This is a genomic window from Pseudomonas sp. NFACC42-2 (genome assembly GCF_900116055.1).
Taxonomy (GTDB): domain Bacteria; phylum Pseudomonadota; class Gammaproteobacteria; order Pseudomonadales; family Pseudomonadaceae; genus Aquipseudomonas; species Aquipseudomonas marginalis.
Map to the genome: position 1 here is coordinate 1 of NZ_FOZO01000031.1, position 49,838 is coordinate 49,838.

At 61.6% G+C, this 49,838-nt stretch carries 45 protein-coding genes and 1 pseudogene; 13 read left to right on the top strand and 33 right to left on the bottom strand.

The window, feature by feature from the left end; genetic code table 11:
* The 6 genes from BM416_RS29220 to betI all read right to left on the bottom strand — a co-directional run.
* On the bottom strand, positions 1 to 239 hold a 239-nt coding region (locus tag BM416_RS29220; RefSeq protein ID WP_139237790.1), incomplete at its 3' end, for a helix-turn-helix domain-containing protein.
* Positions 240 to 353: 114 nt separating this feature from the next.
* Entirely contained in the window at positions 354 to 1,670 is a 1,317-nt protein-coding gene (locus BM416_RS29225; RefSeq protein WP_092490295.1) for a TldD/PmbA family protein, read from the bottom strand.
* Entirely contained in the window at positions 1,670 to 3,112 is a 1,443-nt protein-coding gene (locus BM416_RS29230; protein ID WP_092490296.1) for a TldD/PmbA family protein, read from the bottom strand. The genes BM416_RS29225 and BM416_RS29230 overlap by 1 nt, the downstream gene beginning before the upstream one ends.
* 203 nt (positions 3,113 to 3,315) lie before the next feature.
* On the bottom strand, positions 3,316 to 5,019 hold the full coding sequence (gene betA, locus BM416_RS29235; protein WP_092490297.1) for a choline dehydrogenase: 1,704 nt from the start codon (positions 5,017 to 5,019) through the stop codon (positions 3,316 to 3,318).
* Positions 5,020 to 5,164: 145 nt separating this feature from the next.
* Positions 5,165 to 6,637, bottom strand: coding sequence for a betaine-aldehyde dehydrogenase (gene betB, locus BM416_RS29240; RefSeq protein WP_092490298.1), 1,473 nt, complete (start codon positions 6,635 to 6,637; stop codon positions 5,165 to 5,167).
* A gap of 110 nt (positions 6,638 to 6,747) precedes the next feature.
* The gene (gene betI, locus BM416_RS29245) at positions 6,748 to 7,341 is read right to left on the bottom strand and encodes a transcriptional regulator BetI (protein WP_053128113.1); all 594 of its coding nucleotides are present in this window, start codon (positions 7,339 to 7,341) and stop codon (positions 6,748 to 6,750) included.
* Positions 7,342 to 7,731: 390 nt separating this feature from the next.
* Here betI and BM416_RS29250 point away from each other — a divergent pair, with 390 nt between their 5' ends.
* Positions 7,732 to 9,666, top strand: a complete 1,935-nt coding sequence (locus BM416_RS29250) for a BCCT family transporter (RefSeq protein ID WP_223841653.1) — start codon at positions 7,732 to 7,734, stop codon at positions 9,664 to 9,666.
* A 174-nt stretch (positions 9,667 to 9,840) separates the two neighbouring features.
* Here the strand turns inward: BM416_RS29250 and choV are convergent, their stop codons facing one another.
* The 3 genes from choV to BM416_RS29265 all read right to left on the bottom strand — a co-directional run bounded on the left by choV (position 9,841) and on the right by BM416_RS29265 (position 12,878).
* Positions 9,841 to 11,019: a choline ABC transporter ATP-binding protein gene (choV, locus tag BM416_RS29255; RefSeq protein WP_092490299.1), complete on the bottom strand. Its 1,179-nt coding sequence runs from the start codon at positions 11,017 to 11,019 to the stop codon at positions 9,841 to 9,843.
* Positions 11,016 to 11,861 (bottom strand): choline ABC transporter permease subunit, encoded by an 846-nt coding sequence (choW, locus tag BM416_RS29260; protein ID WP_065925470.1) that lies wholly within the window; start codon positions 11,859 to 11,861, stop codon positions 11,016 to 11,018. Before choW ends, choV begins: the two co-directional genes overlap by 4 nt.
* 69 nt (positions 11,862 to 11,930) lie before the next feature.
* Positions 11,931 to 12,878: a choline ABC transporter substrate-binding protein gene (locus BM416_RS29265; RefSeq protein WP_027606017.1), complete on the bottom strand. Its 948-nt coding sequence runs from the start codon at positions 12,876 to 12,878 to the stop codon at positions 11,931 to 11,933.
* A gap of 415 nt (positions 12,879 to 13,293) precedes the next feature.
* On the opposite strand from BM416_RS29265, the gene BM416_RS29270 reads away from it, so the two are divergent.
* Positions 13,294 to 14,670, top strand: coding sequence for an L-serine ammonia-lyase (locus tag BM416_RS29270; protein ID WP_065938175.1), 1,377 nt, complete (start codon positions 13,294 to 13,296; stop codon positions 14,668 to 14,670).
* A 553-nt stretch (positions 14,671 to 15,223) separates the two neighbouring features.
* Positions 15,224 to 16,327, top strand: coding sequence for a choline metabolism transcriptional regulator GbdR (locus BM416_RS29275; protein WP_065925468.1), 1,104 nt, complete (start codon positions 15,224 to 15,226; stop codon positions 16,325 to 16,327).
* 104 nt (positions 16,328 to 16,431) lie between these two features.
* On the opposite strand, the gene BM416_RS29280 is transcribed toward BM416_RS29275, so the two are convergent.
* The 6 genes from BM416_RS29280 to BM416_RS29305 form a co-directional block, all read right to left on the bottom strand.
* On the bottom strand, positions 16,432 to 16,695 hold the full coding sequence (locus BM416_RS29280; RefSeq protein WP_027606014.1) for a hypothetical protein: 264 nt from the start codon (positions 16,693 to 16,695) through the stop codon (positions 16,432 to 16,434).
* A gap of 246 nt (positions 16,696 to 16,941) precedes the next feature.
* Complete coding sequence (locus BM416_RS29285; RefSeq protein ID WP_092490300.1) at positions 16,942 to 18,102, bottom strand: gamma-butyrobetaine dioxygenase; 1,161 nt, start codon at positions 18,100 to 18,102, stop codon at positions 16,942 to 16,944.
* A 9-nt stretch (positions 18,103 to 18,111) separates the two neighbouring features.
* Positions 18,112 to 18,588 carry a thioesterase family protein gene (locus BM416_RS29290; protein WP_092490301.1) on the bottom strand — a complete coding sequence of 159 codons (477 nt, stop codon included), beginning with the start codon at positions 18,586 to 18,588 and terminating at the stop codon, positions 18,112 to 18,114.
* 13 nt (positions 18,589 to 18,601) lie between these two features.
* Positions 18,602 to 19,567 (bottom strand): L-carnitine dehydrogenase, encoded by a 966-nt coding sequence (locus tag BM416_RS29295; protein WP_092490302.1) that lies wholly within the window; start codon positions 19,565 to 19,567, stop codon positions 18,602 to 18,604.
* Between the two features lie 68 nt (positions 19,568 to 19,635).
* The gene (locus tag BM416_RS29300; protein WP_027606009.1) at positions 19,636 to 20,523 is read right to left on the bottom strand and encodes a 3-dehydrocarnitine:acetyl-CoA trimethylamine transferase CdhC; all 888 of its coding nucleotides are present in this window, start codon (positions 20,521 to 20,523) and stop codon (positions 19,636 to 19,638) included.
* A 74-nt stretch (positions 20,524 to 20,597) separates the two neighbouring features.
* Positions 20,598 to 21,542: a choline ABC transporter substrate-binding protein gene (locus BM416_RS29305; RefSeq protein ID WP_092490303.1), complete on the bottom strand. Its 945-nt coding sequence runs from the start codon at positions 21,540 to 21,542 to the stop codon at positions 20,598 to 20,600.
* 193 nt (positions 21,543 to 21,735) lie between these two features.
* On the opposite strand from BM416_RS29305, the gene BM416_RS29310 reads away from it, so the two are divergent.
* Both BM416_RS29310 and BM416_RS29315 read left to right on the top strand, forming a co-directional pair.
* Positions 21,736 to 22,680 carry a GlxA family transcriptional regulator gene (locus BM416_RS29310; RefSeq protein WP_027606007.1) on the top strand — a complete coding sequence of 315 codons (945 nt, stop codon included), beginning with the start codon at positions 21,736 to 21,738 and terminating at the stop codon, positions 22,678 to 22,680.
* A 68-nt stretch (positions 22,681 to 22,748) separates the two neighbouring features.
* Complete coding sequence (locus BM416_RS29315; RefSeq protein ID WP_092490304.1) at positions 22,749 to 23,927, top strand: AAA family ATPase; 1,179 nt, start codon at positions 22,749 to 22,751, stop codon at positions 23,925 to 23,927.
* Between the two features lie 29 nt (positions 23,928 to 23,956).
* Here BM416_RS29315 and BM416_RS29320 read toward each other — a convergent pair whose 3' ends face one another.
* Entirely contained in the window at positions 23,957 to 24,373 is a 417-nt protein-coding gene (locus BM416_RS29320) for a DUF3010 family protein (protein WP_092490305.1), read from the bottom strand.
* Between the two features lie 41 nt (positions 24,374 to 24,414).
* Positions 24,415 to 24,816 carry a lysozyme inhibitor LprI family protein gene (locus BM416_RS29325; protein ID WP_027606004.1) on the bottom strand — a complete coding sequence of 134 codons (402 nt, stop codon included), beginning with the start codon at positions 24,814 to 24,816 and terminating at the stop codon, positions 24,415 to 24,417.
* 221 nt (positions 24,817 to 25,037) lie between these two features.
* Here BM416_RS29325 and BM416_RS29330 point away from each other — a divergent pair, with 221 nt between their 5' ends.
* The 6 genes from BM416_RS29330 (at position 25,038) to BM416_RS29355 (ending at position 32,775) form a co-directional block, all read left to right on the top strand.
* Positions 25,038 to 26,015, top strand: coding sequence for a dipeptidase (locus BM416_RS29330; RefSeq protein WP_010207105.1), 978 nt, complete (start codon positions 25,038 to 25,040; stop codon positions 26,013 to 26,015).
* Positions 26,016 to 26,067: 52 nt separating this feature from the next.
* Positions 26,068 to 26,598, top strand: coding sequence for a DUF5943 domain-containing protein (locus BM416_RS29335; protein ID WP_027606002.1), 531 nt, complete (start codon positions 26,068 to 26,070; stop codon positions 26,596 to 26,598).
* Between the two features lie 15 nt (positions 26,599 to 26,613).
* The gene (gene dgcA / locus BM416_RS29340; RefSeq protein ID WP_065925458.1) at positions 26,614 to 28,674 is read left to right on the top strand and encodes a dimethylglycine demethylation protein DgcA; all 2,061 of its coding nucleotides are present in this window, start codon (positions 26,614 to 26,616) and stop codon (positions 28,672 to 28,674) included.
* A 156-nt stretch (positions 28,675 to 28,830) separates the two neighbouring features.
* Positions 28,831 to 30,774, top strand: coding sequence for a dimethylglycine demethylation protein DgcB (gene dgcB / locus BM416_RS29345; protein WP_092490306.1), 1,944 nt, complete (start codon positions 28,831 to 28,833; stop codon positions 30,772 to 30,774).
* The gene (locus BM416_RS29350) at positions 30,774 to 31,994 is read left to right on the top strand and encodes an electron transfer flavoprotein subunit alpha (RefSeq protein ID WP_092490307.1); all 1,221 of its coding nucleotides are present in this window, start codon (positions 30,774 to 30,776) and stop codon (positions 31,992 to 31,994) included. Before dgcB ends, BM416_RS29350 begins: the two co-directional genes overlap by 1 nt.
* A 10-nt stretch (positions 31,995 to 32,004) precedes the next feature.
* The gene (locus BM416_RS29355) at positions 32,005 to 32,775 is read left to right on the top strand and encodes an electron transfer flavoprotein subunit beta (RefSeq protein WP_092490308.1); all 771 of its coding nucleotides are present in this window, start codon (positions 32,005 to 32,007) and stop codon (positions 32,773 to 32,775) included.
* A 119-nt stretch (positions 32,776 to 32,894) separates the two neighbouring features.
* On the opposite strand, the gene BM416_RS29360 is transcribed toward BM416_RS29355, so the two are convergent.
* From BM416_RS29360 to gbcA, 14 genes are all read right to left on the bottom strand, one after another.
* Complete coding sequence (locus tag BM416_RS29360) at positions 32,895 to 34,820, bottom strand: secretin N-terminal domain-containing protein (RefSeq protein WP_092490309.1); 1,926 nt, start codon at positions 34,818 to 34,820, stop codon at positions 32,895 to 32,897.
* Between the two features lie 18 nt (positions 34,821 to 34,838).
* On the bottom strand, positions 34,839 to 35,330 hold the full coding sequence (locus tag BM416_RS29365; RefSeq protein ID WP_092490310.1) for a hypothetical protein: 492 nt from the start codon (positions 35,328 to 35,330) through the stop codon (positions 34,839 to 34,841).
* Positions 35,327 to 35,863, bottom strand: a complete 537-nt coding sequence (locus BM416_RS29370) for a hypothetical protein (RefSeq protein WP_092490311.1) — start codon at positions 35,861 to 35,863, stop codon at positions 35,327 to 35,329. Before BM416_RS29370 ends, BM416_RS29365 begins: the two co-directional genes overlap by 4 nt.
* Positions 35,864 to 35,869: 6 nt before the next feature.
* Positions 35,870 to 36,427, bottom strand: coding sequence for a hypothetical protein (locus tag BM416_RS29375; RefSeq protein ID WP_092490312.1), 558 nt, complete (start codon positions 36,425 to 36,427; stop codon positions 35,870 to 35,872).
* On the bottom strand, positions 36,424 to 37,149 hold the full coding sequence (locus BM416_RS29380) for a hypothetical protein (protein WP_092490313.1): 726 nt from the start codon (positions 37,147 to 37,149) through the stop codon (positions 36,424 to 36,426). Before BM416_RS29380 ends, BM416_RS29375 begins: the two co-directional genes overlap by 4 nt.
* A complete protein-coding gene (locus BM416_RS29385) occupies positions 37,130 to 38,767 on the bottom strand; it encodes a GspE/PulE family protein (RefSeq protein WP_092490314.1) in 1,638 nt (545 codons plus the stop codon). Before BM416_RS29385 ends, BM416_RS29380 begins: the two co-directional genes overlap by 20 nt.
* A 4-nt stretch (positions 38,768 to 38,771) precedes the next feature.
* Entirely contained in the window at positions 38,772 to 39,956 is a 1,185-nt protein-coding gene (locus BM416_RS29390) for a type II secretion system F family protein (RefSeq protein ID WP_092490315.1), read from the bottom strand.
* Positions 39,953 to 40,417, bottom strand: coding sequence for a transglycosylase SLT domain-containing protein (locus BM416_RS29395; RefSeq protein WP_092490316.1), 465 nt, complete (start codon positions 40,415 to 40,417; stop codon positions 39,953 to 39,955). Before BM416_RS29395 ends, BM416_RS29390 begins: the two co-directional genes overlap by 4 nt.
* A 1-nt stretch (position 40,418) precedes the next feature.
* Positions 40,419 to 40,850, bottom strand: a complete 432-nt coding sequence (gene gspG / locus BM416_RS29400; RefSeq protein WP_074847788.1) for a type II secretion system major pseudopilin GspG — start codon at positions 40,848 to 40,850, stop codon at positions 40,419 to 40,421.
* Between the two features lie 212 nt (positions 40,851 to 41,062).
* Positions 41,063 to 42,565: a lytic polysaccharide monooxygenase gene (locus BM416_RS29405; protein WP_092490317.1), complete on the bottom strand. Its 1,503-nt coding sequence runs from the start codon at positions 42,563 to 42,565 to the stop codon at positions 41,063 to 41,065.
* Between the two features lie 72 nt (positions 42,566 to 42,637).
* Positions 42,638 to 43,144 carry a type II secretion system protein gene (locus tag BM416_RS29410; protein WP_175539111.1) on the bottom strand — a complete coding sequence of 169 codons (507 nt, stop codon included), beginning with the start codon at positions 43,142 to 43,144 and terminating at the stop codon, positions 42,638 to 42,640.
* A complete protein-coding gene (locus BM416_RS29415; protein WP_092490318.1) occupies positions 43,131 to 43,511 on the bottom strand; it encodes a type II secretion system protein in 381 nt (126 codons plus the stop codon). The genes BM416_RS29410 and BM416_RS29415 overlap by 14 nt, the downstream gene beginning before the upstream one ends.
* Positions 43,486 to 43,980 (bottom strand): prepilin-type N-terminal cleavage/methylation domain-containing protein, encoded by a 495-nt coding sequence (locus tag BM416_RS29420; protein WP_027605985.1) that lies wholly within the window; start codon positions 43,978 to 43,980, stop codon positions 43,486 to 43,488. Before BM416_RS29420 ends, BM416_RS29415 begins: the two co-directional genes overlap by 26 nt.
* A gap of 885 nt (positions 43,981 to 44,865) precedes the next feature.
* Positions 44,866 to 46,161, bottom strand: coding sequence for a glycine-betaine demethylase subunit GbcA (gene gbcA, locus BM416_RS29425; RefSeq protein WP_092490319.1), 1,296 nt, complete (start codon positions 46,159 to 46,161; stop codon positions 44,866 to 44,868).
* Positions 46,162 to 46,442: 281 nt separating this feature from the next.
* Between gbcA and gbcB the strand changes: the two genes are divergently transcribed.
* Complete coding sequence (gene gbcB / locus BM416_RS29435; RefSeq protein ID WP_065925442.1) at positions 46,443 to 47,543, top strand: glycine-betaine demethylase subunit GbcB; 1,101 nt, start codon at positions 46,443 to 46,445, stop codon at positions 47,541 to 47,543.
* Between the two features lie 86 nt (positions 47,544 to 47,629).
* On the opposite strand, the gene BM416_RS29440 is transcribed toward gbcB, so the two are convergent.
* On the bottom strand, positions 47,630 to 48,670 hold the full coding sequence (locus tag BM416_RS29440) for a threonine aldolase family protein (protein ID WP_027605982.1): 1,041 nt from the start codon (positions 48,668 to 48,670) through the stop codon (positions 47,630 to 47,632).
* 90 nt (positions 48,671 to 48,760) lie between these two features.
* Here BM416_RS29440 and BM416_RS29445 point away from each other — a divergent pair, with 90 nt between their 5' ends.
* Positions 48,761 to 49,489: a TraX family protein gene (locus BM416_RS29445; RefSeq protein ID WP_092490320.1), complete on the top strand. Its 729-nt coding sequence runs from the start codon at positions 48,761 to 48,763 to the stop codon at positions 49,487 to 49,489.
* A gap of 61 nt (positions 49,490 to 49,550) precedes the next feature.
* On the opposite strand, the pseudogene BM416_RS29450 reads toward BM416_RS29445, so the two are convergent.
* A pseudogene (locus BM416_RS29450) lies at positions 49,551 to 49,838 on the bottom strand (IS481 family transposase); the annotation flags it as partial.

A 49,838-nucleotide genomic window follows, 5' to 3' on the forward strand; every position in this document is an offset into this window, starting at 1 on the left:
TTCATCGCTACTACACGGGCCAAAATCTCGTCGTCGGTTTTATTTGGGCTGTTGTGAGGTCGCCGGGACAGTTCGGATAAAGACCTCAAGTCGCCGTCGTGCCGGGCAATCCACTTATCGACGGTAGGTCGGCTAACGTCAAAGCGGCGTGCCAACTGGCTTTTGGTGAAGTTGCCAGAAAGCCAATCAGCTACCAGCTTGATTCTTTGATTCATGGGGGACTCTTGGTTCCAGGGCATGATCAGTTACCTCCTGATCATGCGTATTAGCCTGTAAACCATGTCCCCGGTTAGAAATGTAAACGATGTCCCCGGTTTGTACCGGGGCAAGCCCCCTCCCACAGGGGGGTGTATCTACAGGGTCAGGGTCAGGCGTTTAACCAGGGCACCTGGCAACAGGTTGGACGCAGTATTGCGCTGGCCGTAGGTGCTGGCCGACAGCAGCAGTTCCCGCTCGGCGGTCAGCGCTTCCAGTTGCGAACCGAGCAACTGGTAGACGCTGTCATCAAAACGCATGGTGCTGACCGGCGCCTTGATCTCGCCGTCTTCCACCCAGAACGTGGCAAAGCGCGTCATGCCGGTCAGGCGTGCGGCGGGCAGGTCGGAGTAGTTCAGGTACCACAGGTTGCTGATGTAGAGCCCGGTGCCCAGTTGCTTGAGGATCTCGGCCTGGGCCAGGTTGCCTGCCGCGATCTGCAAGGCGCTCGGTGACTCATCGCCGCTGGCGCCGTTGGCGCTGAGGCCATATTCGGCAGCGCTGCGCGAGTTCACCAGTTGGCCCTCGGCCTGGCCGGCATTGATCAGCGTGACGTCACTGCGCGGGTAGCCTTCGCTGGAGAACGCCTGGCTCAGGGAGTCGGTGATATGTTCTTTCACCGTCACCAGGGGGCTCAAGGACTGCTCGCCGGCATACAGCCGTTGCAACGAGCTGCCTTTGCTGGCGATGGCCTGGGCGGAAAAACCACCCCAGGTGATGATGCTGATGATTTCTTCCAGCGCCGCCGGGGCAAGGTAGGCGCGGTATTGTCCGGGCGCCAACGGGTGCAGCGGGCGGCCGAGGAATTCCAGCTGTTCACGCGCCAGCTGGAAGCGCCGGGCGAACTCGGCGCTGTCCCAGGCGTCGCCGGCGTAGCTGGCTTTTACCGCCTCGCCATTGGCGTGGAACAGGCTGAAATCGAAGTTGAAGCTATTGGCCTGATGCCAGCCAAACGCGCCGTCCGAACTGGCGAAGCCCCGGCTGATCGGGCCGGCGGCATAGAAGCCGACCAGGTCGACGCCATCGGCCGCCTGGCTGATTTCTTCCAGTACCTGGGCCAGGTCGGGCAGGGGGCGGGCTTGTTCGTGGTGGCTTTGCCAGGCGTTGTGGTTGAGCAACAGGTACGGGTCATGGGGCAGCAGCGGCAGGGTTTCGCGCAATTGCCGCAGGCCGTCGGCGAGGCGCTGGCGATCCAGCTCGGGTTCGCCGGCCAGGGTGATGCCGAGGTCGGCATGGCGGCCATCGTTGATCAGCTTGAGGTTGAGGCTGGCCTGCTGCACGTGCCCGGCCTGACGCACCTTGGCGTGGTTGAAGCGCACGAACTCGGACGATTCTGCCGCGTAGCCCAGGTGAAATTGTTCCTTGTCGGTGATGGCCTGCTTGAGCCACTGCACCAATGCCTTGAAGGTGTTCATCAGGCATCTCCTCCAAATACGTCAACGTTGCTGAACACACAGGCCGGCGACGCATGGCCGACGCGGATCACCTGGTTGGGCTCGCCCTTGCCGCAGTTCGGCGTGCCCAGCACCTTGAAGGTGCTGGCGTCGCCCACGGCGCTGAGGTTGCGCCAGAACTGCGCGGAAATCGCCCGGTAGTTGGGGTTCTTTACCACGCCCTTGAGCTCGCCGTTTTCAATCAACTGGCCCCACTCGCAGCCGAACTGGAACTTGTTGCGCGCATCGTCAATGGACCACGAACGGTTGGTCGACATCAGGATGCCGCTTTCGATGCCGCCAATCAGTTGCGCCAGGCTCTTATCGCCGGCTTCGATATTCAGGTTGGCCATGCGGTCGATCGGCGCGCGGTTCCAGCTGCTGGCGCGGCTGTTGGCCACGCCGCCCATGCCCGAGCGGAACTGCGACAACGCCCCACCCAGGGGCTTGAGCAGCAGCCCTTCGCGGATCAGGAATTGCTTGCTGGCGGCGGTGCCGTCGTCGTCATGGCCGTAGCTGGCCAGTTGCTCGGGAATGTTCGGGTCGAACGTCACGTTCAACAGCTTGGAACCGTATTGCAGCTGGCCGAAGTCGCTGGCCTTCACAAAACTGGTGCCGGCGTAATTGCGCTCGTCGCCGAGGATGCGGTCGAGTTCCAGGGGGTGGCCGATGGACTCGTGGATCTGCAGGATCATCTGGTCGGGCATCAGCAGCAGGTCGCGCGGGCCCTGGGGCGTGTTGGGCGCCAGCAGCAGTTGCAGGGCTTCGTCGGCAATGCGCGGCGCGGCGCCCACCAGGCCGAAGCGGCTGATCACGTCAAACCCGCCTTGCTGGCCGAAGTTGCTGCCGCCGAGGGTGCGCGACTGGCTGTCGTTGCCGTCGTAGGCGGTGACGTTGACGCCGGGGAACACAAACCGCTGGGCCTGGCGCAGTTCGGCGCCGGCACTGTTGAGGTAGATCTGCTCGACATGGGTCAGGCCGAGGCTGACTTCCCAGTTCACCAGGCGCTCGTCCTGGGGCACTGCAGAGGACTCATCGCCGAGCAGTTGGTAGCAGTCGCTCAAGGACGGGAAGGCGTGCTCCAGGTTTGGTGACAGGTAGTCGGCGACGTCGCTGGACACCGGTTGGTCGCGCAGGTCGAGCAGGGCGTGCGGTTTTATCAGGCGGGCTTGCTGTTCGGCGCGCTCGAGGGCGGCTTGCAGGCCGGCAAGGGAAATCTCGTGGGTGGCGGCGTAGGCTTCTGCACCGTTGACGCGCACGGTGAGCATGACGCCTTCGTCGTGGTTCAGGTGGGGCGGTTCGGCGACGTTCTTGCGCACCGACAGGTACTGGCCGGATTCGCGCACGTAGCGCAGGGAGAAGAACTCGGCGGTGGTGCGCAGGGCACTGAAATGCTTTTTGAGTGTGGCGTGGTGTTCGAACATGGGGCCTTCCTTGTGGGCGGCTCAGCGCGGGCAGGCACACAGAGTAGGCCTGGGCTGGGGGCTGATCAAGGAAAGTGTAGAGGCAAGGTTTGCAGTGCCTGATCGGGCCCTATCGGGGGCAAGCCCCCTCCCACACTTGATTTGTGAATACATTCAAATGTGGGAGGGGGCTTGCCCCCGATGAAGGCACCGCAGTGAATCAGTTACTGCGCAGTCGGCCCCACTTCACGCAACGGCTTGCCACGTACCGGCGCATCGCCCGCCACGTAGTAGTCGGCAGTGCTGCGCGGCAGCGGCTGGCGGCCACGGATCTTGTCGGCGATTTTCTCGGCGATCATGATCGTCGGCGCGTTCAGGTTGCCGGTGGTGATGATCGGCATGATCGACGCATCGACTACGCGCAGGCCCTGCATGCCATGCACGCGGCCTTCGCCATCGACCACGGCCATCTCGTCGTCGCCCATCTTGCATGAACAGGACGGGTGGAACGCGGTCTCGGCGTGCTCGCGGATGAACTTGTCCAACTGCTCATCGGTTTGCACCTCGATGCCCGGGCTGATTTCGCGGCCACGGTACGGGTCCAGTGCCGGCTGCTGCATGATTTCACGGGTCAGGCGGATGCCGTCGCGGAATTCCTGCCAGTCCTGCTCGGTGGCCATGTAGTTGAAGAGGATGCTCGGGTAGTCCCGTGGGTTCTTCGACTTCAGTTGCACGCGGCCACGGCTCGGCGAGCGCATGGAGCCCATGTGCGCCTGGAAACCGTGCTCTTTCACACCGTTGCTGCCGTTGTAGTTAATCGCGACCGGCAGGAAGTGGTACTGGATGTTCGGCCATTCGAATTCTTCACGGGTACGGATGAAACCGCCCGCTTCGAACTGGTTGCTGGCGCCGATGCCGGTGCCGTTGAACAGCCACTCGGCACCGATGGCTGGCTGGTTGTACCAGAGCAGCGACGGGTACAGCGACACCGGCTGGGTGCACGCATATTGCAGGTACAGCTCAAGGTGGTCCTGCAGGTTTTCGCCGACGCCGGGCAGGTCGTGGACCACCGGGATGTCGAGGCTTTCCAGCAGCTTGGCCGGGCCGACGCCGGAGCGTTGCAGCAGTTGCGGCGAAGCGATTGCGCCGCTGCACACCAGCACTTCTTTGCGCGCACGGGCTTCAACGCGTTCTTCGGCGGCACCGATCAGGTAACGCACGCCCACGGCACGCTTGCCTTCGAACAACACCTTGTCGGTGAGGGCGTGGGTGACGATGGTCAGTGTGGAGCGCTTCTTGGCTATGTCCAGGTAACCACGTGCGGTGCTGGCGCGACGACCGTTAGGCGTGACGGTGCGGTCCATCGGGCCGAAGCCTTCCTGCTGGTAGCCGTTCAAGTCTTCGGTGCGCGGGTAACCGGCCTGCACGCCCGCTTCAACCATGGCGTGGAACAGCGGGTTGTTGCCGGCTTTAGGCGTGGTCACGCTGACCGGGCCATCGCCGCCGTGGTAGTCGTTGGGGCCGATGTCGCGGGTTTCGGCCTTGCGGAAATACGGCAGGCAGTCGAGGTAGCTCCAGTCTTCCAGGCCTGGCAGCTTCGACCAGTTGTCGTAGTCCATGGCGTTGCCACGGATGTAGCACATGCCGTTGATCAGCGAAGAGCCACCCAGGCCCTTGCCGCGCCCGCACTCCATCCGGCGGCCGTCCATGTGTGGCTCCGGATCGGTTTCGTAGGCCCAGTTGTAGCGGCGGCCTTGCAGCGGGAAGGCCAGGGCGGCTGGCATTTGGGTACGGAAATCGAGGCGGTAGTCGGGGCCGCCGGCTTCCAGCAGCAGGACGGTGACGCCTTCGTCTTCGGTCAGACGGGTCGCCAGGGTGTTACCGGCGGAGCCGGCACCCACAATGATGTAGTCGTATTCTTGGGACATAAATGCACCCTCTTTGAAGTGTGGTCAGCAGGTCGGGCCTCATCGGGGGCAAGCCCCCTCCCACATTTGATCGGGTTTACACAGTCAAAGGTGGGAGGGGGCTCGCCCCCGATGACGGCCTCAAAGGCACGACAAAACCCGGGTCTTAGAACACCGAGGCGTAGTCGCCCAGCTCAACCTGTACCGATTTGATGCGGGTGAAGTTGTTCAGCGAGCTGATGCCGTTTTCACGGCCCACACCGGATTGCTTGTAGCCACCCACCGGCATCTTCGCGTCGGATTCGCCCCAGGCGTTGATCCAGCAGATACCCGCTTCCAGCTGGTGAATCACGCGGTGGGCGCGGTTCAGGTCCTTGGTCACAAGGCCCGCAGCCAAGCCGAAGTCGGTGTCGTTGGCGCGGCGGATCACTTCTTCTTCGGTTTCGTAGGTGAGGATGCTCATCACCGGGCCGAAGATTTCTTCACGGACGATGGTCATCTCGTCAGTGCAGTCGGTGAACACGGTCGGGGCCACAAAGGCGCCTTTGGCCAGGTCGCCGTCGGTCAGGCGGTCGCCGCCGCACAGCACGCGGGCGCCTTCTTCCTTGCCTTTGGCGATGTAGCCCAGCACGCTTTCCATGTGGGCGAAGCTGACCAGCGGACCGAAGTTGGTGTTGGCGTCCTGCGGGTCGCCAACGCGGATGCGCCCAACGCGCTCAACGATCTTGGCTTCGAATGCCGCTTGCAGGTGCTTGGGCACGAACACGCGGGTGCCGTTGGTGCAGACCTGGCCGGAGCTGTAGAAGTTGGCCATCATCGCGATGTCGGCCGCACGATCCAGGTCGGCGTCTTCGAACACGATCAGCGGCGACTTGCCGCCCAGTTCCATGGTCACTTCCTTGAGCGAAGAACTCGACGCGCTGGCCATGACTTTCTTGCCGGTGTCGGTGCCGCCGGTGAACGAGACTTTCTCGATGCGCGGGTGCTCGGTCAGCCAGGTGCCGACTTCACGGCCGCTGCCGGTCAAGACGTTGAACACCCCTGCTGGAACGCCGGCTTCGGTGTAGATCTCGGCCAGTTTCAGGGTGGTCAGCGAGGTGACTTCGCTTGGCTTGAAGATCATCGCGTTACCGGCGGCCAGGGCCGGTGCGGACTTCCACAGGGCGATCTGGATCGGGTAGTTCCACGCGCCGATACCGGCGACCACACCCAGGGGCTCGCGGCGGGTGTAGACGAACGAGGTGTCGCGCAGAGGGATCTGCTCGCCTTCGATGGCCGGTACCAGGCCGGCGTAGTATTCCAGCACGTCGGCGCCGGTGACGATGTCGACGTACTGGGTTTCGGAGAAGGCTTTACCGGTGTCCAGGGTTTCCAGGGCGGCCAGTTCGTCGTTGCGCTCGCGCAGGATGTCGACGGCACGACGCAGGATGCGCGAACGCTCCATGGCGGTCATGGCGGCCCAGATTTTCTGGCCTTTTTCAGCGCTGACCACGGCACGTTCAACGTCGTCGAACGTTGCGCGTTGCACTTGGGCGAGAACTTCACCGTTAGCCGGGTTGATGGCTTCGAAGGTGGCATCGCTGCCAGCGTCGCTGTAGCCGCCGTCAATGTAGAGTTTTTGCAGGTCGAAACGGGCCATAAAGTCCTCGCAAGTGCATAAGTGGTTGGCGTTACCCGCCGCACAGTGGGCCATGAGGGTGTGGCAACACTGGGCGGCGGACGTTCAGGGGTTGAGCGTTTATAAGGGCTCTAACTCACCTGCTTGGCCAATTGGAAATCCATGTATTCGTAAGCGATCCGTTGCGCCTGCGCCGTGTCGAAAGCGTCTCCCGACAGGGCACCGCGCAACCACAAACCGTCGATCAGGGCCGCCAGGCCTCTGGCTGCTTTGCGTGCGTGCGGCAGCGGCAGCACTCGGCGGAACTGGCAGCACAGGTTGGAATACAGACGTTGATCGTTGATCCGCTGCAACCTGTGCAATGACGGGTGATGCATGCTGGTGGCCCAGAAGGCCAGCCAGGTTTTCATTGCCGGGCCATTGACCTGGCTGGCGTCGAAGTTGCCCTCGATGATCACCCGAAGGTGCGCCCGTGGGCTGTCGTCCTTCAGCGCAAGCCTGCGTTCGTGGACGTTCTCGATCAGCACGTTCATCAGGTAGCGCATCGTCGCGGCGATCAGGCCGTTCTTGTCCTGAAAGTAGTGACTGATGATGCCGTTCGAGACCCCGGCCAAACGGGCGATCAGCGCAATGCTGGCATCTCCCATTCCGACCTGGTCGATGGCCGTCAACGTGGCTTCGATCAACTGTTGGCGGCGTATGGGTTGCATACCGACCTTGGGCATGTAGCACCTCTCCTTAGGCCTGCCGACGGGCGATGAACGTTCGTCGACTTGAAGGCCAGTCTATTTTGTTTTGATTGAACGTTCAATCAACAAAGAATAAGCTCTGCGACAAATGGTCGCTGCCTACAGGTATTTCCTACGTGAGGGCCGCGACATCCGGCACCTGCAAAAACCTTTGAAACAGGCGGTATCAAGGCCTGCCCACTGCCTGGTGGGGCTCAAGGATTTTCGGGGTGTCTTTATAACACCCGTCCGTCGACTGCCGAAAAATCGATAGGTCGGGATAACCGCTGCCTTGTGTTTCTCTCTCGCACTGCCCGGAGCATCTGCGCCATGAGTTCTGCCTCTCTTATAAAGACCCCGCCGGAAAAGGTGCGGGTCAACGGTTGGGTGTTCTACACCTCCACCGCACTGATTCTGTTGTTGACCGCCATTCTGATCATCGCCCCGCAGGAGGCCGGGCGCATGCTCGGCGTAGCTCAGGCCTGGCTTTCCAAAAGCTTCGGCTGGTACTACATGGTGGTCATCGCCGCTTACCTGGTGTTCGTGGTCGGCCTGGCGTTTTCGTCCTATGGCAAGTTGAAACTGGGCAGCAAGGACGACACCCCGGACTTCAGCTACGGCGCCTGGGCCGGCATGCTGTTCTCGTCGGGTATCGGCATCTCGCTGCTGTACTTCGGTGCCTCCGAGCCGCTGGATCACTACTTCAACCCGCCCGAAGGTGCCGCCGCCAGCAACGGCGCGGCACGCCAGGCGTTGCAGTTGACCTTTTTGCACTGGGGCCTGCATGGCTGGGCGATCTATGCGCTGGTCGGCCTGGCCGTGGCGTACTTCGCCTACCGGCATAACCAGCCGCTGGCCTTGCGTTCGGCGCTGTACCCGCTGGTGGGTGAGCGTTGGGTGAAGGGCGCGGCCGGTCACGCGGTGGACGGTTTCGGCATGTTCGTGACCCTGCTGGGCCTGGTGACGAACCTGGGCATCGGTTCGATGCAGGTGTCGTCCGGCCTGGAAAACCTGTTCGGCATGGCGCACAGCAACACCAACCTGCTGATCGTGATCATTGTGATGAGTACCGTGGCGACCATCGCCGCCGTGTCGGGCGTGGAGAACGGCATCCGCCGCCTGTCCAACCTCAACATCGTACTGTTCAGCGGTTTGCTGATTTTCGTGCTGCTGTTCGGCCCGACCCTGCACCTGCTCAATGGCCTGGTGCAGAACACCGGCGACTACCTCAACGGCATCGTGCTGAAAACCTTCGACCTCTATGTGTACGAAGGCGACGGTGACAAGACCGAACGCTGGATGGGCCTGTGGACCCTGTTCTACTGGGCCTGGTGGATTTCCTGGGCGCCATTCGTAGGTATGTTCATCGCGCGGATTTCCCGTGGCCGTACGGTGCGTGAACTGGTGGCCGGCGTGTTGCTGATTCCCCTGGGCTTTACCCTGGCGTGGCTGTCGATCTTCGGTAACTCGGCGCTGGACCTGGTGTTGAACCATGGTGCGGTGGAGTTGGGCAAGACGGCGCTGGAACAACCGTCCATGGCCATCTACCAGTTGCTGGAGCATTACCCGGCGTCGAAAATCGTCATCGGCGTGTCGATCTTCGTGGGCTTTGTGCTGTTCCTGACCCCGGCGGATTCCGGCGCGGTGATGATGGCCAATCTTTCGTGCAAGGGCGGCAATGTGGATGAAGACGCACCGCACTGGCTGCGCATCTTCTGGTCGGCGGTGATCACCCTGGTGACCATCGGCCTGCTGTTTGCCGGCAACTTCGAAGCTATGCAAACCATGGTGGTGCTGGCGGGGCTGCCGTTCTCGGTGGTGCTGATTTTCTTTATGTTCGGTTTGCACAAGGCGATGCGCCAGGACGTGGCGATCGAACAGGAGCAGGCGCAACTGGCTGAACGCGGGCGTCGTGGCTTCAGCGAGCGTTTGACGGCACTCGACCTGCAACCGAGCCAGGGCACTGTGCAACGCTTTATGGACAAGCACGTCACGCCGGCGCTGGAAGAAGCGGCGACTGCGTTGCGTGAACAAGGTTTGGAAGTGCAGACGCTGCTGGGTAAATCCAAGCGCTGCATCGGTGTGCGCATCGAGATGGAAGAGGGCAACCCCTTCGTTTATGAGGTGAGCCTGGATGCTTACTCGTCGGCACCGAGCGACCTGCCCGAAGAAGAACGCACCCGCTATTACCGGGCCGAGGTGTACCTGCACAACGGGCCTCAGGAATACGACCTGATGGGCTTCGCCCAGGAACAGATCACCCGGGACGTGCTCGATCAGTTTGAAAGCCATCGGCAGCTCCTTGGCCGTGTCTATAGCTGATGCGTTGAAAACCCGGTGGTGTCACTGACGCCACTGGGGCAAAAAATGTGGGAGGGGGCTTGCCCCCGATTGCAGTGTGTCAGTCAGTCCATCTGTTACTGATCCACCGCTATCGGGGGCAAGCCCCCTCCCACATGTTTGACCCAGTTTCTCCAATGGCGTTTGCGGTGTTTGCTAGCCCAGGTTTTTGCCCAGCAGGGCGTGGTAGAGCTCACTGTCGCCGAGGATCCCCACCACCTGGTTGTTGTCATGCAACACCAGCTTGTTCCCCGTCTGATAACGAATCTGCAGCGCATCACGCATGCCGATATTCGAATCCACCAGGGTCGGTACCCGGCCCAAACCTTCCACCGGTTGCCCCGGTGCCCAGTTTTGCAGGTTCATCACCACGCCATTCTGGCGGGCGCCCTGGATGGTGTTGCCTTCGGACAGGTCCAGCCACGAATCGCCGCCCGGGTCGAGGCACACCGAACCGTTGACGCGTTTGCAGTTGTCCAGTGTGCGCATCAGGCTGCGGCCGCACAGTACGTTCAGCGGGTTGGTATGGGCGACGAAGGTACGTACGTAGTCGTCCGCCGGGTTCAGCACGATCTCTTCCGGCACGCTGTACTGGATGATCTTGCCGTCTTTCATGATCGCGATGCGGCTGCCCAGCTTGAGCGCCTCGTCGAGGTCGTGGCTGACGAACACGATGGTCTTGCTCAGCTTGCTTTGCAGTTCCAGCAACTCGTCCTGCAGGCCCTGGCGGATCAGCGGGTCGAGGGCGGAGAAGGGCTCGTCCATCAGCAGGATGTCGGCGTCCATCGCCAACGCGCGAGCCAGGCCGACGCGTTGTTGCATGCCGCCGGACAGCTCATCGGGCTTCTTGTTGCGCCATTGGGTCAGGCCCACCAGCTCGAGTTTATCGTCCACCAGCTTGCGCCGTTCTTTTTCCGGGCGGCCCTGCATTTCCAGGCCAAAGCTGATGTTCTCGCGCACCGTCAGCCAGGGCATCAAGGCGAACTTCTGGAACACCATGGCGATGCGCTTGGTGCGCATCATTTTCAGCTCGGCGGGGCTGCAGGAGGCGATGTCGATCTGGCGACCTTCATGCTCGACGAACAGCTGGCCACGGCTGACGGTGTTGAGGCCGTTGATGCAGCGCAGCAGGCTCGACTTGCCGGAGCCCGACAGGCCCATCAGCACGCAGATCTCGCCTTTTTCCACATCCAGGCTGGCCTTTTCAACGCCGACAATCTGCCCGGTCTTTTTCAGGATTTCGTTACGGCTCATGCCCTGGTCCAGCAGCTTGAGCGCTTCGCGTGGGTCTTTGGAGAAGATCACGTCGACATTGTCGAATCGGATAATGCTCATGCATCACCCCCTACTTTGGCGTCGGGTTGTTTGCAGATGCGGTCGAGCATGATGGCCAGCAGCACAATCGCCAGGCCGGCTTCAAAGCCCAGGGCGATGTCGGCGGTATTCAGCGCGTTGACCACCGGCTTGCCGAGGCCGTCGGCGCCCACCAGGGCGGCGATCACCACCATCGACAGCGACAGCATGATGCATTGGGTAATACCGGCAGCGATGCTCGGCATGGCGTGGGGCAGTTCAATGCGCGAGAGCAACTGACGGCGCGAGCAGCCAAAGGCCTTGCCGGCGTCCATCAACTCTTGCGGTACATCACGGATACCCAGGTAGGTCAGACGGATCGGCGCGGCAATCGCGAACACCACCGTGGAAATCAACCCAGGCACCACACCCAGCCCGAAAAGGGTCAGGGTAGGGATGAGGTAGACGAAGGTCGGTACGGTCTGCATCAGATCGAGCACCGGCCGCATCATGGTGTAGAACAGCGGTTTGTGCGCGGCAACAATGCCCAGCGGCACACCGATGACCACGCAGACCAGGGTGGCGAACAGCACCTGCGCGAGGGTCTCCATGGTTTCCTGCCAGTACCCCAGGTTGAGGATCAGCAGGAAAGAGACGATGACAAAAACAGTCAGTCCCCATTTACGTTGAATAAAGTGAGCCAGCAGCGCAATCAGACCGATCAATGCCAGCGGATTGAACCAGGTCAGCGCGAACGTCACGCCGTGGATCATCGTTTCCAGTGTCGATGCGATTGCGTCGAAGTAGTTGGCGCCGTGTTGGGTCAACCATTCGACGAAGGCAGCGATGTACTGGCCTAGTGGGATTTTCTGTTCAGTCAGCATGGTAGTGAATGTCCACATGCGAAGAGGGAAAACATCCCGGGGCAGCGCACCGCCCCGGGGTCAGCGGGATTACTTGGCGAGATACGCTTTGACGGCCTCCAGGCCTGGTTTGCCATCGACGGTATTGACTCCGGCGAGCCAGGTGTCGAGGACTTGCGGGTTCTTTTTCAGCCAGGCCTTGGCGGCGGCATCGGGCTTCATCTTGTCGTCCAGGACGTTACCCATCAGGGTGCTTTCCATGTTCAAGGTGAACACCAGGTTCTTCAGCAACTGACCGACGTTGCTGCATTCCTCGGTGTAGCCCTTGCGGGTGTTGGTGTAGATGGTGGCCTGGCCGTAGTTGGGGCCGAACGAATCGTCACCCCCGGTCAGGTACTTCATCTTGAAGCGGGTGTTCATCGGGTGCGGTTCCCAGCCGAGGAACACGATGGCCTGGTCACGCTTGGTGGCGCGCTCCACCTGGGAAAGCATCCCGGCTTCGCTGGATTCGACCACTTTGAAACCGGCGGTCTTGAGGCCGAAGGCGTCTTTGTCGATCAGCGTCTGGATGGTGCGGTTGCCGTCGTTACCCGGCTCGATGCCGTAGATCTTGCCACCCAGCTCATCCTTGAATTTGGCGATATCGGCGAAGTCTTTCAGGCCCTTGTTGTACAGCGCTTCGGGTACCGCCAGGGTGTACTTGGCGTTTTCCAGGTTGGCGCGCACGGTTTCCACGGTGCCGGCATCACGGTACTGCTTGATGTCGTTTTCCATGGTCGGCATCCAGTTGCCGAGGAACACGTCCATGTTCTTGCCGTCGGCCAGGGACTTGTAGGTCACAGGAACGGAAATCATCGTGGTCTTGGTCTTGTAGCCCAGGCCCTTGAGGATTTCGCTGGTGGTCGCGGTCGTGACGGTGATGTCGGTCCAGCCGACATCGGAGAAGTTGACGGTCTTGCACTGTTCCGGTTCTGCGGCGTGCGCCATGACTGGCAGACTCAGCATGGCGGCCAACAACAACGAGGGTGAACCTTTCATCTGGGTAGACTCCTGTGTTTTTTCTGGCGGCATTCGCCGCGCTTTATAAGTGTTGCGGTTGGAGCGTGCGGCGACAGCTCTGCCACGGTGCCTTGCAAACGAGTCGAGACTGATCATGTACCAGTGAAAATCTGACGCCTACAGGGGGCGTCGTATCCAGTACAGGGAGGGTCGTATCCAGTGTCGGTGACGTCGCTTACAGGTTTTTCCCAAGGTAAAACCGCTGTTTTTGCCCATCTGCACCGCTAAAAACGGCTGAAACAGGCGATCGCACGGGAGCGACGCTGGTGAGCATGGGTGCGTCGGTGTGAGACGCCGTGAGCGACAGCAAAAGCTTGATGATGCCGCCATCTGGGCGATCTGAGCGTAGCACCTCGTTCAAGCCTGGCCGTGCTTATCGAGGAGTTCTACCGCAATGGCTATCAGTGTTTTCGACCTGTTCAAGATCGGCATCGGGCCTTCCAGTTCTCACACCGTCGGCCCCATGCGCGCCGCGGCGTTGTTCGTCCAGGGGTTACGTGAACGTGAACTGTTGGAACAAGTCAGGCGTGTCGAAGTTCAGCTGTACGGTTCGCTGTCCGCCACCGGCATCGGCCACGGCAGCGACACCGCCACCATCATGGGCCTGATGGGCGAGTGGCCGGATGCGATCGATCCATCGCAGATCGGCGTGCGCATCCACACCCTGCGCGAAACCGACACATTGCTGCTCGACGGGCGTTTGCCCGTGCCGTTCGTGTGGGCCCGGGACATGCGCCTGCTCGACGAAAACCTGCCGTTCCACCCCAACGCCATGACCCTGGTGGTGTTTGGTGATGACGGCGAGCTGCACCGCGACACCTACTACTCAGTGGGCGGTGGTTTCGTGGTGGATGAAGCCCAGGCGCAGAGCGGTGTGGCGGACATGGACCGCACCGAGTTGCCCTATGATTTCTCCAGCGCGGTGGAGTTGTTGCAGCTGTGCAAGACCCACAACCTGCGCGTTGCCGAGTTGATGCTGGCCAATGAAAAAGTCTGGCGCTCCGAAGACGAAATCCGCAGTGGCCTGATGAAACTCTGGCGCGCCATGCAGGCGTGCGTGGAGGAGGGCCTCAAGCACGAAGGCATCTTGCCCGGCGGCCTCAATGTGCGCCGTCGTGCCGCCAAGTTGCACCGCAGCCTGCAGGAGTTGAACAAGCCCAATGTGATCGGCTCGACCTTGAGTGCGATGGAGTGGGTCAACCTGTTCGCCCTGGCGGTGAACGAAGAAAACGCCGCCGGTGGACGCATGGTCACGGCGCCCACCAACGGTGCGGCGGGGATCATTCCGGCGGTGCTGCACTATTTCATGAAGTTCAGCGACGAAGTCACCGAAGCCAACGTGGTCGACTACCTGCTCAGTGCGGCGGCGGTGGGGATCCTGTGCAAGAAGAACGCCTCGATCTCCGGGGCCGAAGTCGGTTGCCAGGGTGAAGTGGGTTCGGCCTGCGCCATGGCCGCTGCCGGGCTGGCAGAGATCCTCGGCGCAACCCCGGAGCAACTGTGCAACGCCGCCGAAATCGGCCTGGAGCACAACCTCGGCCTGACCTGCGACCCGGTGGGCGGGCTGGTGCAAGTGCCATGCATCGAGCGCAATGCGATTGCCGCGGTGAAGGCGATCAACGCGGCGCAGATGGCCCTGCGCGGTGATGGCCAGCACTTTATCTCCCTGGACCGCGTGATCCGTACCATGCGCGATACCGGGGCGGATATGCATGACAAGTACAAGGAGACGTCCCGGGGCGGGTTGGCGGTCAGTGCGGTGGAGTGCTGATTAGCTTGTTGTGATGAACAGGGCCTTTGTGGTGAGCGGGCTTGCCCCGCGCTGGGTGGCGAAGCCTCCCCAATAAAGGCACCACATAGTTTCAGATAAACCCGGTCGCCTGATTTTGGGGCGGCTTCGCCACCCAGCGCGGGGCGAGCCCGCTCACTACAAGTGAACACTCCAACCAAAATCGCCACCTTTTAGCGCGTCGCAAACAGATAAGTAGCTTCCAAACGATTTTCCCCTCGACCACCCGTCACCTGTGCGTGCGGTGACAGACTTTTCCTACGCGCTGAAAGCGCCTTCCCACAAGTGATACCGAACTGCTCACACACCTTGAGCAGGGCCGCTCCGACGTCTATTTCAGCCATATCCCGTACTCCTCGCGCGGGCTTATTTAGACGCGTCATCAGGTCGTTTTCAGGATTTGTTGAATGGCCATTCAAATTTAGGCATGGCATTTGCTCTATGAATTCAAAGCCTCTCGCCTTGCTGGATGAAGAGCGCAATAACAAGAGCCTCGCCTGAGGCCATCACCTGCTTTGTGTGAGGAGATACCGCCATGACGTCGTTCAACTCCGGGGCCCAACCCCAGAACCGTGCGCCTCAATCCATCGGCTTTTTGCTGCTGGACAATTTCACGCTGATTTCCCTGGCGTCGGCCGTGGAACCGCTGCGCATGGCCAACCAGCTGTCCGGCCGCGAGCTGTATCGCTGGACAACCCTGAGTGTCGACGGCAACCAGGTGTGGGCCAGCGACGGTCTGCAAATCACCCCCGATGCCTCCATGCACAAAGCCCCGGCCCTGGACACTGTGATTGTGTGCGGCGGCGTGGGTATCCAGCGGACCGTGACCCGTGAGCATGTGTCGTGGCTGCAAAGCCAGGCGCGCCAGTCCCGTCGCCTTGGCGCGGTGTGCACCGGCAGCTGGGCCCTGGCCTGTGCCGGTCTGCTCGACGGCTTCGATTGCAGCGTGCACTGGGAATGCCTGGCGTCGATGCAGGAAGCCTTCCCGCGTGTGTCGATGAGCACCCGTTTGTTCACCCTCGACCGCAACCGCTTCACCAGTTCGGGCGGCACCGCGCCGCTGGACATGATGCTGCACCTGATCAGCCGCGACCATGGCCGTGAACTGTCGGCGGCGATTTCCGAGATGTTCGTGTACGAGCGCATCCGCAACGAACAGGATCACCAGCGTGTGCCGCTCAAGCACATGCTGGGCACCAACCAGCCGAAGCTGCAGGAAATCGTCGCGCTGATGGAAGCCAACCTCGAAGAGCCGATCGACCTCGACGAACTGGCGGTGTACGTCGCCGTGTCGCGTCGCCAGCTGGAGCGGCTGTTCCAGAAATACCTGCACTGCTCGCCGTCGCGCTACTACCTCAAGCTGCGCCTGATTCGCGCGCGGCAGTTGCTCAAGCAAACGCCGATGTCGATCATCGAAGTGGCCTCGGTGTGCGGGTTTGTCTCCACGCCGCACTTCTCCAAGTGCTACCGCGAATACTTCGGCATTCCGCCACGGGATGAGCGCGTAGGCTCCAACACCACCCAGCAGGTGGCGATGATGCCGATTCCGCAGGCGCTGGTGTTGTCACCGCTGTCGGGACCGATGGCGGCGCTGAGCCAGGCGCGCAATGAGTCGACGTTTGCGAGCGTACGGCTCTAAACCGAGTTGACTGCATCGGGGGCAAGCCCCCTCCCACACTTGACCGAGTTGTCATGACGAACATGGCCAGATGTGGGAGGGGGCTTGCCCCCGATAGCGGTCTGTCAGGCGCCGGAGTTCTGTTTGAACTGCATCAGCGCCGGCAACAGTTGCTTATCGATCGCCTGGCGCACCGCCGGCAAAATCGTCGCACTGCCGGTGTACATCTGCTCAACCATACCCTTGAGCGCCTTGGCCCGTGCTTCGCTCAAACCGCGTACCGCGCACTCGCAGGCCTGTTCGGCGCTGGCGCCGCTGGACACCTCGAAACCTAGGGAGCGCAGTTGGCTCAGCAGGTCATCCTGGTCAATCAAATCCGCATGCATCATGACGTTTATCCTGGTGAAGGGAGCGGGGATCGACTTGGATTCTGGTAGGCCCCCGGCCGGTCGGCAAGGGCAGAATGCACGAATGGCTCAGATGGCTATGAGCGTGTCGTTTTCGGGTCATTTACCCACTGAAGTAATAGGCACACTGTCCACCAGCAAGCAGCTTGAAGGTTTGGTCACCCTCGGGATGCACGGCTCACACAAGGCACTCTGCCCCGATCCAGTCACGGCTGGACCGGGGCTTTTTTAGCGCTGCAGCACCAGGATTCGTGAAAGCAGTTCATCCCGGTCGATATAGCAACCCTGAAAGTGCCGCGCCCCGGAGGTGGGATCAAACGCATTGCGCGCATGCAACGTGCGGCGGTTATCGAAGCACCACAGCTCGCCCGGGTTCAGGCGCTTGACCAGCCGAAAGCGCGCCTCGCGCGTCATCGCGATAAAGCGTCGATAAGCCCGATACAGCAACGGCATCTGCGCCACCGACGTCTCGAACGGCCCACGCAAAAAGTTGGCCATGCGAATCTCTGCCACATCCCCCAAGGCGTCCAATGCGATGATCGGCGCGAGGCGACGATAGTCGCTGTGACGGTCTTTGTTGCGAAACTCCACGGGTATTTCACACAAGGCGCGAAATGCTTCGGGATCTTCCTCGCGCAGGGCATTGGCGATGGCAAACCCATCGACAAAAATACTTTCGCCCCCGTCGGCATCGTTGACCAGGCAATGCAGGAATTGCAGCCCCGGTTGCAGCTCCCGGGTCGGCAAATCACTGTGCAAGGGCAGGTTGAAAGCGGTGTAGGCATTGCTGTCGGCATTGGCCTTGGATTGCACGTTGAACAGCACGCCGAAATTGCTCTCGCGGATAAATGAAATACGCTGGGCGACACGCGCCAGGGAGCCGGGTTCGGTGGGGACGCCGCGCATTTGCGTCAGGCCCGCATCGCGCAAGGCCAGTAGCCATTGCAGCAGCGCCGCAGGGTCTTGCATGACCGCCGCGTAGTCGAATATAGGCAGTTCGAAGGTGTTGTCCCAGAGCCGCGACTTTGGTTTCGCCGCCCGGCGTTCGGCGCGGGATTCATCGTCGTAGGCATGGGCCCGCAGCCAGCCGGGATCGTACCGGCTGCGATGACCGCCGTGCCATTCCACGCTGAGGAAGCCCTGGTCGATACGCACGCTGATGGCGCCGAGGTTTTCATCCACATCGACAATTTCCAGCACTTGCTCGCGGGTCACGCTGTACACGCATTGCGTGCACGGGCAGTTGTCCCGCAGCCACTGATGATGAAACGGGCTGACCCGGCCATCGGCCCATGTCACGCGAACCTGATCGTCCAGCACCTGTGCATCGGCGAGGTCGCAGAGTTTCGGGTAAATACGGAAATCGGCAACAGCGGCGGCGGTTTGCATGATGGCTCCTTATTTTTTCGGGGGCAGTCCAATCACTCGGCCGAGGAGCGCGGGCCTTGGCAGGTCGGCTTGCTCAGCGCTGATCGCAATGAGTTTCTCCAATGTCGCCTCGGCAAACGGGGCCGAATGCGGACCCGCCAGGTCGACGTGCAGCAGCATCTGTTCGTTGCCGGCCAGTTCTTTCTCATCGCCCACTAAATGCAGGCTGTGATAAAGGTGCAGGCGCTTGGCGTCGTGGGCGATCAGTTGCGTGTGCACCTCCACTTCGGCACCGAGTTTCACTTCGTGCAGGTAGTTCAGGTGCAGTTCCAGGGTGAACAGCGAATGGCCGCTGGCTTCGCGGTTTTCACTGTCCAGGCCGAGGGTGTCCATCAGCGCGTCGGTGGCGTAGCTGAAGATCAGCAGGTAGAACGCGTCGCGCAGGTGGCCGTTGTAGTCCACCCAGTCGGCAAGGATTGGGGTGGTGTAGGTGGTCAGTGCAGGCATGGTGAGGGTTCCGTTATTCGGCGAAGGTCATGCCGTGCTTGGCTTTGGTGGTTTTCACCGCTTCCAGCACCGCCAGCAGGCAATCATCACGATAGCGTTCCAGCGCCGAAATGCTGTGTTTGCCCAGTTGCTCGCTGGTGCCATCGACCACATCGTCGATCAACTTGTCGGTCAGCTCCGGAGCCGGCAGGTAGGTCCACGGCAATTGCAACGCCGGGCCGAACTGCGCCATGAAGTGGCGCATGCCCGCATCGCCACCCGCCAGGGTGTAGGTGAGGAAGGTGCCCATGAACGACCAGCGCAGGCCGGCGCCAAAGCGGATGGCATCGTCGATCTCGCCGGTGGTGGCCACGCCGTCATTCACCAGGTGCAATGCCTCACGCCACAGGGCTTCGAGCAAGCGGTCGGCGATAAACCCGGGGACTTCCTTGCGCACATGCAGCGGGCGCATGCCGAGGGATTCGTACACCTTGATCGCGGCCTGGATCGCTTCCGGCGCGGTGTGCTTGCCGCCGACCACTTCCACCAGCGGCAGCAGATAAACCGGGTTGAACGGATGGCCGACCACACAGCGTTCCGGGTGGGTCGAGCCCTCGTAGAACTCACTCGGCAACAGCCCCGAGGTACTTGAACCGATCAATGCATCGGGCTTGGCCGCGGCGCTGATCCTGCTGTGCAATTCCAACTTCAGCTCCAGGCGTTCCGGGGCGCTTTCCTGGATGAAGTCGGCGTCTTTCACGCATTCTTCGATGGTGGCCACAAAGCGCAGGCGGTCTTGGGATGCGCCGGGTGCCAGGCCCTGTTTTTCCAGGGCGCCCCAGGCATTGGCGACGCGCTTGCGCAGCGCCGCTTCGGCACCTGGCGCCGGGTCCCAGGCCACCACATCCAGGCCGTGGGCCAGCGCGCGGGACACCCAGCCGCTGCCGATAACACCGCTGCCGAGGGCGGCGAAGGTTTTGATCTCAGTGATAAAGCGCATGGCAAATTCCTAAAGCGTTCGGTGATTCCCTGTGGGGGGGCAAGCCCCTCCCACATTTTTTGATTCGGTTAGCCGCGTTTGGTAAGGCCCATCTTGATGCGACCCTCCGCCGGGGTCATGACCCGCGCGCCCAGGCGGCTGAGGATTTCGCCGGCGCGTTCCACCAGTTGGCCGTTGGTGGCGAGTACGCCCTTGTCCAGCCACAGGTTGTCCTCCAGGCCGACCCGCACGTTGCCGCCCAGCAGCACCGCCTGCGCGGCCATGGGCATTTGCATGCGGCCGATCCCGAACCCGGCCCACACCGCGTCGGCCGGCAGGTTGTCAACCATGGCCTTCATGGTGGTGGTGTCGGCCGGCGCGCCCCATGGAATGCCCAGGCACAGTTGGAACAGCGGGTTGTCGAGCAGGCCTTCCTTGATCATCTGCTTGGCGAACCACAGGTGGCCGGTGTCGAAGATCTCCAGCTCGGCCTTCACGCCCAGTTCCTGGATGCGCTTGGCGCCCGCCCGCAGCTGCGCCGGGGTGGAGACGTAAATCGTGTCGCCATCGCCAAAATTCAGGGTGCCGCAGTCCAGGGTGCAGATTTCCGGCAGCAGTTCTTCCACATGAGCCAGGCGGGTCAGCGGGCCGACCAGATCGGTATTGGGGCCGAATTCCATCGGGTGTTCGCCGCCGCCGATTTCCAGGTCGCCGCCCATGCCGGCGGTGAGGTTGACGATGATGTCGATGTCGGCCTCACGGATGCGCTCCATCACTTCGCGATACAGGGCAACGTCGCGGCTGAACTTGCCGGTCTCGGGGTCGCGCACATGGCAGTGCACCACGGTGGCGCCCGCCTTGGCGGCTTCCACCGCAGCGGCGGCGATTTGCTTGGGGGTGACCGGCACGTGTGGGCTTCTGGCGGTCGTGTCGCCAGCACCGGTGAGTGCGCAGGTGATGATGACGTCGTGGTTCATGAGGCAGGTTCCTTACAGGCGTGGTGATGCCGTTCGCGGTCGGTAGTGACCGCGAAACGGTGATTCGAAGAAGGTTATTTGCTGGTCAATTGCAGGTTGGCCGCCGCCGGTTTGCCGTCGAAGGTGGTCACACCTTCCAGCCAGCGGGCTTGGTCCTGGGGATGATCCTTGAGCCACTGCCTGGCGGACTCGAGGGCGTCCTTGTGATCCAGCAACGGCTGCATCATCCGGCTCTCGTCGGCGGCGGTGAAGGTCAGGTTGGTCAGCAGCTTGTGCACGTTGGGGCACTGTTCGGCGTAGGTCGGCGCGGTGACCGTCCACACGGTAGCCATGCCTTCGTTCGGGCCCAGGGCGTCATCGCTGCCGGTGAGGTAGGTCATCGCGATATTGACGTTCATCGGGTGCGGCGCCCAGCCGAAGAACACCACGGCTTCCTTGCGGCGTACCGCACGGTCCACGGCGGCAAGCATGCCGGCCTCGCTGGATTCCACCAGTTGGAATTTGCCCAGGCCGAACTGGTTCTTGGCGATCATCGCCTTGATCTGGGTGTTGGCCCCCGAGCCCGGCTCGATGCCGTAGATCTTGCCGCCCAGCTCCTTCTCGAATTTGGCGATGTCGGCAAAGGTCTTCAGGCCTTTGTCCGCCAGGTAAGTCGGCACCGCGAGGGTCGCGCGGGCGTCTTCCAGGCTGGGTTTGTCGAGGACTTTGATTTGCTTGGCGTCGACGAACGGCGTGATGGTCTGGGTCATCAGCGGGTTCCAGTAGCCAAGGAACAGATCCAGGCGCTGGTCACGGATACCGGCGAAGATGATTTGCTGGGAGGCGCTGGTTTGTTTGGTCTTGTAGCCGAGGCCGTCGAGCAACACTTGGGTCATGGCGCTGGTAGCGATGACGTCGGTCCAGTTCACCACGCCCATGCGCACGTTCTGGCAGGATGCCGCGTCGGCAGCCCATACGTTCGTGCTCAAGATGGCGCTGGCGCTGAGTGCAAGCACGCAGCGGCGAATCAGTCGGTTCATGGTGGATCCCTCGGCAGGTCGTTATTGTGGGGGCCGGCGTCTTTGTGCGCCGTGAGGCCAAGTTACGTAGCTTTGGAGGCGACAAAACGCACGGCGGCGACCAGCTCTTGCACTGCAGCGACCTGCCCCCTTGAATCCACCCGAGAACGGGAGTATCACAGTGCCACGCTGCCCGTCCTACGAGAGCGCCACCATGTCCCAGGATTTCTACTTTCTGCTGATGCCGGGGTTCTCGGCCATCGGCTTTATTTCTGCATTGGAACCTTTGCGCGTGGCCAACCGCTTTCGTGGCGAGTTGTACCGCTGGCATGTGCTGAGCGCCGATGGCGGCGCGGTGCTGGCGAGCAATGGCATGTCGGTCAACGCCGATGCCGCGCTGGAACCGCTGAAAAAGGGCGCGACGCTGTTGGTGGTTGCCGGCTTCGAACCGCTGCAGTTCGCCACGCCGGCGCTGGAGCACTGGCTGCGCCGCCTGGACCATGACGGCGTGACCCTCGGCGCCATCGACACCGGCGCCTGCGTGCTCGCCGAAGCCGGCCTGCTCGACGGCCACCGCCTGACCCTGCACTGGGAAGCTATCGATGCCTTCAAGGAGTCGTACCCGCACCTGAGCGTGACCCAGGAACTGTTCGAAATCGACCGCCGCCGCATCACCTGCGCTGGCGGCACCGCCTCCATCGACCTGATGCTCGACCTGATCGCCCAGGCCCACGGCGCCGACCTGGCGATCCAGGTCTCCGAACAGTTCGTACTCGGCCGCATCCGCCCGCGCAAGGACCACCAGCGCATGCAGATCGCCACACGCTACGGCATCAACAACAAGAAGCTGGTGCAAGTGATCGGCGAGATGGAGCAGCACACCGAACCGCCCCTGAGCACCTTGGCGTTGGCCGACGCGATCAAAGTCACCCGGCGCCAGTTGGAGCGTCTGTTTCGCCTGCATTTGAACGATACCCCGAGCAACTTCTACCTCGGCCTGCGCCTGGAAAAAGCCCGGCAGCTGCTGCGCCAGAGCGATATGAGCGTGCTGGAGGTGAGCATTGCCTGCGGGTTCGAGTCGCCATCGTATTTCACCCGGAGTTATCGGGCGAGGTTTGCCAAGTGTCCTAGGGAGGATCGGCGACGGGAGGTGGTTTGACGGGCAATTATAGTGAATTATACTCATCACTATAATTTATAGTTGTTTTCATAATTGAGTATAAATCCATGTCCAAGCACAGCGGCTTCGTGTTCCGTCGCCCCGCCCTGGCAAGCAGTATTGCCGATGGCCTAGTGGGCGCCGGTATTCAGGATTTCACCTCTGGCCTGTTTCTCGCGGCGCCCCGTCGCACCGGCAAAAGCACTTTCCTGCGCGAAGACCTGATTCCGGAATGTCAGCTCCGGGGCTGGCTGGCGGTGTATGTGGATCTCTGGGCTGACAAGGAGAAAGATCCTGCGGAGTTGATTGCCAGTGCTATTGCGGCTGCCCTGGTTCCCTATGAAAAGGGCATCCGCAAACTGGCCAAGAATATTGGCATCGAGAAACTGAGCTTTCTGCGGACGCTCTCCTGGGACTTTACCAAGCCACAATTGCCTGTCGGTGCGACGCTGACCCAAGCCCTGGAATTGCTCCACAGTGCTGCAGAAAAACCCGTTGTGCTGGTGATTGACGAAGCGCAGCACGCCTTGACCACCGAGTCGGGTATCAATGCGATGTTCGCCTTGAAGGCTGCCCGGGATCAGCTCAACCAGGGCCGTGACGAAGAGGGCAGCGGCTTGCGCCTGGTGTTTACCGGTTCCAATCGCGACAAACTCGCCCATTTGGTATTGGGTAAAAGCCAGCCTTTCTTCGGTTCCAGCATCACGCCGTTTCCGCTGCTGGGTAAAGAGTTCACCCAGGCCTACACCGTGCACCTCAACGCGCACCTGGCCGAGACCAACCAGTTCAACGCGGCTGATATTGATGAGGCGTTTGAGCTGGTAGGTCGGCGTCCCGAGATGTTGCGCACGATCATCGGTGAAGTCGCGTTGGAACTGGGCGAGGCGAGCAATCTGGGCCAATTGCTGCACAGTCGCGCCGAACTGCTGCGCGCAGGTGTATGGACCGAGTTCGAAAGCGCCTGGAATGCCCTGACTATCCCGCAGCGCGCCGTGCTGGAGGTGATGGTGGAGCGTTCCCAGAACAACGAACCCTTCGCCCCCTTCACCGACAGCACCCTCACGGCTGTCAGCAAGGCGCTGGAAGCCATGGGCAGCGACGTGGTGCCGGGCACCCAGACCGTCCAGGCCTGCATCGATGCCTTGCGCGACAAGGAATTGGTGTGGAAGTCGGGCCGCGGTGGTTATGCCCTGGAAGACAAAGCGTTTGGCGACTGGCTGCGGCACAAGCGCCATACACCCCACTGAAAACACCACACATTGGATTGTGGTGTAGCTTACTTCTTCAGCAGTGCCGAACACGCCGCCTTGAAGGCCTCATGCTGATATTTGTTCAACGTCGCCGGCAGTTCGAAGCTGTGCTTCTTGTTCTGCGCATTGATGGTCTGCGGCGACAGCAGCGTCACCTCAACCCCCTCCAGCAGTTGAAACACCCCTTCAATCTTGAACGTGGTCGGGCCACCGGCGAATTCGCCTTTTTTGCTGCGCTTCTTGATCACGATGCGAGTGACGGCGTTGGCCTGCACGAAGGCCTTCACCTGGGCGGCAAAGGCTTTGACGTTGGCCGCTTCATCATCGTCTTCAAGGGCGATTTTCTTGGTAGCCAGGGCGACGTGGCTCAGCGCCTGGTTGTCCAGGGAGGCGACAGCGATGATGGCTTCGCTGCCTTTGATTTCGATGCCGCAGATACTCATGAATGGCCTTGGTTCAAAGAGAAAGTGGCGGCGATTGTCGCTTATTCCTGCCCAATCGACTCCAAAAACTCCGACCGCTCATCACTCATCCGCGCCAGGCAGTCATTTTGCGCAATCGCATAGGCTTTGGTGCCGGTCACTGCCGGGAAGGTGTCCACCGCGCAATCGGCGTCACGCAGTTTTTCCCACTTCTGCTGGGCATCCTTCAGACGAGCGGTAATGTCGGCGAGCTTGGTCTTGTCGCTGCCATAGGTGGAATGCATGCGTTCCAGCAGGCCTTGATAATTATCCTTGAGCAATTGCTCGGCAGTGGTTTTGTTGTAGGTGGCGCATTCCAGGGTTTGCTTGTCGTTTTCGATGCCATCGCACGGCGTGCTGTCGGTGTCTTCGGCCGCGTGGACGCCGGTTGCGATGAGTGCCAAAGCCAGGAAAATCGATTTCATTGCGCCGTCTCATATCAGGTGATGCGGGAATTCTGGCTCAAGCGTAAGACAAATAACAGCCGCCAGTCAGACCACTCATAACAGCCTTTGTCGTGGATTGACGCTTTCGGCAATTCCCCTGTCGTTTTTGCACCCGGCTCGGTCGGCCCCTGGGCATATGCTGGCCCCAAAGCGCCGGCAGACGATTCGGCGCATGAATTGCCAAAATAAGGGGACGCCTGATGAGCCCAGCCGAATTGCACGCCGACAGCATCGTTATCGACGGGCTGATCATTGCCAAGTGGAACCGCGACCTGTTCGAGGACATGCGCAAAGGTGGCCTCACCGCCGCGAACTGCACTGTGTCGGTATGGGAAGGGTTCCAGGCCACGATCAACAACATCGTCGCCAGCCAGACCCTGATCCGCGAGAACAGCGACCTGGTGATCCCGGTGAAAACCACCGCCGACATCCGCAAGGCCAAGGAACAGGGCAAGACCGGCATCATCTTTGGCTTCCAGAACGCCCATGCATTTGAAGACCAGCTCGGGTATGTGGAGATCTTCAAGCAGCTCGGCGTCGGTGTGGTGCAGATGTGCTACAACACCCAGAACCTGGTCGGCACCGGTTGCTACGAGCGCGACGGCGGCCTGTCGGGCTTCGGGCGCGAGATCGTCGCCGAGATGAACCGCGTCGGCATCATGTGCGACCTGTCCCACGTCGGCTCCAAGACAAGCGAAGAAGTCATCCTCGAATCGAAAAAACCGGTGTGCTACTCCCACTGCCTGCCGTCCGGCCTTAAAGAACACCCGCGCAACAAGTCCGATGAAGAGCTGAAGTTCATCGCCGACCACGGCGGCTTTGTCGGCGTGACCATGTTCGCGCCGTTCCTGGCCAAGGGCATCGATTCGACCATCGACGACTACGCCGAAGCCATCGAATACACCATGAACATCGTCGGCGAAGACGCCATCGGCATCGGCACCGACTTCACCCAGGGCCATGGCCAGGATTTCTTTGAAATGCTGACCCATGACAAGGGCTACGCCCGCCGCCTGACCAGCTTCGGCAAGATCATCAACCCGCTGGGCATCCGCACCGTCGGCGAGTTTCCCAACCTGACAGAGACCCTGCTCAAGCGCGGCCACCCCGAGCGTGTGGTGCGCAAGATCATGGGCGAGAACTGGGTCAACGTCTTGAAGGACGTTTGGGGCGAATAAGCCAAGCACCCACGGGCAACATCACAACGAATTTTTCTGGAGTTAAGTTTCCATGGCCAAGATCGCCCCGCAATTGCCTATTGAAGTCGACAGCGAAACCGGTGTCTGGACGTCCGACGCCCTGCCGATGCTGTACGTGCCGCGTCATTTCTTCGTCAACAACCACATGGGCATCGAAGAGGTGCTGGGCGCCGAGGCCTACGCCGAGATCCTCTACAAGGCCGGCTACAAGTCCGCCTGGCACTGGTGCGAGAAAGAAGCTGAATGCCATGGCCTGGAAGGCGTCGCGGTGTTCGAGCACTACATGAAGCGCCTGTCGCAACGCGGCTGGGGCCTGTTCAAGATCCAGGACATCGACCTGGATAAAGGCACCGCCAGCGTCAAGCTCGAACACTCGGCCTTCGTCTATGTGTACGGCAAGGTCGGGCGCAAAGTCGACTACATGTTTACCGGCTGGTTTGCCGGCGCCATGGACCAGATTCTGCAAGCCCGTGGCAGCCAGATCCGCACCGTGGCCGAACAAGTCTACGGAGGCTCCGAAGAGGGCCACGATGACGGCTTGTTCACCGTCAAGCCGTTGTAAGCCGAGGACCGTGCCATGGCTTTCGAAGCAATGTTCCAGCCGATCCAGATCGGCAAACTGACCATCCGTAACCGCGTGCTCAGTACCGCCCATGCCGAGGTGTATGCCACCGACGGCGGCATGACCACCGACCGCTATGTGAAGTACTACGAAGAAAAAGCCAAGGGCGGTATCGGCCTGGCGATCTGCGGCGGTTCCTCGGTGGTTGCCATCGACAGCCCCCAGGAATGGTGGAGCTCGGTGAACCTGTCCACCGACCGCATCATCCCGCACTTCCAGAACCTGGCGGATGCCATGCATAAGCATGGCGCCAAGATCATGATCCAGATTACCCACATGGGCCGTCGCTCGCGTTGGGATGGCTTTAACTGGCCGACCCTGATGTCGCCGTCCGGCGTGCGTGAGCCGGTGCACCGTGCCACGTGCAAGACCATCGAACCGGAAGAGATCTGGCGCGTGATCGGCAACTACGCCAGCGCCGCCAAGCGCGCCAAGGCCGGTGGCCTGGACGGTGTGGAACTGTCCGCCGTGCACCAGCACATGATCGACCAGTTCTGGAGCCCACGGGTCAACAAGCGTACCGACGAGTGGGGCGGCACCTTCGAAGGCCGCATGAAGTTCGGCCTGGAAGTGTTGAAAGCCGTGCGTGCCGAAGTCGGTGACGACTTCTGCGTGGGCATGCGCCTGTGCGGTGACGAGTTCCACCCGGACGGCCTGTCCCACGAAGACATGAAACAGATCGCCAAGTACTACGACGACACCGGCATGCTCGATTTCATCGGCGTGGTGGGCTCGGGTTGCGACACCCACAACACCCTGGCCAACGTGATCCCCAACATGAGTTATCCGCCGGAGCCGTTCCTGCACCTGGCGGCCGGTATCAAGGAAGTGGTCAAGGTTCCGGTGCTGCACGCACAGAATATCAAGGACCCGAACCAGGCCACGCGCATCCTCGAAGGCGGCTATGTAGACATGGTCGGCATGACCCGTGCGCACATCGCCGACCCGCACCTGATCGCCAAGATCAAGATGGGCCAGATCGACCAGATCAAGCAGTGTGTCGGCGCCAACTATTGCATCGACCGCCAGTACCAGGGCCTGGATGTGCTGTGCATCCAGAACGCCGCGACCTCCCGTGAATACATGGGCGTGCCGCATATCATCGAGAAGTCCACCGGGCCGAAACGCAAGGTGGTGGTAGTCGGTGCCGGCCCTGCCGGGATGGAAGCCGCGCGGGTGGCCGCCGAACGTGGCCACGACGTGACCCTGTTCGAGAAGAAAGAATTTATCGGCGGGCAAATCACCACCGCCTCCAAAGCGCCGCAACGCGACCAGATCGCCGGTATCACCCGCTGGTTCCAGCTGGAGCTGGCGCGCTTGAAAGTCGACCTGCGCCTGGGCGTGGCCGCCGATGCCGAGACCATCCTGGACCTGCGTCCGGACGTGGTGGTGCTGGCGGTCGGCGGGCATCCGTTTATCGAACAGAACGAACACTGGGGGGCCGCCGAAGGCTTGGTGGTGAGCAGCTGGGACGTGCTCGACGGCAAAGTCGCGCCGGGCAAGAACGTGCTGGTGTACGACACCATTTGCGAATTCACCGGCATGTCGGTGGCGGACTTCCTGGCCGACAAAGGCTGCCAGGTGGAAATCGTCACCGATGACATCAAGCCGGGCGTAGCCATCGGCGGTACGTCGTTCCCGACCTACTACCGCAGCATGTACCCCAAGGAAGTGATCATGACCGGCGACATGATGCTGGAAAAGGTCTACCGCGAGGGCGACAAGCTGGTGGCGGTGCTCGAGAACGAATACACCGGCGCCAAAGAGGAGCGGGTGGTGGATCAGGTGGTGGTCGAAAACGGCGTGCGTCCGGACGAAGCCATTTACTACGGGCTCAAGGAAGGTTCGCGCAACAAGGGCCAGATCGACGTCGAAGCCCTGTTCGCGATCAAGCCGCAGCCATGCTTGAGCGAGGCGGGCGAAGGGTACTTGCTGTTCCGCATCGGTGACTGTGTGGCGCAGCGCAATACCCACGCTGCCATCTATGACGCCCTGCGCCTGTGCAAAGACTTTTGATGAGGTGAACGCGGTCAAATGTGGGAGGGGGCTTGCCCCCGATAGCGGTGGTTCAGCGACAACTGTACCAACTGACAGTCCGCCATCGGGAGCAAGCCCCCTCCCACATTCGGGCCAGTTTCACAGTAGACCTGTGCGGTCTGTGGGAGCTTCACCATGTTGAACACCTTGCTGCCTATTCTCTTATTTACCGCCCTGGGCCTCGCCGTCCTCGGCGCCCTGCGCCGGGTGAACATGTGGCGCCGTGGCCGTGCCTCCAAGGTCGACCTGCTGGGCGGTCTGCTGGCCATGCCCAAGCGCTACATGGTCGACCTGCACCACGTGGTCGCCCGCGACAAATACATCGCCAACACCCACGTCGCCACGGCCCTGGGCTTTGTGCTGTCGGCGCTGCTGGCAATCCTGGTGCACGGCTTCGGCCTGCATAACCGTATCCTCGGCTACGCCTTGCTGCTGGCCTCGGTGTTGATGTTTGTCGGCGCCACCTTCGTTTACCTGCGGCGGCGCAATCCGCCGTCGCGCCTGTCCAAGGGCCCGTGGATGCGCCTGCCGAAAAGCCTGATGGCGTTCTCGGTGAGTTTCTTCCTGGTGACGCTGCCGGTGGCGGGGATCCTGCCCGCCGACTTCGGTGGCTGGCTGCTGGCCGCGCTGCTGAGTGTGGGTGTGCTGTGGGGCGTGTCCGAGATGTTCTTCGGCATGACCTGGGGCGGCCCGATGAAGCACGCCTTCGCCGGTGCCCTGCACCTGGCCTGGCACCGTCGCGCCGAACGCTTTGGCGGTGGTCGTTCCACGGGTTTGAAACCGCTGGACCTGAGCGACAAGAGCGCGCCCCTGGGCGTGGAAAAACCCAAGGATTTCACCTGGAACCAACTGCTCGGTTTCGACGCCTGCGTGCAGTGCGGCAAGTGCGAAGCAGCGTGCCCGGCCTTCGCCGCCGGCCAGCCGCTGAACCCGAAAAAGCTGATCCAGGACATGGTGGTCGGCCTGGCCGGCGGCACCGATGCCAAGTTCGCCGGCAGCCCTTATCCAGGTAAACCGATTGGCGAGCACAGCGGCAACCCGCACCAGCCGATCGTCAACGGCCTGGTGGACGCCGAGACCCTGTGGTCGTGCACCACCTGCCGTGCCTGCGTGGAAGAGTGCCCGATGATGATCGAGCACGTCGACGCCATCGTCGACATGCGCCGCCACCTCACCCTGGAAAAAGGCGCGACGCCGAACAAGGGCGCCGAAGTCCTGGAAAACCTGATCGCCACCGACAACCCCGGTGGTTTTGCCCCGGGCGGCCGCCTGAACTGGGCGGCGGATCTGAACCTGCCACTGCTCAGCGAAAAAGGCAGTGCCGACGTGCTGTTCTGGGTCGGCGACGGTGCCTTCGACATGCGCAACCAGCGCACCCTGCGCGCATTCGTCAAAGTACTGAAAGCGGCCAAGGTCGACTTCGCGGTGCTCGGCCTGGAAGAACGCGACAGCGGTGACGTGGCGCGACGCTTGGGCGATGAAGCGACGTTCCAGCTGCTGGCCTCGCGCAATATCCAGACGCTGGCCAAGTACAGCTTCAAGCGCATCGTCACCTGCGACCCCCACAGTTTCCATGTGCTGAAAAACGAATACGGCGCCTTCAACGGCAACTATCTTGTGCAGCACCACAGCACCTTCATGGCCGAGCTGATCGGCGAAGGCGCGCTGAACCTGGGCCAGCACAAAGGCAACAGCGTGACCTACCACGACCCGTGCTACCTGGGCCGCTACAACGGCGAATACGAGGCCCCGCGCCAAGTGCTGCGAGCGTTGGGTATCGAGGTCAAGGAGATGCAGCGTTCCGGTTTCCGCTCACGCTGCTGCGGCGGCGGTGGCGGCGCGCCGATTACCGACATCCCCGGCAAGCAACGTATCCCCGATATGCGCATGGAGGACATCCGCGAGACCGGTGCCGAGCTGGTGGCGGTGGGTTGCCCGCAGTGCACGGCGATGCTCGAAGGTGTGGTTGAACCGCGCCCGTTGATCAAGGACATCGCCGAGCTGGTGGCCGATGCTTTGCTGGAAGACGTCGCACCGGCCAAAGCTCCCAACAAGCGTGAACCTGCGGAGGTGCACTGATGAGCGACATTATCCGCCGCGACCCACGGGCCGAATGGATCGCCCGTAACCGTCTGCACCCGCTGCATGCGGCGATGCAGCCGCTGCAACACAGCTGGATGGGGCCTAACGGCATCCTCCGCAAGAACGTGCATGGTGTCGGTTTTATCGGCCCCAACGGCATCAAGCGCATCGACCGCAGCGGTGCCCAGCAGGGCGGTGCGGCCAAGCGTACGGCGGCGATTGAAGTGCAGTTGCCGCTGCATCAGGTGCCTGCGCCTGCGTTCTACATCAACGTAGTGCCGGACATGGTCGGCGGCCGCTTGAGCAGCCACGACCGCGACCTGCTCGGCCTGGCGCGGCAACTCGCCGGCAACGACGGCGCGGTGCTGGCGGTGGTGTTTGGCGAACACAAGGAAAGCGCGTTTGCCACGGCCGGTGTCGATCGCCTGCTGGTGCTCGACGGCCACGAATTCGACGGTTATTCACCGGAGCAACGTGTCCAGGGCCTGCGGGCTGTGGATAACCAGTTCAACCCGCGCCACTGGTTGCTGCCCGACAGCCGCAGTGGTGGTGGCGAGTTGGGTCGGCGCTTTGCCGCCAGTCTCAAGGAGCGCCCGGCCACTCGCGTCTGGCAGATCAAGGGCGACGAGTGCATCGGCCGCGCCGGTGCGGGCCGGGAAGACTTGGCGCGGCCGCTGCCACGCCTGATTCTGGCCGCCGCCGAATGCGCCGATCCGGTCAGCGACACACGCCATGAAGTGCTGCCTGTGGAGTTATCCACAAGCCTGGCGCGCAGCCTGCCGCGTATCGAGGATCTCGGCGCGGTGGCGGTGGACCCGGCGGCGATTCCCATGGCCGAGGCCGAGTTTATTTTCTCTGGCGGCAACGGCGTGAAGGACTGGGCGCTGTTCCACCAGACCGCCGCGGCATTGGGGGCCACCGAAGGCGCCTCGCGGGTGGCGGTGGACGATGGATTCATGGCCCGTGATCGCCAGGTCGGCGCCAGCGGTACCTGGGTGACGGCGCGGGTGTATGTGGCCGTGGGGATTTCCGGGGCGATCCAGCACCTGCAAGGCATTGGTGCCTGCGACAAGGTGGTGGCGATCAACCTCGACCCGGGCTGCGACATGATCAAGCGTGCCGACCTGTCGGTGATCGGCGAAAGCGCCGCGATTCTGCAAGCCTTGATCGCTGCGGTCGAGGCCTACCGCAACGGCGCCAAGCGCGATGCGGCTTGAGGACATGACCATGACCACGAATGTAATCAGCCTGGTGTCCATCGGCGCCCACCCCACCTCCGGCCGGCCACGCCGCGCCGAACAGGATGCGCGCGCGGTCGAACTGGGTCTGCAGATGGCTGGGGATAAGTTGCAGGTGCTGCACGCCGGTAACATCGCCGAACCGACCCTGCGCAGCTACCTGGGCATGGGCCTGCCACAGTTGCACGTGCTGGAACAACCGGAGGGCAGCGATGCGTTGCCGGTGCTCGGCGAGTACCTGCGCCACGCCGGTGCCCAGGTGGTGCTTGCCGGCAGCCAGGCCGAAACCGGTGAGGGCTCGGGCATGTTGCCGTTCCTGTTGGCCGAGCAATTGGGCTGGCCGCTGATTGTCGGGCTGGCCGAGGTGGAGTCTATCGACGGCGGTGTGGCCCATGTGCTGCAAGCCTTGCCCCGTGGGCAGCGCAGGCGCTTGAAGGTGCGCCTGCCGTTTCTGGCGACGGTGGATAACGCCGCGCCGAAGCCCCGGCAGAGTGCCTACGGTCCGGCACAACGCGGTGAATTGGCGGCCCACGAAGTGGAAGTCGAGCAGGACGCGCTATTCACAGGCGCCGTGCTGCAACCGGCCAAGCCCCGGCCCAAGCGCCTCAAGGTGATCAAGGCCAAGAGCGGCGCCGACCGCATGAAAGCCGCCACCGCCAAGGCCAGTGGTGGCGGTGGGCAGGTGCTCAAAGGTGTGAGCGCCGAGGAGGGCGCCCAAGCCATTCTCAAGTTGCTGATCGAAGAAGGCGTCGTGCGCTAACCCACTAACACTGCAAAACCAAGGTGGGAGGGGGCTTGCCCCCGATAGCGGTGCTTCAGTTAAAGATGCTGAGACTGACACATTGCAATCGGGGGCAAGCCCCCTCCCACATTGGATCTTCATTGGGGCGCAGGTTCGGGCGCAGGCTTGGGCACCAGATCCGGCAGCGGGGGCGGCAGGGGTTGCCAGGTGGCATCCGGCTGTTGCATCGGCGGGGGCAGCGCCGGCGTGGGGTCGCCGCCAATCGGCTTGAGGATCATTTTATCGGTGGTGTCGCGCAGGATCATGCCCTGGGTCGAACTGCGCGCCTCGGTGCCGCTGTGGAAGGTGCTGATCTGGGCAATCGGCAGGTCCAGGTTGCGTTCGATCCTCGGGGTCAGCAGCAGGATGATCTCGGTTTTCTGCTGGGTATTCTGGTTGGTGCCGAACAGCTTCTTGCCGATCCACGGGATCTGGCTCAACCATGGCAGCCCCGAGCCCTCGTCGACGTCCGCCGTACGGATCAGCCCCGAGACGATCTGGGTTTCATTGTTGCGCGCGGTCAGCAGGGTCTTGGTGGCCCGTGAGCCGAGTTCGAAGGTGGCCGGTACGTTTTCCGAGCCGGGAATACGCTTGGTGATATGGCTCATTTCCACGTTCAGCTCCAGGTTCACCTCATCGCTCAGGCTGATATTCGGCTTGACCGTGATCTGCAACCCCACGTCCTGGTAAGACACCGACGAGGTGGTGATCTGGTTGGCGGTGGTGGTGGTCACCACCGGGATCTTGTCGCCGATGTTTACCTGGGCTTCTTCGCGGTTGCGCACCCGCACCCTGGGGTTGGCCAGGGTCACGGTGTTGCCGCTGCGTTGCAGCATATTGATGCGCGCCGAGGTACTGCCCGCGTCGAGCAGGATGTTGTCGCCATTGATCCCGCGCAATGCGCTGAGCGGGATGCCTGCCAGCCCGGCAGGCACGTTGGCCAGGTTGCCCACGGACAGGCCGATGCTCTCCGGGTACTGGATGCCCAGGTTCAACTCGTCGGTCAGGCTGACCTCCAGCACCTGGATGTCGATGGTCACTTCCGATTGTGCGATATCAATGGCTTCCACCAGTTTTTCCACGGCGCTCAGGGTGTCCAGTCCATCGCGCACGATCACCGCGTTCAGGCGTTCGTCCACCAGCACCTCCTTGGGCTTGAGCACCTGTTTGATCTCGGCGGCGATGACCTTGGGGTCGCCATGGCTGAGGTAGAAGGTGCGCACGGCCAACTCGCGGTATTCCCGTTCCTTGTCCGGGCGGCGGGGATAAACCAGGAGGGTGTTGGCGTTGAGGACCTTCTTGTCCAGCCCCTGGGTGGTCAGCAGCAGGTTCAGCGCGTCTTCGGCGGTGGTTCGGCTCGCGGTCATGCTCGCCGAGGCGCTGGGATTGACGTCCTTGTCGATGACGAAGTTGACCCCCGACAGGCGCGCAATGGTCTCGAAAATCGTGGTCAGGCTTTGGGCGCTGAACTCCAGGCTCAGGGGTTTGCGCATGGCCTCGGAGAGGTCGGCGCTGAGGTAATCGGCGCTCACCAGTTCACGGGTCAGGGCATTGCGAAAGTCCAGGGCCTCTCGGTAGTTGGGCTTTTGCGCGATGATCCGGCGCACCAGGTTGAGGGCTTCCACCGGGTTGGAGCGCTTCATCTCGTAGGCCTGGGCCAGTTGCGGGCGCAGCTGTTTCATCGCCTGGATGCTCTGGATTTCCTGGCGCGCGCCGAGGTTGCTGGGGTCGTATTTGAGGATGGTTTCCAGGGCGCGGATGGCAGCGGCATCGTCGCCACGCATCAACGCGGTGCTGGCTTCGCGGCTGTATTGGGCCACCAGCAATTCCAGCTTGCTGAAGTTGGCGGTGCGCAGTTGCACATCGTCGGGGGCCTGTCTGGCTTCGGCTTGCAGCACTTCGACCGAGCGGATGATGTCGCCCTTCTGGCGCAACTCGTCGCTCTCCTTGATCGCCCGCTGGGTCTGGCAGGCGCTGAGCAGGGCCACGGCGAGGCTCAAGGGTATCCACGTGCGTATGGCCATGATCGTGTCCTGCGCCGGTCAGTGAGTGTCCAGCCGCAAGGTGCTGACATGCCTGAGGGGCATGTAGGTCAGCACCACGGCGGTGTCGGTGAGTTTGTCCAGCCGGTAGTGCGCGTCGAGCATCCTGCCGGGCACGATGCGCCCGGGTACCGAGCAACGGTTGCACAGGATGTACTGGCTGCCATTGCCGCTGAGCACGACGATTTTCGCCTGGTTCTCGTAGCGCCATTGCGCGCTCACGGTGAAGGGCAGGGGCGGTGGCGTGGGCGTTGAGGTGTCGACCGGTATGGGCGGCGGTGCAGGTGTCCAGGTCTGGGCGGGAAACAGGTCGATGGCTTCGGCCACCGCCGGTGCAGGTGCGGCGACCGGTGCCGAGGGCTCCTGCACAGGGCGGGCGATCACTGGCACCGGTGAGGGCGTGGGGGGGGCCGCAGTGTCCTGCCAGAATAGCCAGCCGCAGCCGATCAAGGTCAGCAGCAACAGCACGCGCAGATACAGCGGCAGCGTCATTCCACCACCCCCAGCACACTCACCTTGAGTCTGATGTTCAACATGCCGCTGGTGATTTCCTTGCGCTCCAGGGCCAGGCGTTCGATGCGCACGGCCGGCTCATTGGCGACGTCGACCAGGGCATCGCGCAGCAAGGCGTAGGGGCCGACGAGGGGAATGTCCACGTCCAGCCGTTGCAGCCCGGTGTCGCCGGGCGCGGAGTAGGCCAGGGTGGTCTGTTCGATGATAAAGCCGCGCCGGCTGAGGAGGTCCAGCAGCTTTTCCAGACGTGGGGCGAAGTCCTGTGCACTGGGCAGGCGTTCGACCACGGCCGGTTCGGTCACCTGCACATCCTGGGGCTGCTCGGCGATACCGGCCTCCAGTTCCTGGCGCCGCAGGCTGTCGGCAATGCCTGCCGGATGAATCACTGTGACTTCGATCAGCAACGTTGCCGCCATCAGCCCCAGCGCCAGCAGCCCCCAAAAGCCCAGGCGCTGTTGCCATTGCATCAGGTGCCAGCGCACGCGCGGGAGGTGGCGGGTCAGTGCGTCCATGGGCGACTACCCCGCACCAACCGCGAGTTTGACCTGCACCGGGTGTTGCGGGTCATTGGCCTTGCGTGCGCTTTGTTGCAGGTTCACGTGCACCCCTGGCTGGGCCTTGAGCCGTTCGACAAAGCGAAAGGCATCCCCCAGCACCTTGGCTTCCAACTCCAAGTGAATCAGCCGGGCCTGGGTGTCGACCTCCACGCGCGTCAGCGCGACTTCCGCGGACCAGGCCCGGGCCACGGCGTCCATCAACGCGAAGGGCGTGTCCTGCTGTCGGGAAAAGGCTGCCAGTTGTTGTTTCTGCTGGGGTGACAAGCGAATGGCGGCCTGGATCAATTGTTCCTGGCGACGTGTCAATTCGATAAAGCGCTGCTCCAAAGCATCGGTCTGTTGCTGCTGATGCTCCATGCGCTGCCAGTGTTGCCAGGTGATGAAGGCAAGCCCGGCGGCGACCAGCCACAACACACTCACCAGCGGCCGATAGACGGCGTTGGGGTGCAGGAAGTCGACGTCCGGCGCCTGCCGCTGTCGCCAGGCACCGACGAGCTGTGATTTCAGCTGAGCGATCATGCCAACGGCTCCCCCAGCCAGGGATGCAGTGGCCCCAGCCAATGTTCAGTGGGGTGATTGGCGACGACCCATGTGGCCGCCGCGTGCCGCTGCGCCAGCAGGTCGGCGGTGAACAGGTTGTCGCTCAAGGGGCTGCCGGGTGGGGTTTGCAGCACGCACACTTGATGAGCCACACCGTGTTGCCGGTAAAGGCAACTGAGACCTCGCGCCTCAGGTACCGCCAGCACGCAATCGTCAGGCAATTGCTGCCAGTACCGTTGGGCCACGGCCGTCAACAATGGCGTGCATGTCACCAGCGGCAGGTGCTGTTGCTTGAACAACTCCCGCAGGTCTTGCAGCAAATTCCGTGGTGTCGCGACCGCCAGGCGTTCATCTCCAAAGGTGCTGTTGGCGACTTGCACTTGCCACTGTCCGGGGTCGATGCCTGCCTGTTGGTTGAAGGTCACTTCGGCCAAGCCTTGCCAGTCGGCCTGGCTGTACACGCCGGTTTGCCACGCCAGCATCAGGTAGTGCACATGGGGGAAGCCCAGCAGCACCGTGGCCCGGTCCAGAAACCCGACGCGGCCGCGCGGCGCCTGTTCCAGCAGTTCGGCACAGGCGGCCAATGGTTCGCCAGCCTGTTGCGCACGCCATACTGCCGCACCGCGCCAGCGCGGTCGTGCGGCCCATTCGGCGCCGTCGCTGTGCAGCCACACCACATGCTCAATAAAGGGAAATGACACGGTGGATCTCCTTGAGCGTGGTGTCGCCCTGGGCGGCATGGGCCAGGGCGATGTCGCGGATAAACACGTGGCCGGCTTCACGGGCCAGTTCGCGCAGGGTGGAGGCTGAACTGCGGTTGAGCAGGCCCTCCTTGATGCTGTCGGTCAGTGTCAGCACTTCGGCCAGGGCGAGTCGGCCGCGATAGCCGGTGTGACGGCAGGCCTCGCAGCCTTTGCCCACGCGGTAGTGACCCTGTTGGAGTTGAGCCTCGGCGAGTTGGGCGAGGTGGGTGATGTCGGGGTCGGGGTCGGCATCCGTACCGCAATCCGGGCAGATGCGCCGCACCAGGCGCTGGGCGACCACGCCGTTAAGGGCTTCGACAAAGCTGGCCGGGTCCACGTCCATGTAGGTAAAGCGCTCCAGCACACTGAACGCGCTGTTGGCGTGCACCGACGACAGCACCAGGTGTCCGGTCAACGCCGCTTGCACCGCAATGCCCGCCGTTTCACCGTCGCGTATTTCCCCCACCAGGATGGTGTCCGGGTCGTGACGCAGGATCGAGCGCAGGCCACGGGCGAAGGTCAGGCCCTTCTTGTCGTTCACCGGGATTTGCAGGACCCCGGGCAGTTCGTATTCCACCGGGTCTTCGATGGTGATGATCTTTTTCTCGCCGGTATTGGTCTCCGACAGAGCGGCATACAGCGTGGTGGATTTGCCGCTGCCGGTGGGGCCGGTCACCAGCAACATGCCGTAGGGTTCGCCGGCCAACACACGGATGCGTGCGATGGTCTCGGCGTTCAACCCCAGGGTTTCCAGGCTCAGGGACTCGCCGCGCTGGGACTTGTCGAGAATCCGCAGCACCGCATCTTCACCGTGGATGCTGGGCATGATCGACACGCGAAAGTCCACTTCGCGACCCTGGATTTTCATCTTGAAACGCCCGTCCTGGGGTACCCGCCGCTCGCCGATATCCAGCTCCGACAACACCTTGATCCGCGACAGTGCCTGCTCGGCCATGTCCATGCCGCTGGCCTGGCCCATCTGCTGCAACACGCCGTCGATGCGGTACTTGATCACCAGGCCCTGGGGGGTGGTTTCCACATGGACATCGCTGGCACGGCTTTGCAGGGCGTCGAACAGCATGGAGTTGACCAGGCGCACCACCGGGTTGTCGTCGCGAGCGATGCTGCTCAGGGAAATTTCCTGGGCGGCCTGGCCGACGCGGGCATTCTCGTCGTCCTCACCGAAAGGTTGCATCACCCGTTGGCTGGCTTCGGCCAGGCTCAACTGGGCCTTGACCGCGCCGGGCAGGCTCATGGCCAGGGGCAGTTGACGCAAGGTTTTCGAGGATTGCAGCCAGTGCCGGCTGGCCAGGGTGAAAGGGTCTCCCAGTACCAGGCACGGCTGGCCGTGGTTATCCACAGGCAGCACGTTATGGATCAGCGCCTGGGGCAGTGCCAGCAGGTCGAAGCGCCAGTGTTCACTGAGGTTTTCCGGGGCGATGGCAAGCAGGCCCAGGGGCTGGGCGATCGTGCTTAATTGGTCGGGTGCCTTCTCCAGCACCTCCAGCAGGTAATTGGACAAGCTCAGCCCGCGTTGCTCTGCAAGGGCCTGCCATTGCCGTGTCTGTTCGCTCATCGCACTACCCCTGGATGGAGCCTGCCAGTTCGAAAATCGGCATGTACAACATGAATACGATCAGGCCGATCAGCCCGCCCACCACCAGCATCAACAAGGGCTCGAAGACTTTGCTGAACAGCTCGATGGCGCGCTCCAGCGCTTCATCGTGGAACTGCGCGATGCGCTCGCACATCGCCGCCAGCTCGCCGCTTTGTTCACCCACGCGTAACAGGCGTTCGGCGACGGCGGTGGTCAATCGATGGCGGGCGAGGGCAGTGGACAGTGGTTGGCCGGCCTGGATGTCGGTCATGGCCTGGCGCAGGTCCGCCTGGCGTTCCACGGGCAGCAGGGCACCGGACAGCTCCACCGCAGTGACCACCGGCATGCCGCCCATCAACAACATGCCGGCGGTGCGATAAAAGCGCGCGAGGATAAACAGCGTGCGCTGGGCGCCCAGGCTGGGGATCTTCCAGAACAGCTGGGCGATGCGGCGCTTGAACCCGGCGCTGCGCAACAACAGCACCAGCGCGGCAATCGCCAGCACCAGGCCAAGCAACAACTCCATGCCGCGCGCGTCTACCAGTGCGCCCCACCACACCATGAAGCGCGCCGTGGCCGGCAGGTCGGCCACGGCGTCGAACACCGAGGCAAAGCGCGGGATCACGAAGAACAGCAGGAACAGCAGGATCAACGCGCCGACGCTGAGTACCACCAAGGGGTACATCAGGGCGCCGCTGACGCGCTTCTTCACGGTTGCCAGGTGGGCTTCAAAATGATGGTAGCGGCGCAGGGCCACGGCCAATTGGCCGCTGTGTTCCGAGGACGCCACCGTGGCAATCAACAGCGGCGGGAAGGTCTGCGGCTTGAGCTGCATTGCCCTGGACAGCGAGTTGCCCTCATACATTGAGGCGAGCAGATCGCTCATGACCTGCCGGTTGATGCCGGCGGGCGCCTTGTCGCGCAGGGTCTCCACGGCTTCCACCAGCACCAGGCCGGCATCGAGCAGGACTACCAGTTCCTGGATAAACAGGCCCAGGGCGAACGTACTGCGACGGCTGGGCAGTTTGAGTGGGCGGCGGGCTTTCAGCGAGATGACCTGGGCGCCGTCGGCCTGCAGTTGCTGGCGCGCCTGGGCGACGTCAACGGCTTGCAGGCGCAGGGTCTGCACATGGCCGTCACGGATGATGCGCACGTCAACGTCGATCATGGTATTTGCCCTGCCCGTTGTTGGCGCTGTTGCAACAACACCGCGTAGTAACGCCACACCGCCAGGGCGTAGCGTGAGCGCCGTGCTTCCCGGTCCGGCTTGGCCCCGGCGTTATAGGCGCCCACGGCCTGCCAGCCATAACCCTGCTCGCGGATAAACCCGGCAAGAATCCACGCACCCACCATGACGCTGGTGCAAGGCTGGGTAATCAGGTGCTGTTCGGTGATGCCGAACCGCGCCAGTGCGGGCAAGTGGCGGCTGTTGATTTGCATCAGGCCGATGTCCTGGCTGCCATCGCTGTTGAGGTTGCGTGCGCTGGGGTTGAGGCCGGATTCGACCTTGGCGATGGCGTACAGCAACAGCGGGTCGACGTGGTAACGGCTGGCTGCCAGTTGCCAGCAGTTGGCCTGTGCGGTACCCGTGAGGCACAGCAGCATCAGGACCAGCCGCAGCGTGTACATGTCAGAGGCCGTACACAATGTCGGCGTAGGTATTCACCCCGCCGGCCTTGCCGTCACGGCCCAGGCAGATGATCTCCGCATCGTTGGGCGGTGTGCCGGGGTTCTTGTAGAGATACGGGTTACCCCAAGGGTCTGGCGGCAGCGTCTTCACATAGGGGCCCTGCCAATGGCTGGCGTTGGCGGGCCGGGTGGTGAGGGCGTCGAGGCCGAGGGTTTCGTCGGGGTAGTTGCCGTTGTCCAGGCGGTACTGGTTCAAGGCGTCGGCAAGGGCTTTCATCTGGCCCTGGGCGGTTTGTACCTTGGCCAGTTCCAGGCGATCGAACATCTTCGGGCCGACGTAGCCGGCGAGCAGGGCGATGATCAGCAGGACGACCAGCAGTTCCAGCAAGGTGAAGGCACGCTGGGGGCTGTGGATAAATGAATGAATACGCATGGAAATACCCTGTTGGGAGTGCCAAGGTACGGCGGTTGTGTGTCACTCTCCCGGCCCGCTGTGAAGCGGGCACCGCCGGTAGGACTGCGTTAGAACCTTTTCAATTCAAGAACATCTTCAACTGTAGCGTTGCTCGATATAAGGCGCCGTGGGGCGCCCTATAACGTTTGGCTCTTATGCTTATCCAGTAACTGCATATGGTTTTGAATGGGTCATTGGGCTTCCTCCCAGGCCTGATCCCAGGCCGTGCCCGTCCCTGGTGCGTACGCCCATGCGGCGCCTGCGCACCACGCGGTGTAGGGGTGAGGTTTGCACTTATAGTTTTTGCCGTTATTGCTCACGATGTCGCCGGCTTTGTAGGGCGTGCCCTCTTTGTAAGCTGGGTATTCCTCACCGCCTCCGGGTGGCATGACCGTAAAGGCAACCTCAGCCTGGTCGGTCTTGCCATTTTGCTGATCGCGAACCTTCAGCTGTGCTGTGAATTTCGTCTCTTGCGTGACGGTGTAGGCAGTGCCGCTGACGGTCGCTCCATTCTGTGCACCCACCATTCCTGGAACTGTCCACAGATAGAGCAAGGGCCCGTTGCTGCCTGACGATCCCGCGCCGCTGAACGTAAAACTTTGCCCCGACTTCAATGTGCTCGGCCCCGTGATGCGTGCCACCGGTTGCGCCGGATTGACCGGGCCTGGGCCTTCGCCGGCAATGATCGCCATCGCTCGGCTGTAACCCTTGGCGGTGGTGTAGACCGAGTTGGCACTGGAGTCGGTGGGGTTGAATACGATCGTGTTGCCCTTTTTCTCCCCCACTTTGGCAATAGTGGGATTGATCCTGTCCGCCAACTGCTTGCCCCAGATATTGGGGTCCAGGTTGTTCGCGCTGATCGGCAGGGTGATGTCCACCACTTCCTTGGCCGCCGGTGAGTTATCGAGGATGCGGAAGTGGACCGAGTCACCGGCTTTAAGGGTGTTCATGATCGAATCGATGAATTGGCCAAGATTGACCCACTGCTCCGGGATCCCGGCACCGATGAGGTTGATGTCACTGCAGTTATAGAACCCTTCGCCCGCTGGATCGATACGTTGCCACTGCACGAACAGCGTGGCTTTGCCCGTTTGCGTCGAAGGAATCGGCACAGGGAACTTGAAGTACCCAGAAGCGCCGGAAATGGTGGGAGGATCGTTGCCCCAGTTGGTTTGTGCGACGCTGAATTGCTCGGAATGGATGAGTGTCAGGTCATTCCAGGTCAACGGCGACTGGGTCGGGTCAAAACCCGGTTTTGTGAGAAAGACCTTCACAAAACTGGGAACGTGCGGGGCCGTACCGATGATGCGCACGTCCATCATGCCGTTGGAGGGTGTTACGTCAGTACGGTGCCAGTCATCCGAGACAATGTTCAGGCCATCTTTCTTACTGTCGGCCGCCGAGCACAGTTGGCCGTCGGGCACTTCTCTTTTGACGATCTCCGGATCGTTGTAACCAGGTGCCTTGATCAAATGGGCCACTTCGTTCCATTGCTGGCCTGGATACTGCCCACTTTTTGCAGACAGGGCTGCGCAGCCGTTATCGCTGGGGCTTCCTGACCAGAAATCCGGGAGCGTCTTGCAATAGACCTGCCGCGCGATGGGCTTGTCCACCGCACCGTGGGCCATGACCAGCGTCGGTGCCAACAAGACCGCCGCCAACAACCATTTCGTTAAGCGCTGTAAGTTACTCATGCTTGATCCACCTTAATTCAGATAAACAAGTTCCGAACGGCTGGAACGATCAGTGTGTCGAGTGTGTGAGCGTCATCGGGTCAGTTGATCTCCCATGGGAGCGACGCGGGTTGCAGGGTTGTTCTGCCCAGGGCCAAACAGAAACACCCACCCTTGATAACTGCCTTGTCCTGTAAAACTCTGATTGATGACTGAAAAGTTACCTTGTTTGAACGGCGTGCCCTCGGCCGTGCTGAACACGCCCATGATGGTTTCACCGGGTCCGGCCACCACGCCCCACTCGGCGCTGCCGGTCAGCGGGTCGGCATAGGTACGGCGCAGGTAGCGCTTGACGGTCGGTTGGCGACGGTCGAGCACCAGGTCTTCTAGGGACTTGGGGTAGGTGCTGCCGGCCGCGTAGTACAACCCGATTGCCCGGCGAATCTCATTGCCCCGCGCCAGCAGTTCCAGCTCGCGTTCGCGCTGCAGCACGCTGGACCACAGGGTGCCGACTTCCATCAGCATCACGGCCACCACGGCCACTGTCACCAACATGCCCATGAACACCGAGCCCTGCTGGGGTTGTCTACCAGTCGGCATAGGCGCTCCCGTTGGTGTCGGTGCCGGGCGCGCCGCTGCGCACATCGCCCAGGCCTTGTTCGTCCGATGGTTGCAGGTGCCAGGTGTCACGCCTGCCGGTCAGCGGGTCCGTAGGGACCTCGCGCAGGTAGCGGCGGTCGACCAAGGCTTGCAGGGAATCGGGGTTGGCGCCGTGGTCCTCGCGGTATTGGTCCAGGGCCTGGCGAATCGAGGACAGGTTGTGGCGCAGCACGGTTTCCTGCGCCTTGGTCTGCTGGCGGAAGTACTGCGGGGTGACCAGGGTCATGAGGGTGGCGATGATCGCCATGACCACCAGCAACTCAATCAGGGTAAAACCCCGATTACCATTGGCTGTATGACGTTCCATTCAAACTCTCCCGGGTGCTTCGGGATGAAACGTCGAATACATCTTCTCCCTCTTGTGGATTATCCGCAGTGCTTTTGTAGCTGCGCAGCTGCCAGGTTTCTGCGGGCGCACGTTCAGGGCACTCGCACACGGGATCGCGGGGAATGCGTCGCAGGAAATAGAGTTTGTTGCCCTGAAGGTTGGTCTTGTCTGTCACCCCCTCGACCAATACGTGCAGGGAGGGTGGATAACCGCTGTCAGTGATGCTCTTTTCAATGCGGCCATCGTCACTGGCGTCTTTGTAGGCATCGATCGCACGCCGGATTTCCCGCAACGAACGTTGCAGGTCCAGTTCTCGATCACGTTTACCCATCAATGCTGTCAGCGGATAAGCCACTGTCGCAAGCGTGGCCAGCAGGGCCAGCGTCAGTAGTAATTCAATCAGCGTAAAACCTTTGGCGCAGTGATGGCTGGGCTTGCCCTGCCACATCACCGTTCTTCCTCCCGATCAGGCTGCCAAGGACTTCCGCGTTAACCCAGGCCATGGAATTGACTGCAAGGGTGAGTGTAGATGCTGGGTGTTTTTTGTACAGGTGCGCGGTTACCCACAAACACTGTGAGCCTGGCTGTGGATAAGGTGTTGGTGTTTATCCACACGCCCCGTAAATCAAGGCTTGCAAGCTCCTGTACGAAAAACGACCAAGCTAAGTTACGGTTTTCTGGTGCTTTTTTGTGTGGATAAGGAGGAAGCAGCGGTTGGAGTTGCCCCCAAAGTCTGTTGGCGCTTCTGTGGATAAGATGTTTGCTATCCGCTACAGGCCTTATGAATAGAGGCTTTCCGTCGTCTGGTTGTTTATTGATCAAGTTGCCGCTAAACCCCAGGAATATAGCTGAAACCCTTGGTATATGAAGGTTTGACGCGGTTTTCCACAGCGCTGCCGAAGTTGCCCCCAAAGTCTGTTGGCGGTTCTGTGGATAAGGTGTTTGCGTACCGCTACAGGTCACGTTCTACGTAGCTTGTAGGGTTTTGATCAATAAGTGATCAATGTGTCGCTGGAACCGTCAACTTGAATAAGTCACGGATTTTCTTCAATTAATTTTGGTTGGATAGCGCAGTTGCCCACAATTGCTGTGGGTGGCTTTGTGGATAAGTTGTTGGGTAAAGGCTGTAGGGCAGGCTGTGAGAGGTCTACAGCAGATTTGATTAAGTTTTGATCAGTAGAGAGGCTTGGCGTAGATACCGTCTTATCCAGCACCGCACAAAGCCGTAGCAGCTGACGAGCCCCGGCGAGGCTGCGTCAGCGGTGTGTCAGGCAGACCGCAAACGCAGCCTCGCCGGGGCTCGACAGCTGCTACGCACGATAAGTGGCTTCAATTACTCGTGGGCGGCCACACCCTTGAGGTAAGGCGCCGGCGCTGCGCCGATGTTGTTCAACATGCGCTCGCTGTACCAGTCCACGAAGTTCACCACGCCGAACTCATAGGTCTTGGAATACGGGCCGGGCTGGTAGGCGGTGGAGTTGATCCCGCGCTGGTTCTCCTCGGCCAGGCGACGGTCCTGGTCGTTGGTGGCGTCCCACACCTGGCGCATGCGCTCCACGTCGTAGTCCACGCCTTCCACGGCGTCCTTGTGCACCAGCCACTTGGTGGTGACCATGGTTTCCTGGGCGCTGATCGGCCACACAGTGAATACGATGATGTGATCGCCCATGCAGTGGTTCCACGAATGCGGCAGGTGCAGGATGCGCATCGAGCCCAGATCGGGGTTCTTGATGCGGCCCATGAGCTTGGCGCAGCCCTGCTTGCCATCGAGGGTCATCGACACGGTGCCCTTGAGCAGCGGCATGCGTACGATGCGGTTACGCAGGCCGAAGCTGGCGTGGGCGTAAGGGATCTTCTCGGCATCCCAGGCGGCAGCGGAGGCGGCCACGTGGTCCTTGAACGCCTGATCGGCGCGTGGGTCGGTGACGTCGTCCCATTCCAGCAGGGTTTTCAACAGTTCCGGGTGCGACGCGTTGCAGTGGTAGCACTCGCGGTTGTTTTCCAGCACCAGTTTCCAGTTGGCTTTTTCGAACAAGGTGGTCTGGATCGCCACCTTGGTGTTTTCCATGTCGTAGGGTTCCATGTAGTGGTTCAACGTCGACAGGAAGTCATCGATGGCCGGCGGGTTCTCGGCCAGGCTGATGAAGATGTAGCCGCCGGCGGTCTTCACATTCACCGGCTTGAGGCCGTACTGCTTCATGTCGAAGTCGGCACCCATCTCGGTGCCGGCGAACAGCAGGCGCCCGTCCAGCTCGTAGGTCCACTGGTGGTAGTGACACACGAGCTTGGCGACCTTGCCCTTGTCGCTGGTGCACAAGCGCGAGCCACGGTGGCGGCACACGTTATGGAACGCATGCACCACGCCTTCGGCGCCACGGATCACGATGATCGGGTTCTTGCCCACTTGCAGGGTCAGGTAGTTGCCCTTGGTGGGGATCTCGCAGGTCATGCCGGCGATCAACCACTCTTTCTGGAAGATCTCCTGCATGTCGATATCAAACAGCCGCTCATCAGAGTAGAACGGCTGCGGCAGCGAAAACGTGCGCTCGCGCTCTTGCAGCATTTGCGCGGTGGCCTTGCGTGCGGGTTCCAGCGGATCGCCCAAGCTTAAGGTTGCGGTGACGTCCATCGTGTGTGTCCTCAAGGCCATTCTGTGTGGCCGACGAATAGTGGCTGATCAGGTTTGCAGCAAGGCGTAAAGAAAACGTCGTTGTTGGGAGCGAGTGTGGGGCTGCTGATGCGCCGAACCTTATCCATGAGCGACATGGCCCACTCTGTTCCCGACGCGCAACCCCCGTGGCATGGGGGCTGGTCGCGATAAGTATGTGAATGTCGCAGATAGGTAAATGGGCGGTTCCCGCGTTACGCAGAATCGCCACCATAAGGCCGACGTCGGCGGTGGAGAACAACATGTCCAATAATTTCCTGAATCCGGTAACCACCCAGACCTGGGCCAATGGCCGGCACATCGTCCGTTGCGTCAAAGTCATCCAGGAAACCTGGGATGTGCGCACCTTCTGTTTTATGGCCGACCAGCCGATCCTGTTCTTTTTCAAGCCGGGGCAGTTCGTCACCCTGGAGCTGGAAATCGAGGGCCAGCCGATCATGCGCTCGTACACCATTTCCAGTTCGCCGTCGGTGCCCTACAGCTTCTCGGTGACCATCAAGCGTGTGCCGGGCGGCAAGGTGTCCAACTGGCTGCACGACACCCTGCATGAAGGCCAGGAATTGGCTGTGCACGGGCCGGTCGGGCTGTTCAATGCCATCGACTTCCCCAGCCCGAAAGTGCTGTACCTCAGTGGCGGCGTGGGGATCACGCCGGTGATGTCCATGGCGCGCTGGTTCTACGACACCAACGCCAATGTCGACATGACGTTTATCCACAGTGCCCGCTCGCCCAAGGACATCATCTACCACCGCGAGCTGGAGCATATGGCGTCGCGGATCGACAACTTCAGCCTGCACCTGATCTGCGAAAAACACGGCCTGGGCGAGCCCTGGGCCGGTTATCGCGGCTACTTGAATCACAAGATGCTCGAACTGATGGTGCCCGACTTCCTTGAGCGCGAAGTGTTCTGCTGCGGCCCGACGCCCTACATGAATGCGGTGAAACGCCTGTTGGAAGTCGCCGGTTTCGACATGGCGCGCTACCACGAGGAATCCTTCGGCGCCACGCCGCCGGAAGCCCGCGCCGACGCGGTGGAGCAGGCCGAGCAAGCGGCGGATGCCCCGGAAATCGACCTCGCGGATCTGCATCAGGTGGAGTTCATCGCCTCAGGCAAGAGCATTCGCGTCGCCCCTGGCGAGACCGTCCACGCAGCGGCGGCCAAGCTTGGTCTGTTGATTCCAAAGGCCTGCGGCATGGGGATTTGCGGAACGTGCAAGGTGATGAAGCTGGGCGGTGAGGTCGAGATGGACCACAACGGCGGGATTACCGAGGAAGACGAAGCCGAAGGCTACATCCTGTCGTGCTGCAGCGTACCGAAGGGCGATGTGCGCATCGAGTTCTGATTGCTCGAGCAGGTACAACACAATCCAAATGTGGGAGGGGCCTTGCTCCCTCCCACATTTGTTTTATGTACATCAGTGAGTCATTGTCAGGCGCCCATGACTTCGCGGATGTCTGCGGCCAATTCCCGTACTCGCTCTTCGTCGGTATCCCACGCGCACATGAACCGCGCACCGCCTTTGCCGATGAAGGTATAGAAGCGCCAGCCCTTGGCCGTCAGTGCGGCAATCGCCGGTTCCGACAGTTGCAGGAACACACCGTTGGCCTGTACCGGGAACATCAACTCCACACCGGGAATATCCGCCACCAGGCTGCTGAGCAATTGTGCGCAGTGATTGGCGTGGCGCGCATGTTTGAGCCAGGCGTCGTTTTCCAGCAGGCCCACCCAGGGGGCGGACAGGAAACGCATTTTCGAGGCCAGCTGGCCGGCCTGTTTGCAGCGGTAGTCGAAGTCTTCCGCCAGTTTGTGGTTGAAGAACAGGATGGCTTCACCCACGGCCATGCCGTTCTTGGTGCCGCCAAAGCACAACACGTCCACTCCGGCTTTCCAGGTCAGGTCGGCGGGTGAGCAGCCGAGGAACGCACAGGCGTTGGAAAAGCGTGCGCCGTCCATGTGCAGGTTCAGCCCCAGTTCCTTGCAGGTAGCACTGATGGCGCGGATTTCTTCCGGGGTATAGACGCTGCCGACTTCGGTGGCTTGGGTCAGGGTCACTACGCGGGGTTTGGGGTAGTGGATGTCCTGGCGCTTGAGGGCGATCTCGCGGATCGATTCCGGGGTCAGCTTGCCGTTTTCGGTGCGGGCGGTGAGCAGCTTGGAGCCGTTGGAGAAAAACTCCGGCGCGCCGCATTCGTCGGTTTCGACGTGGGCGGTTTCCGAGCAAATCACGCTATGGTAGCTCTGGCACAAGGAGGACAGCGCCAGGGAGTTGGCGGCCGTACCGTTGAAGGCGAAGAACACTTCGCAGTCGGTTTCGAACAGATTGCGGAAACCGTCGGCGGCGCGGTGGGTCCATTCATCATCACCGTAGGCGCGTTGATGACCCTGGTTGGCTTGTTCCATGGCGGCCCAGGCTTCGGGGCAAATGCCCGAATAGTTGTCACTGGCGAATTGTTGGCTCTTGTCGGTCATGGCCCATTCCTGTGGTCGATGTTGGTGCGCACTGTAACCAAGATTGTTGGCGCTGCGCACGCACTGTAAATGCAAAGTCACTGGGGAATTATGCACGGTTCTGAAACCATGCCTGTCGGACGCGTCCGTGATGGCGCTTTGGATTTGCTCAAGTGGCTGGCGCTGCTGAGCATGGTGCTGGACCACCTGCGTTATGTCGGTCTGAGCCTCGATGGCCTGTATGTGCCGGGGCGCCTGGCGTTCCCGTGGTTTTGCCTGGCGATTGCGGCGAACCTGCATCGGGCCCGCAACGCACCGGTGACCGGGCAATGGCGCTACCTGGGCTGGCTGCTGCTGTTCAGCGTGATCAGCGAAGTGCCGTATCGGCTGTTTATCGAGGATGCCGATACGTTGAACGTGCTGCCCACCTTGGCACTGGGGCTGCTGGTTGCCCGAGGATGGCAGCAGAAGGCGTTTGTTGATCGAGGATTGGCGTTGATCGCCGTCACGATAGCGGCGGTATTTTCGTCGCACTTAATGTTCGGTTTCTTTGGTGTGTTGCTGCCACTGGCGATGTTGCTGGTGTTTCGTCGGCCTTGGTATTTCAGTGTACTGCCAGGATGGGTCTGCGTGGCCGCCAACCAATGGCAGGTCCTGCTCAATAGCGGCACGCCGGTGGCGTTGTTGGGGTTGGCTGCATGCCTGATTGCGCCATTGGCGGGCCTGGTCTTATTGCGACATGCCCACAGCACCTCGCCGCCAGCAATGCGCCGCTGGGCCTACGCCCTTTATCCGCTGCACTTCCTCCTGCTGCTGCTCCTGCGCCACATCATCGCCTGACACACCGCTGTCGGGATGTAGAACCGTAGACATCGTTTACATCTGAAACCGGGGACATCGTTTACACATTTGAGGCCTGGACGCGGGTCATACCTCGTCCAAGCCTCCCCAAGGGATAATCACACAGGTACAAATCCCAAGCATCATCTTCAGCTTCTTTGAGCCCTATCCTTTCCCCGGACAGCGCCTCGCTGATAAATACCAACTTGCCGTTCCACTTGATCGATCCGTCCTGCCTGACGCTTCGAACTTTCATTTCTGCCGGATATTCCACATCGGGCAAGCATCCTGGATAAATTCGGGTGGACGGCACATACAAGTCTCCCGGACTTTTCATGCCGAGCGCTTC

Bases quoted from the DNA above. Each gene is read 5' to 3' on its own strand.
- BM416_RS29225 (WP_092490295.1), bottom strand. From the start codon at position 1,670: ATGAACACCTTCAAGGCATTGGTGCAGTGGCTCAAGCAGGCCATCACC.
- BM416_RS29230 (WP_092490296.1), bottom strand. From the start codon at position 3,112: ATGTTCGAACACCACGCCACACTCAAAAAGCATTTCAGTGCCCTGCGC.
- betA (WP_092490297.1), bottom strand. From the start codon at position 5,019: ATGTCCCAAGAATACGACTACATCATTGTGGGTGCCGGCTCCGCCGGT.
- betB (WP_092490298.1), bottom strand. From the start codon at position 6,637: ATGGCCCGTTTCGACCTGCAAAAACTCTACATTGACGGCGGCTACAGC.
- betI (WP_053128113.1), bottom strand. From the start codon at position 7,341: ATGCCCAAGGTCGGTATGCAACCCATACGCCGCCAACAGTTGATCGAA.
- choV (WP_092490299.1), bottom strand. From the start codon at position 11,019: ATGAGCATTATCCGATTCGACAATGTCGACGTGATCTTCTCCAAAGAC.
- choW (WP_065925470.1), bottom strand. From the start codon at position 11,861: ATGCTGACTGAACAGAAAATCCCACTAGGCCAGTACATCGCTGCCTTC.
- BM416_RS29265 (WP_027606017.1), bottom strand. From the start codon at position 12,878: ATGAAAGGTTCACCCTCGTTGTTGTTGGCCGCCATGCTGAGTCTGCCA.
- BM416_RS29270 (WP_065938175.1), top strand. From the start codon at position 13,294: ATGGCTATCAGTGTTTTCGACCTGTTCAAGATCGGCATCGGGCCTTCC.
- BM416_RS29275 (WP_065925468.1), top strand. From the start codon at position 15,224: ATGACGTCGTTCAACTCCGGGGCCCAACCCCAGAACCGTGCGCCTCAA.
- BM416_RS29280 (WP_027606014.1), bottom strand. From the start codon at position 16,695: ATGATGCATGCGGATTTGATTGACCAGGATGACCTGCTGAGCCAACTG.
- BM416_RS29285 (WP_092490300.1), bottom strand. From the start codon at position 18,102: ATGCAAACCGCCGCCGCTGTTGCCGATTTCCGTATTTACCCGAAACTC.
- BM416_RS29290 (WP_092490301.1), bottom strand. From the start codon at position 18,588: ATGCCTGCACTGACCACCTACACCACCCCAATCCTTGCCGACTGGGTG.
- BM416_RS29295 (WP_092490302.1), bottom strand. From the start codon at position 19,567: ATGCGCTTTATCACTGAGATCAAAACCTTCGCCGCCCTCGGCAGCGGT.
- BM416_RS29300 (WP_027606009.1), bottom strand. From the start codon at position 20,523: ATGAACCACGACGTCATCATCACCTGCGCACTCACCGGTGCTGGCGAC.
- BM416_RS29305 (WP_092490303.1), bottom strand. From the start codon at position 21,542: ATGAACCGACTGATTCGCCGCTGCGTGCTTGCACTCAGCGCCAGCGCC.
- BM416_RS29310 (WP_027606007.1), top strand. From the start codon at position 21,736: ATGTCCCAGGATTTCTACTTTCTGCTGATGCCGGGGTTCTCGGCCATC.
- BM416_RS29315 (WP_092490304.1), top strand. From the start codon at position 22,749: ATGTCCAAGCACAGCGGCTTCGTGTTCCGTCGCCCCGCCCTGGCAAGC.
- BM416_RS29320 (WP_092490305.1), bottom strand. From the start codon at position 24,373: ATGAGTATCTGCGGCATCGAAATCAAAGGCAGCGAAGCCATCATCGCT.
- BM416_RS29325 (WP_027606004.1), bottom strand. From the start codon at position 24,816: ATGAAATCGATTTTCCTGGCTTTGGCACTCATCGCAACCGGCGTCCAC.
- BM416_RS29330 (WP_010207105.1), top strand. From the start codon at position 25,038: ATGAGCCCAGCCGAATTGCACGCCGACAGCATCGTTATCGACGGGCTG.
- BM416_RS29335 (WP_027606002.1), top strand. From the start codon at position 26,068: ATGGCCAAGATCGCCCCGCAATTGCCTATTGAAGTCGACAGCGAAACC.
- dgcA (WP_065925458.1), top strand. From the start codon at position 26,614: ATGGCTTTCGAAGCAATGTTCCAGCCGATCCAGATCGGCAAACTGACC.
- dgcB (WP_092490306.1), top strand. From the start codon at position 28,831: ATGTTGAACACCTTGCTGCCTATTCTCTTATTTACCGCCCTGGGCCTC.
- BM416_RS29350 (WP_092490307.1), top strand. From the start codon at position 30,774: ATGAGCGACATTATCCGCCGCGACCCACGGGCCGAATGGATCGCCCGT.
- BM416_RS29355 (WP_092490308.1), top strand. From the start codon at position 32,005: ATGACCACGAATGTAATCAGCCTGGTGTCCATCGGCGCCCACCCCACC.
- BM416_RS29360 (WP_092490309.1), bottom strand. From the start codon at position 34,820: ATGGCCATACGCACGTGGATACCCTTGAGCCTCGCCGTGGCCCTGCTC.
- BM416_RS29365 (WP_092490310.1), bottom strand. From the start codon at position 35,330: ATGACGCTGCCGCTGTATCTGCGCGTGCTGTTGCTGCTGACCTTGATC.
- BM416_RS29370 (WP_092490311.1), bottom strand. From the start codon at position 35,863: ATGGACGCACTGACCCGCCACCTCCCGCGCGTGCGCTGGCACCTGATG.
- BM416_RS29375 (WP_092490312.1), bottom strand. From the start codon at position 36,427: ATGATCGCTCAGCTGAAATCACAGCTCGTCGGTGCCTGGCGACAGCGG.
- BM416_RS29385 (WP_092490314.1), bottom strand. From the start codon at position 38,767: ATGAGCGAACAGACACGGCAATGGCAGGCCCTTGCAGAGCAACGCGGG.
- BM416_RS29390 (WP_092490315.1), bottom strand. From the start codon at position 39,956: ATGATCGACGTTGACGTGCGCATCATCCGTGACGGCCATGTGCAGACC.
- BM416_RS29395 (WP_092490316.1), bottom strand. From the start codon at position 40,417: ATGTACACGCTGCGGCTGGTCCTGATGCTGCTGTGCCTCACGGGTACC.
- gspG (WP_074847788.1), bottom strand. From the start codon at position 40,850: ATGCGTATTCATTCATTTATCCACAGCCCCCAGCGTGCCTTCACCTTG.
- BM416_RS29405 (WP_092490317.1), bottom strand. From the start codon at position 42,565: ATGAGTAACTTACAGCGCTTAACGAAATGGTTGTTGGCGGCGGTCTTG.
- BM416_RS29410 (WP_175539111.1), bottom strand. From the start codon at position 43,144: ATGCCGACTGGTAGACAACCCCAGCAGGGCTCGGTGTTCATGGGCATG.
- BM416_RS29415 (WP_092490318.1), bottom strand. From the start codon at position 43,511: ATGGAACGTCATACAGCCAATGGTAATCGGGGTTTTACCCTGATTGAG.
- BM416_RS29420 (WP_027605985.1), bottom strand. From the start codon at position 43,980: ATGTGGCAGGGCAAGCCCAGCCATCACTGCGCCAAAGGTTTTACGCTG.
- gbcA (WP_092490319.1), bottom strand. From the start codon at position 46,161: ATGGACGTCACCGCAACCTTAAGCTTGGGCGATCCGCTGGAACCCGCA.
- gbcB (WP_065925442.1), top strand. From the start codon at position 46,443: ATGTCCAATAATTTCCTGAATCCGGTAACCACCCAGACCTGGGCCAAT.
- BM416_RS29440 (WP_027605982.1), bottom strand. From the start codon at position 48,670: ATGACCGACAAGAGCCAACAATTCGCCAGTGACAACTATTCGGGCATT.
- BM416_RS29445 (WP_092490320.1), top strand. From the start codon at position 48,761: ATGCACGGTTCTGAAACCATGCCTGTCGGACGCGTCCGTGATGGCGCT.